This is a genomic window from Streptomyces sp. NPDC002206, assembly GCF_053593595.1.
Map to the genome: position 1 here is coordinate 1 of NZ_JBSFCW010000032.1, position 57,671 is coordinate 57,671.

46 protein-coding genes and 1 tRNA gene (1 of these 47 running past the window's edge) are annotated in these 57,671 nt (G+C 69.6%); 29 read left to right on the top strand and 18 right to left on the bottom strand.

The annotated features are described in order from the left end of the window. Nucleotides 1-249: 249 nt before the first annotated feature. A tRNA-Thr gene (locus tag ACWCP8_RS33810) sits at nt 250-322 on the top strand. Between the two features lie 130 nt (nt 323-452). Here ACWCP8_RS33810 and ACWCP8_RS33815 read toward each other — a convergent pair. Beyond that, complete coding sequence (locus ACWCP8_RS33815; RefSeq protein ID WP_451120058.1) at nt 453-3,080, bottom strand: SpoIIE family protein phosphatase; 2,628 nt, start codon at nt 3,078-3,080, stop codon at nt 453-455. 403 nt (nt 3,081-3,483) lie between these two features. Here ACWCP8_RS33815 and ACWCP8_RS33820 point away from each other — a divergent pair, with 403 nt between their 5' ends. The 9 genes from ACWCP8_RS33820 to ACWCP8_RS33860 all read left to right on the top strand — a co-directional run bounded on the left by ACWCP8_RS33820 (nt 3,484) and on the right by ACWCP8_RS33860 (nt 17,787). Further along, complete coding sequence (locus tag ACWCP8_RS33820; protein WP_451120060.1) at nt 3,484-8,916, top strand: HAMP domain-containing protein; 5,433 nt, start codon at nt 3,484-3,486, stop codon at nt 8,914-8,916. A gap of 244 nt (nt 8,917-9,160) precedes the next feature. Next, nucleotides 9,161-9,838 carry a response regulator gene (locus tag ACWCP8_RS33825; RefSeq protein ID WP_352267438.1) on the top strand — a complete coding sequence of 226 codons (678 nt, stop codon included), beginning with the start codon at nt 9,161-9,163 and terminating at the stop codon, nt 9,836-9,838. 168 nt (nt 9,839-10,006) lie between these two features. Further along, on the top strand, nt 10,007-12,793 hold the full coding sequence (locus tag ACWCP8_RS33830; protein WP_352267439.1) for a DNA translocase FtsK: 2,787 nt from the start codon (nt 10,007-10,009) through the stop codon (nt 12,791-12,793). 219 nt (nt 12,794-13,012) lie between these two features. After that, the gene (locus ACWCP8_RS33835) at nt 13,013-13,813 is read left to right on the top strand and encodes a helix-turn-helix domain-containing protein (protein ID WP_352267440.1); all 801 of its coding nucleotides are present in this window, start codon (nt 13,013-13,015) and stop codon (nt 13,811-13,813) included. A gap of 121 nt (nt 13,814-13,934) precedes the next feature. Beyond that, the gene (rimO, locus tag ACWCP8_RS33840) at nt 13,935-15,413 is read left to right on the top strand and encodes a 30S ribosomal protein S12 methylthiotransferase RimO (RefSeq protein ID WP_352267441.1); all 1,479 of its coding nucleotides are present in this window, start codon (nt 13,935-13,937) and stop codon (nt 15,411-15,413) included. Next, entirely contained in the window at nt 15,410-16,129 is a 720-nt protein-coding gene (gene pgsA / locus ACWCP8_RS33845; protein ID WP_352267443.1) for a CDP-diacylglycerol--glycerol-3-phosphate 3-phosphatidyltransferase, read from the top strand. Before rimO ends, pgsA begins: the two co-directional genes overlap by 4 nt. Beyond that, a complete protein-coding gene (locus ACWCP8_RS33850) occupies nt 16,126-16,635 on the top strand; it encodes a CinA family protein (RefSeq protein ID WP_356665701.1) in 510 nt (169 codons plus the stop codon). Before pgsA ends, ACWCP8_RS33850 begins: the two co-directional genes overlap by 4 nt. A 109-nt stretch (nt 16,636-16,744) precedes the next feature. After that, complete coding sequence (locus tag ACWCP8_RS33855) at nt 16,745-17,128, top strand: helix-turn-helix domain-containing protein (RefSeq protein ID WP_030927058.1); 384 nt, start codon at nt 16,745-16,747, stop codon at nt 17,126-17,128. A 305-nt stretch (nt 17,129-17,433) separates the two neighbouring features. Beyond that, nucleotides 17,434-17,787, top strand: a complete 354-nt coding sequence (locus tag ACWCP8_RS33860; protein WP_352267445.1) for a hypothetical protein — start codon at nt 17,434-17,436, stop codon at nt 17,785-17,787. Here the strand turns inward: ACWCP8_RS33860 and ACWCP8_RS33865 are convergent. The 3 genes from ACWCP8_RS33865 to ACWCP8_RS33875 all read right to left on the bottom strand — a co-directional run bounded on the left by ACWCP8_RS33865 (nt 17,735) and on the right by ACWCP8_RS33875 (nt 24,163). After that, entirely contained in the window at nt 17,735-18,499 is a 765-nt protein-coding gene (locus ACWCP8_RS33865; RefSeq protein WP_451120065.1) for an SDR family NAD(P)-dependent oxidoreductase, read from the bottom strand. The two genes, ACWCP8_RS33860 and ACWCP8_RS33865, sit on opposite strands and share 53 nt — an antisense overlap. 36 nt (nt 18,500-18,535) lie before the next feature. After that, nucleotides 18,536-19,336, bottom strand: a complete 801-nt coding sequence (locus tag ACWCP8_RS33870) for a DNA-formamidopyrimidine glycosylase family protein (protein ID WP_451120067.1) — start codon at nt 19,334-19,336, stop codon at nt 18,536-18,538. A gap of 135 nt (nt 19,337-19,471) precedes the next feature. Beyond that, the gene (locus ACWCP8_RS33875; protein WP_451120069.1) at nt 19,472-24,163 is read right to left on the bottom strand and encodes a DEAD/DEAH box helicase; all 4,692 of its coding nucleotides are present in this window, start codon (nt 24,161-24,163) and stop codon (nt 19,472-19,474) included. 69 nt (nt 24,164-24,232) lie between these two features. Here ACWCP8_RS33875 and ACWCP8_RS33880 point away from each other — a divergent pair, with 69 nt between their 5' ends. From ACWCP8_RS33880 to ACWCP8_RS33890, 3 genes are read left to right on the top strand one after another with little or no spacing between them, the layout of a single operon-like run. Beyond that, the gene (locus ACWCP8_RS33880) at nt 24,233-25,132 is read left to right on the top strand and encodes an AraC family transcriptional regulator (protein ID WP_352267451.1); all 900 of its coding nucleotides are present in this window, start codon (nt 24,233-24,235) and stop codon (nt 25,130-25,132) included. A 10-nt stretch (nt 25,133-25,142) separates the two neighbouring features. Next, the gene (locus ACWCP8_RS33885) at nt 25,143-25,925 is read left to right on the top strand and encodes an AzlC family ABC transporter permease (protein WP_352267452.1); all 783 of its coding nucleotides are present in this window, start codon (nt 25,143-25,145) and stop codon (nt 25,923-25,925) included. Beyond that, nucleotides 25,922-26,227 (top strand): AzlD domain-containing protein, encoded by a 306-nt coding sequence (locus ACWCP8_RS33890; RefSeq protein ID WP_267001061.1) that lies wholly within the window; start codon nt 25,922-25,924, stop codon nt 26,225-26,227. The genes ACWCP8_RS33885 and ACWCP8_RS33890 overlap by 4 nt, the downstream gene beginning before the upstream one ends. A 112-nt stretch (nt 26,228-26,339) precedes the next feature. On the opposite strand, the gene ACWCP8_RS33895 is transcribed toward ACWCP8_RS33890, so the two are convergent. Together ACWCP8_RS33895 and ACWCP8_RS33900 are read right to left on the bottom strand one after the other, a co-directional pair. Next, a complete protein-coding gene (locus ACWCP8_RS33895) occupies nt 26,340-26,828 on the bottom strand; it encodes a hypothetical protein (RefSeq protein ID WP_451120072.1) in 489 nt (162 codons plus the stop codon). 372 nt (nt 26,829-27,200) lie between these two features. Then, nucleotides 27,201-28,115, bottom strand: a complete 915-nt coding sequence (locus tag ACWCP8_RS33900; protein ID WP_451120074.1) for a hypothetical protein — start codon at nt 28,113-28,115, stop codon at nt 27,201-27,203. A 79-nt stretch (nt 28,116-28,194) separates the two neighbouring features. On the opposite strand from ACWCP8_RS33900, the gene ACWCP8_RS33905 reads away from it, so the two are divergent. After that, nucleotides 28,195-28,389, top strand: coding sequence for a DUF3046 domain-containing protein (locus ACWCP8_RS33905; RefSeq protein WP_352267455.1), 195 nt, complete (start codon nt 28,195-28,197; stop codon nt 28,387-28,389). A 183-nt stretch (nt 28,390-28,572) separates the two neighbouring features. Further along, nucleotides 28,573-29,745 carry an AI-2E family transporter gene (locus ACWCP8_RS33910; protein WP_451120113.1) on the top strand — a complete coding sequence of 391 codons (1,173 nt, stop codon included), beginning with the start codon at nt 28,573-28,575 and terminating at the stop codon, nt 29,743-29,745. A gap of 99 nt (nt 29,746-29,844) precedes the next feature. Here ACWCP8_RS33910 and ACWCP8_RS33915 read toward each other — a convergent pair whose 3' ends face one another. Further along, a complete protein-coding gene (locus tag ACWCP8_RS33915) occupies nt 29,845-30,753 on the bottom strand; it encodes an SDR family oxidoreductase (protein WP_451120076.1) in 909 nt (302 codons plus the stop codon). A 267-nt stretch (nt 30,754-31,020) separates the two neighbouring features. Between ACWCP8_RS33915 and recA the strand changes: the two genes are divergently transcribed. Together recA and recX are read left to right on the top strand one after the other, a co-directional pair. Further along, nucleotides 31,021-32,154, top strand: coding sequence for a recombinase RecA (gene recA / locus ACWCP8_RS33920; protein ID WP_352267456.1), 1,134 nt, complete (start codon nt 31,021-31,023; stop codon nt 32,152-32,154). A gap of 3 nt (nt 32,155-32,157) precedes the next feature. Further along, nucleotides 32,158-32,835 carry a recombination regulator RecX gene (gene recX / locus ACWCP8_RS33925; RefSeq protein WP_451120078.1) on the top strand — a complete coding sequence of 226 codons (678 nt, stop codon included), beginning with the start codon at nt 32,158-32,160 and terminating at the stop codon, nt 32,833-32,835. Between the two features lie 96 nt (nt 32,836-32,931). Here the strand turns inward: recX and ACWCP8_RS33930 are convergent, their stop codons facing one another. Beyond that, nucleotides 32,932-33,570 (bottom strand): DUF6197 family protein, encoded by a 639-nt coding sequence (locus ACWCP8_RS33930; protein WP_356002143.1) that lies wholly within the window; start codon nt 33,568-33,570, stop codon nt 32,932-32,934. Between the two features lie 205 nt (nt 33,571-33,775). On the opposite strand from ACWCP8_RS33930, the gene ACWCP8_RS33935 reads away from it, so the two are divergent. After that, entirely contained in the window at nt 33,776-34,432 is a 657-nt protein-coding gene (locus ACWCP8_RS33935) for an ArsR/SmtB family transcription factor (protein WP_451120081.1), read from the top strand. Next, nucleotides 34,429-36,972, top strand: a complete 2,544-nt coding sequence (locus ACWCP8_RS33940; RefSeq protein WP_451120083.1) for an FtsX-like permease family protein — start codon at nt 34,429-34,431, stop codon at nt 36,970-36,972. Before ACWCP8_RS33935 ends, ACWCP8_RS33940 begins: the two co-directional genes overlap by 4 nt. Before the next feature lie 82 nt (nt 36,973-37,054). Here the strand turns inward: ACWCP8_RS33940 and ACWCP8_RS33945 are convergent, their stop codons facing one another. The 8 genes from ACWCP8_RS33945 to ACWCP8_RS33980 form a co-directional block, all read right to left on the bottom strand. After that, on the bottom strand, nt 37,055-37,462 hold the full coding sequence (locus ACWCP8_RS33945; RefSeq protein ID WP_451120085.1) for a rhodanese-like domain-containing protein: 408 nt from the start codon (nt 37,460-37,462) through the stop codon (nt 37,055-37,057). Then, the gene (locus ACWCP8_RS33950) at nt 37,459-37,992 is read right to left on the bottom strand and encodes a cupin domain-containing protein (protein ID WP_352267593.1); all 534 of its coding nucleotides are present in this window, start codon (nt 37,990-37,992) and stop codon (nt 37,459-37,461) included. The genes ACWCP8_RS33945 and ACWCP8_RS33950 overlap by 4 nt, the downstream gene beginning before the upstream one ends. Nucleotides 37,993-38,089: 97 nt before the next feature. Then, complete coding sequence (locus ACWCP8_RS33955; protein ID WP_311605579.1) at nt 38,090-38,176, bottom strand: putative leader peptide; 87 nt, start codon at nt 38,174-38,176, stop codon at nt 38,090-38,092. Between the two features lie 33 nt (nt 38,177-38,209). Next, a complete protein-coding gene (locus ACWCP8_RS33960; RefSeq protein ID WP_451120087.1) occupies nt 38,210-39,826 on the bottom strand; it encodes an FAD-dependent monooxygenase in 1,617 nt (538 codons plus the stop codon). Nucleotides 39,827-40,007: 181 nt separating this feature from the next. Beyond that, nucleotides 40,008-40,919 (bottom strand): amino acid ABC transporter permease, encoded by a 912-nt coding sequence (locus tag ACWCP8_RS33965; protein ID WP_451120088.1) that lies wholly within the window; start codon nt 40,917-40,919, stop codon nt 40,008-40,010. Then, nucleotides 40,916-41,581: an amino acid ABC transporter permease gene (locus tag ACWCP8_RS33970; RefSeq protein WP_382833170.1), complete on the bottom strand. Its 666-nt coding sequence runs from the start codon at nt 41,579-41,581 to the stop codon at nt 40,916-40,918. Before ACWCP8_RS33970 ends, ACWCP8_RS33965 begins: the two co-directional genes overlap by 4 nt. A 75-nt stretch (nt 41,582-41,656) precedes the next feature. Continuing rightward, nucleotides 41,657-42,499 carry a glutamate ABC transporter substrate-binding protein gene (locus ACWCP8_RS33975; RefSeq protein WP_451120090.1) on the bottom strand — a complete coding sequence of 281 codons (843 nt, stop codon included), beginning with the start codon at nt 42,497-42,499 and terminating at the stop codon, nt 41,657-41,659. Between the two features lie 51 nt (nt 42,500-42,550). Further along, nucleotides 42,551-43,336 carry an amino acid ABC transporter ATP-binding protein gene (locus tag ACWCP8_RS33980; RefSeq protein WP_352267469.1) on the bottom strand — a complete coding sequence of 262 codons (786 nt, stop codon included), beginning with the start codon at nt 43,334-43,336 and terminating at the stop codon, nt 42,551-42,553. Nucleotides 43,337-43,686: 350 nt separating this feature from the next. Here ACWCP8_RS33980 and ACWCP8_RS33985 point away from each other — a divergent pair, with 350 nt between their 5' ends. Next, entirely contained in the window at nt 43,687-44,379 is a 693-nt protein-coding gene (locus tag ACWCP8_RS33985) for a response regulator transcription factor (protein ID WP_352267470.1), read from the top strand. A 15-nt stretch (nt 44,380-44,394) separates the two neighbouring features. Continuing rightward, a complete protein-coding gene (locus ACWCP8_RS33990) occupies nt 44,395-45,789 on the top strand; it encodes a sensor histidine kinase (protein WP_352267471.1) in 1,395 nt (464 codons plus the stop codon). Between the two features lie 132 nt (nt 45,790-45,921). Here ACWCP8_RS33990 and ACWCP8_RS33995 read toward each other — a convergent pair whose 3' ends face one another. Further along, entirely contained in the window at nt 45,922-46,920 is a 999-nt protein-coding gene (locus ACWCP8_RS33995) for a TAXI family TRAP transporter solute-binding subunit (protein WP_451120093.1), read from the bottom strand. Between the two features lie 98 nt (nt 46,921-47,018). On the opposite strand from ACWCP8_RS33995, the gene miaB reads away from it, so the two are divergent. Both miaB and ACWCP8_RS34005 read left to right on the top strand, forming a co-directional pair. Continuing rightward, nucleotides 47,019-48,521: a tRNA (N6-isopentenyl adenosine(37)-C2)-methylthiotransferase MiaB gene (gene miaB, locus ACWCP8_RS34000; RefSeq protein WP_352267473.1), complete on the top strand. Its 1,503-nt coding sequence runs from the start codon at nt 47,019-47,021 to the stop codon at nt 48,519-48,521. Between the two features lie 121 nt (nt 48,522-48,642). Next, the gene (locus tag ACWCP8_RS34005; RefSeq protein WP_451120095.1) at nt 48,643-49,362 is read left to right on the top strand and encodes a class III extradiol dioxygenase subunit B-like domain-containing protein; all 720 of its coding nucleotides are present in this window, start codon (nt 48,643-48,645) and stop codon (nt 49,360-49,362) included. Between the two features lie 98 nt (nt 49,363-49,460). Here the strand turns inward: ACWCP8_RS34005 and ACWCP8_RS34010 are convergent, their stop codons facing one another. Then, entirely contained in the window at nt 49,461-49,688 is a 228-nt protein-coding gene (locus ACWCP8_RS34010; RefSeq protein WP_356326673.1) for an antitoxin, read from the bottom strand. Nucleotides 49,689-50,010: 322 nt separating this feature from the next. Between ACWCP8_RS34010 and miaA the strand changes: the two genes are divergently transcribed. The 6 genes from miaA to hflX all read left to right on the top strand — a co-directional run. Beyond that, nucleotides 50,011-50,949 (top strand): tRNA (adenosine(37)-N6)-dimethylallyltransferase MiaA, encoded by a 939-nt coding sequence (gene miaA / locus ACWCP8_RS34015; protein WP_352267475.1) that lies wholly within the window; start codon nt 50,011-50,013, stop codon nt 50,947-50,949. 107 nt (nt 50,950-51,056) lie between these two features. Then, a complete protein-coding gene (locus ACWCP8_RS34020; protein WP_093777337.1) occupies nt 51,057-51,494 on the top strand; it encodes a hypothetical protein in 438 nt (145 codons plus the stop codon). Nucleotides 51,495-51,619: 125 nt separating this feature from the next. Then, complete coding sequence (gene dapF, locus ACWCP8_RS34025) at nt 51,620-52,492, top strand: diaminopimelate epimerase (RefSeq protein WP_352267477.1); 873 nt, start codon at nt 51,620-51,622, stop codon at nt 52,490-52,492. Between the two features lie 142 nt (nt 52,493-52,634). Further along, nucleotides 52,635-54,800: a RelA/SpoT family protein gene (locus tag ACWCP8_RS34030; protein ID WP_451120098.1), complete on the top strand. Its 2,166-nt coding sequence runs from the start codon at nt 52,635-52,637 to the stop codon at nt 54,798-54,800. A 102-nt stretch (nt 54,801-54,902) separates the two neighbouring features. After that, nucleotides 54,903-56,354 (top strand): M1 family metallopeptidase, encoded by a 1,452-nt coding sequence (locus ACWCP8_RS34035; protein ID WP_451120100.1) that lies wholly within the window; start codon nt 54,903-54,905, stop codon nt 56,352-56,354. A 144-nt stretch (nt 56,355-56,498) separates the two neighbouring features. After that, on the top strand, nt 56,499-57,671 hold the 5' portion of the coding sequence (hflX, locus tag ACWCP8_RS34040; RefSeq protein WP_326626690.1) for a GTPase HflX. 348 nt of this gene lie beyond the right edge of the window; only the first 1,173 of its 1,521 coding nucleotides appear in the window; it begins with the start codon at nt 56,499-56,501; its stop codon lies off the right edge, out of view.

Below are 57,671 nucleotides of genomic sequence, written 5' to 3' on the forward strand. Positions count from 1 at the left end.
GTACTGCAGGGGGGACCCTGTGGGAGAGTAGGACGCCGCCGAACAATTATTCCGGGAAAGCCCCGCACCTCTGGTGCGGGGCTTTTCTGCGTTTATCGGATGCCGGCTCACCGGGGCGCACGATCGCTGTATCGGACCGCGGGGCAGGCGAAGCCAGGTGCCGGTGAGAAGGTTTGGACTTAGGCTGCGCGTGGTTATGAATATCCCCGAGTTCGGGGTATGCTCTACCTCGTTGTCACCGCGCAGCAGGCCCCAATAGCTCAGTCGGTAGAGCGTCTCCATGGTAAGGAGAAGGTCTACGGTTCGATTCCGTATTGGGGCTCAGATAATGCGAAAGGCCCCCGCCATAGGCGGGGGCCTTTCGCATTATCTGAGCCTTCAGGTTCACTCTCCTGGAGGTGGTCCGGATTGCCGGTGCCGGGGGCGGCGACCAGCTCATCGATGAGTCGCCGTCAGGCCGTGGGCGGTTCCGGCACTCGCATCGCCAGGATGGCCATGTCGTCGGAGGCCGGTTCGGCGGCGAAGCGTTCGACGGCCCGCAGGACACGGGACGCCACCGCTCCGGCCGTGAGGCCCGTACACGTGGTGAGGACGTCGGCCAGGCCGTCGTCCCCCAGCATGCGGGTACCTTCACGGCGTTCTGTCACGCCGTCGGTCACGCAGAGCAGCACATCGCCGGGGCTGAGGGTGACCGTCTGCTCGTACAGTTCGAGGTCCTCGATGACGCCCAGCAGCGGCTGTGGTTCGGCTGCTGCCTCGACCGTGCCGTCCTGGCGCAGGCGCAGTGGCAGGGGATGCCCGGCGCACACCACCTTGAGGAGGGCGCTGCCGTCCTTCTGGGGCCACAGCTCTCCGTAGAGGAGGGTGAGGAAGCGGCTGCGGGAGCCCTCGTCGAGGATTGCGGCGTTGAGACGTTCGAGGACGGCCGGGCCGCCGAAGCCCTCTCGGGCGAGCAGGCGCAGGGCGTGGCGGGCGAGGCCCGTGACGGCCGCGGCCTCCGGGCCCGTACCGCAGACGTCACCGATGGCGAAGCCGTATGCGCCGTCGCGGATCGGGAAGACGTCGTAGAAGTCGCCGCCGACCTCGTTGCCCTCGCCGGCCGCTCGGTAGATGACCTCGATCTCGACATTGGGGACATCGGGGAGGCCCGGCGGAAGCAGGCTGCGCTGCAGGGACTGACTGATCGCCATGCGCTCCGAGTAGAGACGGGCGTTGTCGAGGGCGAGGGCGGCACGGCGGGACAGGTCCTCGGCCAGTTCGAGGATCTCCTGGCGGAAGTGGTCGTCGGACGGTTTGCCGAGCGTGAGCATGCCGATGACGCGGTTCCGGGCGACGAGCGGCAGGACCACCGTCTCGCCGCCCACCGCGGCTGCGGTGGCCAGCGTCGAGCGGATGCCGGCGCCGAGAGCGGTGGACTCGCTGAGGCTGAGGCTGCGCATGGAGGTGCGCAGGGCCGCCTCGTGGGCGGCCTCGGAGGGTGCGGCCCAGACCCGGGCGCCAGGTGTCGGCACGGGGTCCGGCGGTGAGATCTTGGAGAGCAGCGCCTTGAGGCCGTCGATGAGCTCCTCGTCCTCGTGCAGCACATAGGAGAGGTACGGCTCCGAGGACTGGTCGGCGATCGTGTAGACGGCGCACCAGGTGGCCAGGGTGGGGACCGTCATCTGGGCCATCAGCGCCAGTGTCTGGTCCCGGTCGAGTGTGCCGGCCAGGAGGTCGGAGGCCTCGACGAGGAAGGACAGCGAACCGCGGCGGAGCCGTTCGAGTTCGCCGAGGCGGGCCGATTCGACGGCAAGTGCGATGCGGTCCGCGGCGAACTGGAGGCGCAGGGCTTCCTCGTTGGTGTACCGGCCCGGTGCTTCGGCGGCGACACCGAGTGAGCCGGTGAGTCGGCCTTCGACCTTGAGCGGGACGGTGACGACGGAGCGCATGCCGGTGTCGCCGAGCAGGGGTACGGCCCCGGGTACGGCGGTGAGGTCCTCGTGGACGGCGGGCATCCGGGCGGAGCCGTACCGTCCGGTGCCGGCTTCGACGGGGACTCGGGCGAAGCGCTGACGGGCGGACGGGAGGCCGGTCGTGGCCCGTACCTCCAGCTCCGTCTCGTCGTCCGTGGCCAGCAGCAGGAATGCCGAATCCGCGTCGAGCATGTCGCGGGCCCGCTCGACGGTGCGCTGGAGCAGTCCGTCGAGGTCGTCGGGGGCGGGGGAGCCGATGAAGACCTCGAACGGGTCCGTGGCGCGGCTCTCGGCGCCGAGGTCGGAGACGGGGGTGCGGACCGGGGACTGCAGCACGGCGCGCTCGTAGTCGCGGACGAGCAGACAGACTGTCGACGGTTCGCCGTGGGTGTCGCGGACTCTGAGGTGTGAGGCATAGACCGGGATGGTGCGGCCGTCGGCGCCCCGGATCCCGTAACTGCCCTCCCAGCGGGAGAGCTGGAGAGCGTCGGCGATGCCCGTGTTGGTGCCGGGGGTGTGCGGCCACGCCATGAAGTCGGTGAGTTGCTTACCGGTGACCTGATCCGCGCTGTAGCCGAAGAGGAACGCGCAGTCGTCGTTCCAGGCGGCGATGGAACCGGAGCTGTCGATCTGGACGACGGCGACCCGGATGCGCTCGTCGGCCACCGGGAGGAGATCGATGGGGAGCAGGGGGCCGGCGGAGCGGATGCCTACCGGGCGTTCGGGGAGATCGAGCTGGAACCAGACGTGTTTGTGCGTCGGGGTGTACTCGACGCCCCACCGGGAAGCGAGCGCCGCGCAGAGCAGCAGACCGCGGCCGCTCTCCCGGTCCGGGCTGCCGAAGTCCAGGCCGGTGCTCTGGAGCGGGATCTCCCGTTCCGGATAGTGGTCGGAGACCTCGACCCGGACGCCGTCCTCGGTGCGCAGACACAGCACATCGGCGGCGGTGCCTGCGTGCACCACCGCGTTGGTCACGAGCTCGCTGGTGAGGACGACCGCGTCGTCCACGATGTCGGTGTACCCCCAGCCCTGAAGGGTGTCACGCACGAAGGCGCGGGCGGTCGCGACGGAGCGCCCGACCGGGTCGAAGGTGGCAGCCGCGCGCGCGGTGATCACAGCACTCCCCATATGGTGTCTCGTCGCTTCCCCGAGTCCTGTGCCCGTTTCTCGCCGCTTCGATTCGCTTAGCCAGGCTAGACGCTCGGTCTCGGTTCCGGGTACACGAGGGCCGAGTTCGGACAAGGGCGACCAGGATGTGGTCGATGAGTGGACAAGTGTGGGCTTCCCAACGGAGGGATGAGGGACAACCGTTGGAGGTTCCACCTCGATATGTTTCGGCCTGGTACGTTTCAACGATTTGACGTCCGCATGGTCACCCGTCAACGGTGGGCAGTGGCGGTGAGCCGATGTGGAACTGGGCAAGCTCCCAGGCAAAGGCCCGAGCGATACGGTCAACCCCTGCGGGAGGGACACGGTGGAGTCTGGCGTGGCGGCGCGGGGATCAAGCACGCGCACAAAAGGCGGACAGTCCGTGAAGAAACAGCGCAATGGAACGATCGACGTCGATGCTGCGGCGCTCAACAGACTGCTCGCGGGCCTGGTGGCGATGCGCGACGGGAACTTCCGCCGGCGGCTGACCGTCTCGGGCGACGGCGTGATGACGGAGCTCGCGGCGGTCTTCAACGAGGTCGCCGACCGTAATCTTCACCTCACCGGCGAACTGGCACGTGTACGTCGCGTGGTCGGGCGCGAGGGGAAGCTGACCGAGCGGCTGGAGACGGGGGCCTGCGAGGGCTCCTGGGCCGCCGCCATCGATGCCTCGAACGAGCTGGTCGACGACCTGGCGCGGCCGGTGTCGGAGGTCGGGCGGGTGCTCTCGGCGGTTGCCGACGGTGATCTCGAACAGCGGATGGAGCTCCGGTCGCACACGGCCGACGAGACCGTGCGACCGCTGCGTGGCGAGTTCCTCAAGGTGGCCCGTACGGTCAACAACCTGGTCGACCAGCTGTCGGCGTTCACCGAGCAGGTGACGCGGGTGGCGGTCGAGGTGGGTACCGAGGGCAAGCTGGGCGGGCAGGCCCAGGTGCGCGGAATGTCCGGTTCCTGGAAGGACCTCACGGACTCCGTCAACACCATGGCGTACCGGCTCACCGCGCAGGTGCGGGACATCGCGTTGGTGACGACGGCGGTCGCCAAGGGTGATCTGTCGCGGAAGGTCACCGTCCATGTGGCCGGCGAGATGCTCCAGTTGAAGAACACCGTCAACACGATGGTCGACCAGCTGTCGTCGTTCTCCTCCGAGGTGACCCGGGTCGCCCGTGAGGTGGGCACGGAGGGCGAGCTGGGCGGTCAGGCGACGGTGCCCGGTGTGGCCGGGGTGTGGAAGGACCTCACCGACTCCGTCAACACGATGGCCGGAAACCTCACCTCGCAGGTGCGCGGAATCGCCGAGGTGACGACGGCGGTCGCCAATGGTGACCTGTCGCAGAAGGTCACGGTCAGTGCCCGCGGCGAGGTGGCGCAGCTCGCCGAGACGATCAACCAGATGACTGAGACGCTGCGGACCTTCGCGGACGAAGTGACGCGGGTGGCGAGCGAGGTCGGGGGCGAGGGTCTGCTCGGCGGTCAGGCGCAGGTGCCGGGTGCGGCGGGTACGTGGAAGGACCTCACCGATTCGGTGAACACGGTCTTCCGGAACCTGACGACGCAGGTGCGGGACATCGCGCAGGTGACCACCGCGGTGGCCAGCGGCGACATGACGCAGAAGGTCACGGTCGATGTGGCCGGCGAGATGCTGGAGCTGAAGAACACCGTCAACACGATGGTGGACCAGCTGCAGTCCTTCGGTTCCGAGGTGACCCGGGTCGCCCGGGAGGTCGGTGTCGAGGGCCGGCTGGGCGGACAGGCCGAGGTGCCGGGTGCGGCGGGTACGTGGAAGGACCTCACCGATTCGGTGAACACGGCGTTCCGGAACCTGACGGGTCAGGTGCGGGACATCGCGCAGGTGACGACGGCGGTGGCGAACGGCGATCTGTCGCAGAAGGTCACCGTGGATGTGGCCGGCGAGATGCTGGAGCTGAAGAACACCGTCAACACGATGGTGGCGCAGCTGTCGTCCTTCGCCGACCAGGTGACACGGATGGCGCGGGACGTGGGCACGGAGGGCCGGCTCGGCGGCCAGGCGCGGGTCGACGGTGTCTCCGGTACGTGGAAGGAACTCACCGACTCCGTCAACTTCATGGCGGGGAACCTGACCTCGCAGGTGCGTCAGATCGCCCAGGTGACGACTGCGGTCGCGCGGGGCGATCTCTCGCAGAAGATCGACGTGGACGCCCGCGGCGAGATCCTCGAGCTGAAGAACACCATCAACACGATGGTCGACCAGCTCTCCGCCTTCGCCGAGCAGGTGACCCGGGTGGCCCGTGAGGTGGGCACGGACGGGCGGCTCGGCGGCCAGGCGCAGGTGCCCGGCGTGGCCGGTGTGTGGCGCGATCTGACCGATTCGGTGAACGGCATGGCGGGGAACCTCACCGCTCAGGTGCGTAACATCGCGCAGGTCGCGACCGCGGTGGCGCGCGGTGACCTGTCGCAGAAGATCGATGTGGACGCCCGCGGCGAGATCCTGGAGCTGAAGAACACCCTCAACACGATGGTGGACCAGCTGTCGAACTTTGCGGAGCAGGTCACGCGGGTCGCCCGTGAGGTGGGCACGGCAGGCATTCTGGGTGGTCAGGCCGAGGTGCAGGGCGTGTCCGGTACCTGGAAGGACCTCACCCAGTCCGTCAACGGCATGGCGAACAACCTGACCCTGCAGGTCCGCAATATCGCCGAGGTCACCACCGCGGTCGCCAAGGGCGATCTCTCAAAGAAGATCACCGTCGACGCCAAGGGCGAGATCCTCGAACTGGTGACGACCGTCAACACGATGGTCGACCAGCTCCTCAACTTCGCCGACGAGGTGACGCGAGTCGCGCGCGAGGTGGGCACCGAGGGCATCCTGGGCGGCCAGGCCCGGGTGCGAGGTGCGACGGGAATCTGGAAGGACCTCAGCGACAACGTCAACCTGATGGCCAACAACCTGACCAGCCAGGTGCGGAACATCTCCCGGGTCTCGTCCGCGGTTGCCAACGGCGACCTCACCAAGAAGGTCACCGTCGAGGCCCGCGGCGAGGTCGCCGAGCTCGCCGACACCGTCAACACGATGGTGACGACGCTGTCGTCGTTCGCCGACGAGGTGACGCGAGTCGCCCGTGAGGTGGGCACGGAGGGTGAGCTGGGCGGTCAGGCGCGGGTCCCGGGCGTCTCCGGTACGTGGAAGGACCTGACCGAGTCGGTGAACTCGATGGCGTCCAACCTCACCGGTCAGGTGCGCCAGATCGCCACGGTCACCACAGCCATCGCCAAGGGCGATCTCACCAAGAAGATCGACATCGATGCCCGCGGCGAGATCCTGGAGCTGAAGAACACCATCAACACGATGGTCGACCAGCTGTCGTCCTTCGCCGAGCAGGTGACCCGGGTGGCCCGTGAGGTGGGCACCGAGGGGCAGCTGGGCGGTCAGGCCCGGGTCCGGGACGTGGACGGCACCTGGCGCGACCTCACCGAGTCCGTGAACGAGATGGCCGGGAACCTGACCCGTCAGGTGCGAGCCATCGCGGCCGTCGCCACCGCGGTGACCCGCGGCGATCTCAACCTCAAGATCGACGTGGACGCGGCCGGCGAGATCCAGGCCCTGCAGGACAACATCAACACGATGATCGCCAACCTGCGCGACACCACGGCCACCAACAAGGAGCAGGACTGGCTCAAGGGCAACCTTGCCCGGATCTCCGGTCTGATGCAGGGGCGTCGCGATCTCGACGACGTCGCTTCGCTGATCATGAGCGAGCTGACCCCGGTCGTCTCGGCGCAGCACGGGGCGTTCTTCCTGGCCGTGCCGACCGGCGACATCGAGGCGGTGGGGGCGGACGCCGACAAGGAAGGCGCCTATGTGCTCCGGATGCGGGGCAGCTACGGCTACTCCGCGGGATCGATGCCGACGTCGTTCCGGCCGGGCGAGACGCTCATCGGCACGGCGGCGGAGGAGAAGCGGACGATCCAGGTGGACAACGTGCCGCCGGGTTATCTGAGGATCTCCTCGGGGCTCGGCGAGGCACCGCCCGCGCATGTGATCGTGCTGCCGGTGCTCTTCGAGGGGCAGGTCCTCGGTGTGATCGAGCTGGCCTCGTTCCAGCCGTTCACCCACATTCAGCGGGACTTCCTCAATCAGCTCGCCGAGATGATCGCGACGAGCGTCAACACGATCAGTGTCAACACCAAGACGGAGAAGCTCCTGGAGCAGTCGCAGGAGCTGACCGAGCAACTGCGGGACCGCTCGGAGGAGTTGGAGAACCGGCAGAAGGCGCTGCAGGCCTCCAACGCCGAACTGGAGGAGAAGGCCGAGCTGCTGGCCCAGCAGAACCGTGACATCGAGGTGAAGAACACCGAGATCGAGGAGGCCCGGCAGGTTCTGGAGGAGCGCGCCGAGCAGCTCGCGGTCTCGATGCGCTACAAGTCCGAATTCCTGGCGAACATGTCGCACGAGCTGCGTACGCCGCTCAACTCGCTGCTCATCCTGGCCAAGTTGCTCGCGGACAACGCCGAGGGCAATCTCTCGCCGAAGCAGGTGGAGTTCGCCGAGACGATCCACGGGGCCGGTTCCGATCTGCTCCAGCTGATCAACGACATTCTCGATCTGTCGAAGGTCGAGGCGGGCAAGATGGACGTCAGCCCGACCCGGATCGCGCTGGTCCAGCTGGTCGACTATGTGGAGGCGACGTTCCGGCCGCTCACCGCGGAGAAGGGGCTCGACTTCTCCGTACGGGTGTCGCCGGAGCTGCCTGCGACGCTGCACACGGACGAACAGCGGCTGCTGCAGGTGCTGCGCAACCTGCTGTCCAACGCGGTGAAGTTCACCGACAGCGGCGCCGTCGAGCTGGTGATCCGGCCTGCCGGCGCCGATGTGCCGAATGCCATCCGTGAGCAGCTCCTCGAAGCCGGTTCGCTGCGCGACGCCGACGCAGATCTGATCGCGTTCTCGGTCACCGACACCGGTATCGGGATCGCGTCCAGCAAGATGCTGGTGATCTTCGAGGCGTTCAAGCAGGCGGACGGTACGACGAGCCGCAAGTACGGCGGTACGGGGCTCGGGCTGTCGATCAGCCGGGAGATCGCCCGGCTGCTGGGCGGCGAGATCCATGCGGCGAGCGAGCCGGGTCGTGGCTCGACCTTCACGCTGTATCTGCCGCTGCACCCCAGTGAGCTGCCGCCGCAGGGCTACCCGCAGATCGGTCCCGGTCCCATCGAGACGCATGGCCAGGCGGTCGAGGAAGGGCTGATTCCGGAGGCGGGGGCGGGCACCGGTCTGTCGGCGCCGCTGCGCGATCGGATCGGTTCCGCAGGGCTGTTCCGGCATCGCCGCAAGGCGCTCGGCGGACGGGAGCAGAGGCCCGCGCTGTCGCCGAGGAGCACCGCGCCGACCGCGCCGCCCCAGGAGTCGTGGGCGGCGGCCGGTCAGGAGGAGTCCGAGGCCCGCAAGGTGTTCCGGTTCGACGGCGAGAAGGTGCTGATCGTCGACGACGACATCCGTAACGTCTTCGCGCTGACCAGCGTGCTGGAGCAGCACGGTCTCTCGGTGCTGTACGCGGAGAACGGGCGCGAGGGTATCGAAGTCCTGGAGCAACACGACGATGTGACGGTCGTGCTGATGGACATCATGATGCCGGAGATGGACGGCTATGCGACAACGACGGCGATCCGCCGGATGCCGCAGTTCGCCGGGCTGCCCATCATCGCGCTGACCGCGAAGGCGATGAAGGGCGACAGGGAGAAGGCGATCGATTCCGGTGCTTCCGATTATGTCACCAAGCCTGTTGATCCTGACCATCTGCTCTCGGTCATGGAGCAGTGGATGCGCGGAGAGTGATCGTCGTTTGAGCGGATCGCGATAAGTTGCTGATCGACTGTGCTCGTAGGGGTGTGAGGATGCCGTGGACGGGGAACCTTCTGGTCTCCCACCGCGTTTCTGGTATGTGCACAGTGACATCGCGGTGACAGGGTGTGGTGACGGGCGGGGTGCGGCTACCATGACCGGCACAAGGACGGACGGCGCAAGGGAGTCGTCCCCTGGGGCGGCGCCCGGTGCAATTCCGGGGCGAGGAGGACGGGCCATGGTGCAGAAGGCCAAGATCCTCCTGGTCGATGACCGGCCGGAGAATCTGCTGGCGCTGGAGGCCATCCTCTCTGCGCTCGATCAGACGCTGGTGCGGGCATCGTCAGGGGAGGAAGCGCTCAAAGCGCTGCTGACGGACGACTTTGCGGTCATTCTGCTGGACGTCCAGATGCCGGGCATGGACGGTTTCGAAACCGCCGCGCATATCAAGCGGCGGGAGCGGACCCGGGACATCCCGATCATCTTCCTCACCGCGATCAATCACGGTCCGCATCACACCTTCCGGGGGTACGCGGCGGGCGCGGTGGACTACATCTCGAAGCCGTTCGATCCCTGGGTGCTGCGCGCCAAGGTCTCGGTCTTCGTCGAGCTCTACACGAAGAACTGCCAACTGCGCGAGCAGGCCGCACTGCTCAGGCTCCAGCTCGAGGGCGGCGGCCGGCCGAGCGCGGACCAGGAAAAGGAGCCCGCCGGACTGCTGGCCGAACTCTCGGCGCGCCTCGCGGCCGTCGAGGAACAGGCGGAGGCCCTCTCCAAGCAGCTCGACGACGAGTCGGCGGACGCCGCGGCGGTGGCCACGGCCGCCCATCTCGAACGGAAGCTGACCGGACTGCGGCGTGCGCTCGACGCGCTGGAGCCGGGCACCGGGAGCGGCACGGCCGCGCTTCCTTCGTAACGCGTCCTCCGCGGAACTCCCCGGCCCGCAAGCCGCGTTCGAGGTCGGGACGCTGACGGTCCGTCCACGATGAGGGCGCGTCAGTTTCCGGCCTCTGCACCGCGACACGGTCGGGTGAACCCAGAGGCACACGTGTTCACGGCCGCCGACACCGGTAACCTCGGCACCATGGCCTCACGTACGTCCGGCAAGGGTTCCCAGGGCACGGCGGGCACCGCGAAGCGTCCCGGCCGTACCGCGGGTCCGGCGAAGAAAGCCGCGCCCGCGAAGAAGGCCGCCGCGAAGAAGACGGCGCCCGCGAAGAAGGCACCGGCCAAGAAGGCGTCGGCCAAGAAGGCGGCTGCGCCCAGACCCGCACCGTCACCCACCGGGGGTGTGTACTGGCTGGTGCGCGCCATCTGGCTCGGTGCGGCCCATGCAGTCGGCGCGATGCTCCGCGGCATAGGGCGCGGCGCCAAGGGACTCGATCCCGCACACCGCAAGGACGGCGTCGCCCTTCTGCTGCTCGGCCTCGCGCTGGTCGTCGCCGCGGGCACCTGGTCGAATCTGCGGGGGCCCGTCGGCGACCTCGTCGAGATGCTCGTCACCGGCGCCTTCGGCCGGCTCGATCTGCTCGTCCCGATACTGCTCGGCGCGATCGGCGTGCGGCTGATCCTCTACCCGGAGAAGCCCGAGGCCAACGGTCGTATCGTCATCGGACTCTCCGCCCTGGTCATCGGGGTGCTCGGGCAGGTGCACATCGCGTGCGGATCGCCGGGCCGCGGGGACGGCAGTGAGGCGATGCAGGACGCGGGCGGCCTGATCGGCTGGGCCGCCTCCAAGCCGTTGATCTACACCATGGGCGAGGTCCTCGCCGTACCGCTGCTCCTGCTCCTCACCGTCTTCGGACTGCTCGTCGTCACCGCGACCCCGGTGAACGCCATTCCCCAGCGGCTGCGACTGCTCGGCTCCAAGCTGGGGCTCGTCGACCCGGAGTACGACCCCGAGGCGGATGACGAGAGCGACGACGAGCGGTACGACGAGCAGTGGCGCGACGCGCTGCCCGCCCGCTCACGACGGTCCTCCGCACGCCGCTCCGAGGCGCCCGAGGAGTACGACCCCGCGCAGGCGGAGGCCGAGGCGCTCTCCAAGCGCCGCAGGCCGCGCAGGCCCTTCGTGCAGCCGGCGATGAACCGCACCATGGACGCGGTGGACGTCGCCGCGGCCGCGGCCGCGGCGCTCGACGGGGCGGTGTTCAACGGCATGCCGCCCTCGCCGATCGTCGCCGACCTCACCCAGGGCGTCACCGTCGAGCGGGACCGTGAGCGGTCCGGCACCCCGGTGCCCGGCGCCCGGGAGGCGGAGCCGGACCGGGGGGCGGGGAAGTCGGAGAAGGGTGCGGCGCTCTTCGACGGCGTACCCGATCTGACGAAGCCCGCTCCCGACCGCTCGCAGTCCCAGCCGCTCCCGGCCCGCGCCGAGCAGCTGCAGCTCTCCGGCGACATCACGTACGCGCTGCCCTCGCTCGACCTGCTGGAACGCGGCGGTCCGGGCAAGACCCGCAGCGCCGCCAACGACACGATCGTCGCCTCCCTGACGAACGTCTTCACCGAGTTCAAGGTCGATGCCGCGGTCACCGGCTTCACCCGCGGACCGACGGTGACGCGCTACGAGGTGGAGCTCGGCCCGGCTGTGAAGGTCGAGCGGATCACGGCGCTCGCCAAGAACATCGCGTACGCCGTCGCCAGCCCCGACGTCCGGATCATCTCCCCGATCCCGGGGAAGTCCGCCGTCGGCATCGAGATCCCCAACACCGACCGCGAGATGGTCAACCTCGGCGATGTGCTGCGGCTCGCGGACGCGGCCGAGGACGACCACCCGATGCTGGTCGCGCTCGGCAAGGACGTCGAGGGCGGCTACGTGATGGCCAACCTCGCGAAGATGCCGCACGTGCTGGTGGCCGGTGCGACCGGTTCCGGCAAGTCGTCCTGCATCAACTGCCTGATCACCTCGGTCATGGTGCGGGCGACCCCGGAGGACGTACGGATGGTGCTGGTCGACCCCAAGCGCGTCGAGCTGACCGCGTACGAGGGCATCCCGCACCTGATCACGCCGATCATCACCAACCCGAAGCGCGCCGCCGAGGCACTGCAGTGGGTCGTACGGGAGATGGATCTCCGGTACGACGACCTCGCCGCGTTCGGATACCGGCACATCGACGACTTCAACCAGGCCGTGCGCAATGGCAAGGTCAAGCTGCCGGAGGGCAGCGAGCGGGAGCTCTCCCCGTACCCGTATCTGCTGGTCATCGTCGACGAGCTGGCCGACCTGATGATGGTCGCTCCGCGCGACGTCGAGGACTCCATCGTCCGCATCACCCAGCTGGCGCGCGCTGCAGGCATCCATCTCGTGCTCGCCACCCAGCGGCCCTCGGTCGATGTCGTCACCGGTCTGATCAAGGCGAATGTGCCCTCCCGGCTCGCCTTCGCGACGTCTTCGCTCGCCGACAGCCGTGTCATCCTCGACCAGCCCGGCGCCGAGAAGCTGATCGGCAAGGGGGACGGACTGTTCCTGCCGATGGGGGCCAACAAGCCCACCCGCATGCAGGGCGCGTTCGTCACGGAGGGCGAGGTCGCGGCCATCGTCCAACACTGCAAGGATCAGATGGCGCCCGTCTTCCGCGAGGACGTGGTGGTCGGCGGCGCCAAGAGGAAGGAGATCGACGAGGACATCGGCGACGACCTGGATCTGCTCTGCCAGGCCGCCGAACTGGTCGTCTCCACCCAGTTCGGCTCCACCTCGATGCTCCAGCGCAAGCTGCGGGTCGGCTTCGCCAAGGCCGGCCGGCTCATGGACCTCATGGAGTCGCGGAACATCGTCGGACCGAGCGAGGGGTCCAAGGCACGCGACGTCATGGTGAAGCCGGATGAACTGGACGAGGTGTTGGCACAGATCCGCGGGGAAACTGCTTCGTAAGGGTCTGATGGGCAACCGTTTCGCCGGGTCGCACGTCAAGTTGAGGGAAGGGACAGCAGGATGTTCTTCCAGAGGGCGTCCGGCGAATGGGACGGCGTTCGCATCCGATGGTGTTCGAATCCGATGGCGTACAAAGTCCTTGCTCCCGGTTGCCTCACCCTTTCGTACCCCCCCTAGACTGAACACCCAGCAGGTGGCTCACGCTCGAAAGGCGCCCCCGTGTCCATCGGCAACTCCCCCGAAGACGACCGGCCTTCGATCGGTCGAGTGCTTCAGCAGGCTCGTATCGCCGCAGGTCTCACGGTCGAAGAGGTCAGCTCGTCCACCCGGGTGCGCATCCCCATCGTGCACGCGATCGAGGAGGACGACTTCTCCCGCTGCGGCGGCGACGTGTACGCCCGCGGCCATATCCGCACCTTGGCGCGTGCCGTCTCCATCGATCCGGAACCGCTGGTTTCGCAGTACGACGCCGAGCACGGCGGTCGTCCCGCGCCCACGCCGGCGGCGCCGATGTTCGAAGCCGAACGGATCCGTTCCGATCCCCGTCGGCCCAACTGGACCGCGGCCATGGTCGCGGCGATCGTCGCCGTGGTCGGCTTCGTCGGCTTCACCTTCTTCAAGGGTGGTGACGACGGCGGCACGTCCACGCAGGTCGCGGAAGGTTCGACGCCCAACACAACCAACCCCAAACCCAAGCCCACCAAGACCGCCGACCCCAAGCCCGTACCGTCCGACAGCGCCATCGCCGCGGCCCCGCGGGACAAGGTCACGGTCAAGCTCAGCGCCACTCAGGGCAAGAGCTGGATCTCTGCCAAGGACCACAACGGGCGGCAGCTGTTCGACGGGCTGCTGCTGCAGGGCCAGTCCAAGACCTTCCAGGACAAGGAGCGGATCGACCTCGTCCTCGGTGACGCCGGTTCGATCGAGCTCTTCGTCAACGGCAAGAAGGTCGAGGACAAGTTCCAGCCGGGCCAGGTCGAGCGGCTCTCGTACACGAAGGGCGACCCCGAGGTCGGCTGACGGCAATGTATACACCGCGAGCGCCCGGCAATCCTGCCGGGCGCTCGCGTCATTGTTACTCCCTGTAACAGCGGAACCCTGCTCGGCGGGGTGAGTGCCAGGACAAAGTAGTCTTGAGCCCATGCCCGAACGCCGTACCGTCGCCCTTGTCACTCTTGGCTGCGCCCGTAACGAGGTGGACTCGGAGGAGCTCGCAGGCCGCTTGGCAGCGGACGGCTGGGAGCTCGTCGAGGATGCCTCCGACGCGGATGTCGCCGTCGTCAACACCTGCGGATTCGTCGAGGCCGCCAAGAAGGACTCCGTCGACGCTCTTCTCGAAGCCAACGATCTGAAGGACCACGGCCGGACCCAGGCCGTGGTCGCGGTCGGCTGCATGGCCGAGCGCTACGGCAAGGATCTTGCCGAAGCCCTGCCGGAAGCCGACGGGGTCCTCGGATTCGACGACTACGCCGACATCTCCGACCGCCTCCAGACCATCCTCAACGGGGGCATCCACGCCTCGCACACCCCGCGTGACCGGCGCAAGCTGCTGCCGATCAGCCCGGCCGAGCGGCAGGACGCCGCGGTCGCGCTGCCCGGGCACGCGCAGGAAGCCGTCCCGGCCCCTGCGGACCTCCCGGACGGGGTTGCGCCGGTCTCCGGGCCACGCGCGCCGCTGCGCCGCCGGCTGGGCACCAGCCCGGTCGCCTCGGTGAAGCTCGCCTCCGGCTGCGACCGCCGCTGCTCCTTCTGCGCCATCCCGTCCTTCCGCGGCTCCTTCATTTCGCGGCGCCCCTCGGACGTTCTGCAGGAGACCCGCTGGCTGGCCGATCAGGGCGTCAAGGAGGTCATGCTGGTCTCCGAGAACAACACCTCGTACGGCAAGGACCTCGGCGACATCCGGCTGCTGGAGACGCTGCTGCCGGAGCTCGCGGACGTCGACGGGATCGAGCGGATCCGGGTCAGCTACCTGCAGCCCGCCGAGATGCGGCCCGGTCTGATCGACGTACTGACGTCGACGCCGAAGGTCGCCCCGTACTTTGATCTCTCCTTCCAGCACTCCGCCCCCGGGGTGCTGCGCGCGATGCGCCGCTTCGGGGACACCGACCGCTTCCTGGAGCTCCTGGAGACCATCCGCAGCAAGGCGCCACAGGCCGGTGCGCGGTCGAACTTCATCGTGGGCTTCCCCGGGGAGACCGAGGCCGACCTCGCCGAGCTGGAACGCTTCCTCACAGGTGCGCGCCTCGATGCCATCGGCGTCTTCGGGTACTCCGACGAGGAGGGCACCGAGGCGGTCGGCTACGAGAACAAGCTCGGCGCCGACGTCATCGCGGAGCGGCTCGCGCACATCTCGCAGCTGGCCGAGGAGCTGACGTCCCAGCGCGCCGAGGAACGGCTCGGAGAGTCCCTCCAGGTGCTGGTCGAGTCGGTCGACCCCACGGACGACGAGCCGCGCGCGGTGGGGCGTGCGGCGCATCAGGCCCCCGAAACGGACGGCCAGGTTCTCTTCACCGGGCGCGAGGGCCTCGTGCCGGGCCGTATGGTCGAGGCAAAGGTGGTGGGCACCGAGGGAGTGGACCTGGTGGCCGAGTGTTCCGAGCTTGCGGAGGCAGCCAGATGACCGGAGTCCCGGCATCCGCAGCAGGCGGATCCGGCACGAAGCCGGTCCGCGGCGGCAAGCTGGGCACTGCGGCCGTCAACCAGGCCAGCCTGTGGAACATCGCCAACATCCTGACCATGGTGCGGCTGCTGCTGGTGCCCGGCTTCGTCATGCTGCTGCTGCACAACGGCGGCTACGACCCGGCCTGGCGCTCGTTCGCCTGGGCGGCGTTCGCCATTGCCATGATCACTGACCTCTTCGACGGTCACCTGGCGCGCACGTACAACCTGGTCACCGACTTCGGGAAGATCGCCGACCCGATCGCCGACAAGGCGATCATGGGTGCGGCGCTGATCTGTCTGTCGTACCTCGGCGATCTGCCGTGGTGGGTCACGGGCGTGATCCTCTTCCGCGAGGTCGGCATCACCTTGATGCGGTTCTGGGTGATACGGCATGCGGTGATTCCGGCCAGTCGCGGCGGGAAGATGAAGACACTGGCGCAGGGGACGGCCGTCGGGATGTATGTCCTGGCGCTGACCGGCCCGCTTGCCACGCTGCGCTTCTGGGTGATGGCGGTGGCCGTCGTGCTGACGGTCGTCACCGGGCTCGACTATGTGCGTCAGGCGGTTGTGCTGCGGCGCAAGGGGCTGGCGGCTGAGCGGGCTGCTGCGGCCGACCTGGCTTCCGGGGCATCCGCGTCCGCCGGCGCTTCGGATTCCGCAGAGGCCGAGCGGTGACTTCCGCGGCCCGGGTGCTGCAGCTGCTCGTGGAACGCGGTGAGACTCTCGCCGTCGCCGAGTCGCTGACCGGCGGCCTGGTCGCGGCGGAGCTCACCTCCGTACCCGGTGCTTCGCACTCCTTCCGTGGGTCCGTGACGGCGTACGCCACGCCCCTGAAGCGGGACGTGTTGGCTGTGGACGGGGCCCTGCTGGCAGCGCACGGAGCGGTGGATCCCGAGGTCGCGCGGCAGATGGCGACAGGTGTGCGGCGCGTTCTCGGTGCAGACTGGGGCTTGTCGACCACCGGCGTCGCGGGACCCGAGCCACAGGACGGCAAACCCGTCGGAACGGTCTACGTAGCGGTCGTGGGGCCGGACGGCGCGGAGAAAGTGGCCGCGCTGCGGTTGAACGGTGACCGGGCGGACATCCGTAGAGAGAGTGTACGGAGCGTGCTCGAATTGCTCTCCGGCGAACTCGGCGAGAATGCGAGCGCACAGGATACGGAACACAACGGGGGGAATTGATGTTTGCAGCCCTGAGTGAACACGACATCGCTCCCCGCACGGCCGCAGCGCTAGGCGGTACGGTGGGGCGTGAAGGATGCGGCTACGCGGTCCGAGGAGGGAGCCACCGATGATTCTGCTCCGTCGCCTGCTTGGTGACGTGCTGCGTCGGCAGCGCCAGCGCCAAGGCCGTACTCTGCGCGAAGTCTCCTCGTCCGCCCGAGTCTCGCTCGGCTATCTCTCCGAGGTGGAGCGGGGGCAGAAGGAGGCATCCTCCGAGCTGCTCTCCGCCATTTGCGACGCGCTTGACGTACGGATGTCCGAGCTCATGCGTGAAGTGAGCGATGAGCTGTCGCTGGCTGAGCTGGCCGAGTCGGCAGCAGCCGGCGATCCGGTACCTGTACCGGTGCGCCCCATGCTCAATTCCGTCTCCGTGACGTCGGTGGCAGGTGTGCCGACGGGACGGGTGACAATCAAGGCACCCGCGGAAGCGGTGGATGTCGTCGCCGCCTGACCCGCGCACCCGGTGTGCACCGGAGCCCCGGTCGGCCCCTTCTGGGGTCGGTCGGGGCTTCTGCGTCTACGGAGGCTCGGACGGGGGATGTGCGCGATGAGTTGCTCGGGAAGTCTGCATATCAGCTGAATTTCCCGAATAACGGTTTCAACTCATATGTGCCATCGTGGGTGATGCGTCAACGGCTATGAGGTCATGAGGCCCTACGAATGGAGGCTCGTCCGCGCCGTGCGCGCCGGTACTGCACCGGTGCGCTCTCCCGCCGGGTGATCGGGCCCGACTAGGTTCGGTCGGAGGAGGCAGCCATGGTACGGCGATGGGTGCCCGCGCTCGTTCTCGGCGGGGTGTGGTGGTGGGCTGTGCTGCGGCTGCTGCTGGAGCCGGAACGCGCAGGGCTGGTCGAGGGAGCGGTGGCAGCGGGCGGTTGGGGGCTGAGCCTCCTGCCCGTTCATGTGGCCGCGAGCGCCAGGCCGACCGGAACGATCGGGGTCGACGGTGACACGGCCGGGTGGTTCGAGGTCGGGATGCGCCGTGCCGGCAGGGCGTGGCGCGCTGCCGGAGCGTGGGGCGCGACCGGGGCGCGGCTCACTGCCGAGGCGTGGCGTACTACCAGGGCATGGCGACGCCGCCGTTCGGGCGGAGGATCTGGCCGGTCATGAAGGCCGACGCGTCGGATGCCAGATGCAGGACCGTGTGGGCGACATCTTCCGCCTCACCCACCCGGCCGAGCGGAGAGATCCGGATCATCGCGGTCTCTGTCCGATGCTGCGATTCCGCGTCGTGTTTGGCGGTCATCGGGGTACGGATCCAGCCGGGCGCGACGGCATTGACGCGGATGGCACGAGGTCCGAGCTCGGCCGCCAGGGTCTTGGTCAGTTGGACGACCGCCGCCTTGGCCGCGCTGTAGCAGAGCAGGCCCGGGCTTGCGGCGTCGACCGCGCCCGAGGCCATGGTGATCAGTGAGCCGGGTGCGCCGCGCGCGATCATGCTGCGGGCCACCTCCTGGCAGGCGTACAGAACACCTTTGAAATTGACGGCGAGGACGCGGTCGAGGTCCTCGTCCGCCGTGTCCAGGACGCTGCTCGTGTGCATGATTCCGGCGACGGCGGCCAGGATGTCGATGCCGCCCGCTGCGGCCACCGCGTCCCGGAGCTGACTGCGGTCGGTGACATCGAGTCGATGGGTGTGGGCTGCACCACCCGCTTCGGTGATCATCTCCTGCGTTTCCAGGAGGCCTGTCCCGTCGCGGTCCGCGCAGTGGACGGTTGCTCCCGCCTCCGCGAGCAGGACGGCGCTCGCCCGGCCGATACCGCCGGCTGCGCCGGTGATGAACGCGGAGCGGCCGGCGAGGTCGTACGCGGTGAGAGCCATGCCCGGACCGTACGACCGTATCTGACGGTCCGTCAACTATGGTGTGGGGCCCGATTGGCAGCGTGGGCACCAATACGTGGGACGGGCGTCCTGCTCCGCCGTACGAATGGGGGCGCCGCACCTCAGACATGGGCGGTGGGTCCGGCCGTACACCCACAGCCGCTCAGTCGGGCCGTAGCCGCGCGCCCGGGAACCGGTGGTCGTGCGGACCGGTCGGTCCCGATTGGCTTCGAGGAGCTGCTTGGCCGTGGTGACCAGGCGCACGGCGGTGGTGGCGGGCAGGTCACCGACGGGGAGCCAGGGGGTGGCGCGGGCGAGGAAACAGAGTTCGGCCTTGTAGATGTTGCCGATGCCGGCCAGGTTGCGCTGGTCCAGGAGGGCTTCGCCGAGAGGACGGACGGGGGCGGCGAGCAGGTTGCGCAGCGCGGTGTCGGGGTCCCAGTCGGGGCCCAGCAGATCGGGGCCGAGATGACCGACCGCCTTCTCCTCGTCGACTGTGCGGAGGAGCTCCAGGACGGGCAGCCGGTAACCGACCGCTGTGTGGTCCGCGGTGGAGAGAATCGCGCGGATCTGATGGGTCGGGCCCCCGCGCCAGCGCTCGCCCGGGGCGTAGACGCGCCAGGAACCGTCCATCCGCAGATGGCTGTGGAGAGTGAGGCCGCCCTCGATCCGGGTGAGGAGGTGCTTGCCGTGCGAAAGGGTGCCGAGGACGGTCCGGCCGGTGAGATCGGCGGTCGCGAACCGGGGGACGCGCAGGTCGGAGCGGGTGAGAACCTGATCGGCCAGTGCAGTGTGCAGACGCTTGGCGGTCTGCAGGACGGTATCTCCTTCGGGCATGTCTCCATGATGCGCGGTGGGGGCGGGGTCCGACGGCGGGCGCATGGCTGTGGGTCGGGCGGGTGCGGGTGCGGGTGCGGTGGCCGGGGCCGGTGAGGCGGGCGCGCGTGGGGCCGGCCGGGCGACGCGTGGAGGTCAGGCCCGCAGACGGAGACCTCTCGGGGTGGCGTGGAAGCCGGCCGCCTCCAGTGTGCGGCCCAGCGGCGAGGTCAGGGACGAGGCACCGTTGGTGCGCTCCACCGTGACCGTGCCGAGCGCCCCCGCGCGGGCCGCGGTGGCCAGTGCCTCGGCCGCCGCCCGGAGCGAGAGGTCCTCGGGATCGGTCGGCCAGGCGAGCAGGGTCTTGCCGCCGCGCTCCATGTACAGCGTCAGTTCGCCGTCGACCAGCACCACCAGGGCGCCGGCCTTGCGCCCCGGTCTGTGTCCGGCGCCGTCCGGGGGATCTGGCCAGGACAGGGCAGCGCCGTACGCGTTGGCCGGGTCGGCGGCGGCGAGGACCAGGGCGCGGGGCGCCGCTCCCGGTTCCGTGCGGTCGCGTGCGGTGGACGCCGCGCGGAGCCGGTCGACCGCTCCGTCCATCGCGAACTGGGCTGCTCCCAGGCCCTCGACGACGTAGCCGCGGCGGGCCTGCCCGTTGTCCTCGAAGGCGGAGAGGATGCGGTACGTCGCGGAGAAGCCGCCCTCGACGCCTTCGGCCTGGACCGCGCCGCGGGTCACCACGCCGTGACGGTCCAGGAGCGTGCGCGCCAAGGCGTGCGCGCGGTGTGTGGGGTCGGGCTCGGCGGTGGGCAACAGGGACCAGCGGCCCGAGACAGTGGGCGGGCCGGTGCGTGACGCGGGGCGGACGGCGGCGGTGAACGAGCCGTAACGGCCTCGGGGGACGCTGCGCTTGGCGCGGTGGGCGGTCGATCCGGCCGTACGTCCGGAGCCGAGGAGCGAACGCAGCGGCGCCAGCGTGTCGTTGGTCAGTCGGCCGGACCAGGTCAGCTCCCAGATGGCGTCGGCCAGTTGAGGGTCGGTGCAGTCCGGGTGGGTGGTGGCGCGGACCTGATCGGCGATCTGCCGGAAGAACAGCCCGTACCCGCCGGTCAGGGTGGTCAGAACGGATTCGTGCAGTGCACTGAGTTCGAGTGGGTGCGGGGGCGGGAGGAGCAGGGGTGCGCTGTCGGCGAGGTAGAGGGACAGCCAGCCGTCCTTGCCGGGGAGGGCGCCCGCGCCGGCCCAGATCACCTCGCCGGTGGTGGTGAGTTCGTCGAGCAGCGCGGGGGCGTACCCCGTGACCCGGCCGGGCAGGATCAGCTTCTCCAGCGCCGATGCGGGGACGGGGGCACCCTGCAACTGTTCGATGGCGCGGGCCAGTCCGTCGATTCCGCGCAGGCTGTTGTTGCCGAGATGCTGCCACTGAGGAAGGAAGCCGGCGAGGGCGGCGGGCGGGACCGGCTCCAGCTCGTGCCGGAGCGCGGCGAGGGACCGGCGACGGAGCCGACGCAGGACCGTGGCGTCGCACCATTCCTGGCCGATGCCTGCGGGGTGGAACTCGCCCTGGACGATCCGGCCGGACGCGGCGAGCCGCTGCAGCGCACCGTTCGTGACCGCGGTGCCCAGGCCGAAGCGGGCGGCGGCGCCGGTGGAGGTGAACGGGCCGTGCGTACGGGCGTAGCGGGCGAGGAGATCGCCGAGCGGGTCCTTCACCGGTTCGGTGAACGCCTCGGGGATGCCGACCGGGAGGGCGGTGCCCAGCGCGTCACGCAGCCGGCCCGCGTCCTCGATCGCCGCCCAGTGGTCGGCTCCTCCTATCCGGACCAGGATGGCCCGGCGGGCCGAGGCCAGCTCCGGGGCCCACGGCTGCTCGGCACCGCGCTCGGCCAACTCGGCGTCGGTGAGCGGGCCGAGGACGCGGAGCAGGTCGGCGACCCCCTCGACGTCCTTGATCCGGCGGTCCTCGGTCAGCCACTGGAGCTCCTGCTCCAGCTCGCCCAGCACCTCGGCGTCGAGCAGCTCGCGCAGTTCCGCCTGGCCGAGGAGCTCGGCGAGGAGACGGGAGTCGAGGGAGAGCGCGGCCGCCCGGCGCTCGGCGAGCGGCGAGTCGCCCTCGTACAGGAACTGCGCCACATAGCCGAAGAGGAGCGAGCGGGCGAAGGGGGAGGGCTCCTGGGTGGTCACCTCGACCAGGCGGACGCGGCGCGCTTCGAGATCGCCCATCAGTTCCGCGAGTCCGGGAACGTCGAAGACGTCCTGCAAGCATTCACGGACCGCTTCGAGGACGATCGGGAAGGAGCCGAACTCCGAGGCCACCTGGAGGAGCTGGGCGGCGCGCTGACGCTGCTGCCAGAGCGGGGTGCGCTTGCCCGGGCTGCGGCGGGGCAGCAGCAGGGCGCGGGCCGCGCATTCGCGGAAGCGGGAGGCGAAGAGGGCGGATCCGCCGACCTGATCGGTGACGATCTGATTGATCTCGCCCTGGTCGAAGACGACATCGGCGGCGGCGACGGGCGGCTGATCGCTGTCGTACACCATTGCGGCCAACGGGGCCGGCTCCCGTGGCGAGTTTCGGGACGAGTTCTGCGACGGGTCAAGGGCGAGGTCCTGGGCCGGATCGAAGTCCAGGAGGTCCAGTCCCATCATGTCGGCGTCGGGCAGCCGCAGCACGATGCCGTCGTCGGCATGCATCACCTGGGCATCCATGCCGTACCGCTCGGCGAGGCGGGCTCCCAGTGCCAGCGCCCACGGAGCATGGACCTGCGCGCCGAACGGGGAGTGCACGACCACCCGCCAGTCGCCCAGCTCGTCGCGGAATCGCTCGACGAGGATGGTCCGGTCGTCCGGGACATGGCCGCAGGCGGCGCGCTGTTCGCCGATGTACGACAGGACGTTGTCGGCGGCCCAGGTGTCGAGACCGGCGGCGAGCAGCCGCGACCTGGCGTCCTCCGACGACATTCCGCCGATCTCGCGGAGGAACGCGCCCAGGGCGCGGCCCAGCTCCAGCGGGCGGCCCAGCTGGTCGCCCTTCCAGAACGGCAGCCGTCCCGGAACCCCGGGGGCCGGCGACACCAGGACCCGGTCGCGGGTGATGTCCTCGATCCGCCAGGATGTGGTGCCCAAAGTGAAGACATCGCCGACCCGGGACTCGTACACCATCTCCTCGTCCAGCTCGCCGACCCGGCCGCCGCCCTTCTTGGGGTCGGCCCCGGCGAGGAAGACCCCGAAGAGCCCGCGGTCGGGGATCGTGCCGCCGGAGGTGACCGCGAGCCGCTGGGCGCCGGGGCGGCCCGTGACCGTACCGGCGACGCGGTCCCAGACCACGCGCGGGCGCAGCTCGGCGAAGGCATCGGACGGATAGCGGCCGGCCAGCATGTCCAGCACGGCCGTGAACGCCGACTCCGGCAGCGAGGCGAAGGGGGCGGCGCGGCGGGTCACGGCCAGCAGATCGTCCACCTGCCATGTGTCCAGGGCGACCATGGCGACGAGCTGCTGGGCCAGCACATCCAGCGGATTGGACGGGATCCGCAGTGCCTCGATCGAGCCGGTGCGCATCCGCTCGGTGACCACCGCAGCCTGGACCAGGTCGCCGCGGTACTTCGGGAAGACCACCCCGGTGGAGACCGCACCGACCTGGTGCCCGGCACGGCCGACCCGCTGCAGCCCGGAGGCGACCGACGGCGGCGACTCCACCTGGACCACCAGATCGACCGCACCCATGTCGATGCCCAGCTCCAGACTGGAGGTGGCGACCACGGCAGGCAGCCGGCCTGCCTTCAGATCCTCCTCGACCTGGGCGCGCTGCTCCTTGGAGACCGAACCGTGGTGTGCACGGGCGAGCAGCGCCGGGGCGCCCTTCGCCGCACCGGACTCGGCCATGATCTCGGCGGGGGAGTGGGCCTCCGGCAGCGTCTCACCGGTGGCCCGCTCGTATGCGATCTCGTTGAGCCGGTTGCACAGTCTCTCCGCGAGACGGCGGGAGTTGGCGAAGACGATGGTGGAGCGGTGCGCCTGGATGAGGTCGGTGATCCGCTCCTCGACATGCGGCCAGATCGACGGCTTCTCCGCCTGGCCCGCCTGATCCGGGTCGGTGGCGGGCGAACCGCCGAGCTCGCCCAGATCCTCCACCGGTACGACCACCGACAGATCGAACCGCTTGGTGGACGGCGGCTGGACGATCTCCACCTTCCGCTGCGGCGAGAGGAACCGCGCCACTTCGTCGACCGGACGGACCGTCGCCGACAGCCCGATCCGCCGTGCCGGACGCGGCAGCAACTCGTCGAGGCGCTCCAGCGACAAGGCTAGATGGGCGCCGCGCTTCGTACCGGCCACTGCATGCACCTCGTCGAGAATCACCGTCTCGATCCCCGACAGGGCCTCCCGAGCAGAGGAGGTCAGCATCAGGAACAGCGACTCGGGAGTGGTGATCAGGATGTCCGGCGGCCGGGTCGCCATCGAGCGGCGCTCGGCGGGCGGGGTGTCACCCGAGCGGATGCCCACCCGCACGTCGGGCTCGGGCAGCCCGAGCCGCACCGATTCCTGACGGATCCCGGTCAGCGGTGAGCGCAGATTGCGCTCCACGTCGACCGCGAGGGCCTTCAGGGGCGATACGTACAGCACGCGGCAGCGCTTCTTCGCCTCGGCGGGCGGCGGGACTGCGGCCAGTCGGTCCAGCGCGGCGAGGAACGCGGCGAGCGTCTTGCCCGATCCGGTGGGCGCGACGACCAGCACGTCCGAACCCTCGCCGATCGCGCGCCAGGCACCCTCCTGCGCGGACGTCGGCGCGCTGAAGGCACCCGAGAACCAGCCGCGGGTGGCGGGGGAGAACGAGTCGAGCGCAGAGCCGGCCATGTCCCCCATCGTGCACCCGACCACTGACAACGGACGGTGGCAGTCGCCGGTACCTGCGAGAATTCGGGAATGGCGGCAGGATCGGGCTCGCGCTCGGGTTCGGGCTTCGGCTCGGCCTCGGCTTCGGGAGAGTGGGCGAGGTACTGGCAGTACGCGGAACTGCCCGACCTCGATCTGTTGCGTGCCCGGTACGTGCGCCACACCTTCCCGCGCCACAGCCACGAGGGCTACGTCTTCGGCACCATCACGCGGGGGATCGAGGACGTCGGGCTGCCCGGCGGCACCGTACATGCAGGCCCGGGCGCCGTCGTCATGATCAATCCGGAGGTGCCGCACACCGCGCGGGCCGGTGTTCCCGAGGGCTGGGTGTACGCCACGCTGTACCCCTCCGCACAGGTGATCAACGACATTGCCGCCGATACGACGCGCCTGCGCGGCACTGTCGGTTTCGCCGAGACCAGCGTCGTCGACCCGGAATCGGCCCGGCTGATCGGCGAGGTGCACCGGGCGGCCGAGGAGGGCAATGCGCTCGCCGCCGACAGCGTCCTGCGGATCCTGGTCGCGCGGCTGCTCAGCAGCCATGGCAGCGTGCTGCCCACACGCTCTCCCCGGTCGGCGGGCGCCCGGGACGCGGCGCGGGCGCGCACGGTGCTGGAGAGCAGGATGGCCGAGCCGCCGACTCTGGAGGCGCTGGCCGTCGAACTCGGCACCAGCCCGTTCGCCCTGCTGAGGGCGTTCAAGAAGCAGTACGGGATGCCGCCGCACACCTGGCTCACCGATGCCCGGGTGAGGCGGGCGCGGCGGATGCTGGATGCGGGTGTGGCGCCCTCGGTGGCCGCGATCGAGGTCGGCTTCACCGATCAGCCGCACCTGAACCGCCATTTCACCCGGATAGTGGGGGTGCCGCCCGGCGCCTACCAGCGCGAACGCGCAAGAACGTACAAGACCGGTCCTGATCTGTCCCCGTAGCGTTCCGTCTGTGCCAGAACAGACAACATCCCCAGAGAAAACCGGTGAGCCGGCCGAGACAGCCGCCGGTGAGGTGAAGTCCGATGCGGCCGTCGTGCGCGACGCCCTCGGCGTCGGTATCGCCGTGGGGCTGTCCGGCTTCGCCTTCGGAGTCACCTCGGCAGGCTCGGGCCTCAGCCTGCTCCAGACCTGCGTGCTCAGCCTCCTCGTCTTCACCGGCGCCTCGCAGTTCGCGCTGGTAGGCGCGCTCGCGGCGGGCGGCAATCCGTACACAGCGGCTGCCGGGGCGTTCTTCCTCGGCGTACGCAACGCGTTCTACGGTCTGCGGCTGTCGCAGCTGCTCGCGCTCCCGCGCGCGCTGCGACCGCTCGCCGCGCAGTGGGTGATCGACGAGACGACCGCTGTGACGCTTTCCCAGCCCACCCGGCGGGCCGCGCGGATCGGCTTCACCGTCACCGGAATCACCCTGTACGTGCTGTGGAACCTGACCACACTGCTGGGAGCCCTGGGCGCGGAGGCGCTCGGCGACACCGACAGTTGGGGACTGGACGCCGCGAGCCCCGCCGTCTTTCTCGCCCTGCTCGCACCCATGCTGACGAGCACGACGGAGCGCATCACCGCCGCGCTCGCCGTCCTGCTCGCCCTCGGTCTGCTGCCCGTGCTGCCCGCGGGTGTACCGGTGCTGCTCTCCGCGTTGGCCGCGCCTGCCGTTCTCTTCCTGATGGGGCGCAGGAACGGTTCGCCCAGTGACACCCCCGCCGTCGCGGCGACCCCGACGGAGGACGGTCGATGAACGTCTGGACAGCGATCGCACTCACTGCCGTCGGCTGCTATCTCGCGAAGCTGCTGGGACTGCTGGTGCCCGCGGACGCACTGGAACGTCCGCTCGTCCAGCGCCTTTCCGCACTCCTGCCGGTGGCGCTCCTGGCGGCCCTCACGGCGCAGCAGACGTTCGGAGACGGACAGCAGCTGGTGCTGGACGCCAGGGGCGCGGGACTGGCCGCCGCGGCGCTCGCCCTGGTCCTGCGTGCTCCCTTCCTGGTGGTCGTGGGCGCTGCCGTGGTCGTCACGGCAGGGGTGCGTGCGCTCGGATAGAGGTCCGTGCGGAGCAGGACAGGGCCGCCCGTAACAGTGGACAGAGGTGTGTTGGGTATGGGGCTCGCCCCCCTGGGACTGAGCCCCTTACCCAACGGCCACCATCGACGGCTCAGTGCACAGGAATGGCCACCGCCGGTGTTTCCGGTACGCCGAGCCGCACCGCGTCCTTCTCCGGCCGCAGGAAGCAGACGGCGAGCACACCGGCCGCCGCTACCAGCGCCGTCATCAGCAGGTACGCCGAGTGGTAGCCCGTCGGCACGGATGACGCCGCATCCACCATCCGGCCGGTGACCAGCAGCGACAGGATGCCGGCGAGTGCATGGACGAAGGCCAGGGCGCCCAGGGCCACCCCGCGCTGCCCGGGCGGTGCGATCCGCGCGACGGCTGTCTGCGACATCGTGAGGATCACATTCGTCACCGCCGTCGGGCCGACCGGCAGCGCGATCTTCACGGCCACCGCGTCCACTCCGGCGAACGTCGCGATCGACAGGGCGGCCACACACATCACGACACCTCCGCCGAGCCCCACGGGCAGCTTCGGCGCAGTCTCCCTCCGGGACGCCCGCCGCCCGAGCAGTCCGTGTCCCAGCAGCACCACGGCGGTTGCCGACGGCCGTTGCCGTCACCACCGCCCCTGACTGCTTCAGGCTCCGCCCCTACACCTCGTGCAGGTAGTCCGGCGCCCAGATCGGGCCGGTCCGGGAACGCGGGGTCCGGGCAGATCCGGTACCGGCAGTCCGGTGACCGTACGGCGCCGGATGCGGCGCATCCAGACCGTGCTCGACCAGAGATTCGGTACGGAGCCGCTCTTCCTGTTCGACGCGGGGGCAGGCCGTGCCGTCGTACCGCAGGAGTGCGAACCACCCGGCGATCTGGCCCGGCGGCTGACCCGTGCCCGCGCCGGGCGGCGTGGTCGCGGCCGTCCGTGGGCCCGCTCACGGACGGTTGGCGGTCGATGTCCGCCCGGCGCTCAGCCGATGCTGCGGCCGTGGGCCCGCAGCGTCAGCAGCGCCTTGAGCGTCACCAGCGGCCGGCCCTCCAGAGCTGTGCCCGGTGCCCACTGCCGCCAGTTCAACGGCCAGCCGCCGTCCGCCTGCTGCTCCGACGCCAGATGGTCGAGGGAGCGTTCCAGCTCCTCGTCGGTGAACCAGCGACGGGCGAGCGAATCGGGTGTACGGGCGTAGTCGTACGGGAAGTGCTGCTCACCCGGCGCATATCCGGCCGCCACCGGGTACTGCGCGCGCTGCTCCGGATCCAGCACGGCCAGCCGCTGTTCTCGCACCAGCCGTCCGAGGCGGTCCGCCGCGGCCTCCGCCCGCGCCCGGTCCGGTGCACCGTCCAGGAAGGCGACCGCCGCCTCGATCTCGTACGGATGCGAGTGCTCCAGCGCGTCGACCGCCGCCCAGCAGAAGTCGGTGGCCCGGAAGAGCCAGGCGTGCCAGACCGCATTACGGTGCAGCAGCCCGACGACAGGACCGGTGGCGAGCAGCTCCGCCGGCGGGTCGTCGAGGAGCTGGATGAACGGCGCGACCGGATAGCCTCGCTGCGAGGGCAGGAGGGCGGGCAGTGCACCCTCCTTGGTCGACACATCGGTCAGGAAGCGGCAGATCCGTTCCACCCGCAGGCCGCTGCAGCGCCCGATGGAGTCGAGAACGTTCACCGCATGGGCCGTGTGCAGCGGCTGGCTGACCGGGCCCCGCAGATCGGGTTCGAGTGCGTGACCGTATCCGCCGTCCTCGTTGAGATAGGCGGTGAGCGCGGTCTCCACGGCATCGGCGCTCCCTGCCAGGAAGTGGTGGGCGAACCGCCGCTGTTCGAGGACACGGGCCGTGAGCCAGATGAACTGCTCGGCGCGGTTGAGGGGGCTTGCTCCTGTTCCAGCCATGGACCGACGGTAGGCCGGTAAGCGCTCTCGAGATGTCGTAGCGGCACGGCTGCACTCTCAGGAGCGGGATACTGAAGTCATGCGGTTGACGATTTTCTGGGAACGGATGGAAGACCATTTCGGCACGGGGTACGCCGACTCCTTTGCGCACGACCATGTGATGGCCGAGCTCGGCGGGCGGACGGTGCACCAGGCGCTGGCCGCGGGCTGGGAGGCGAAGGACGTCTGGCGCGGCGTCTGCAAGGCGGTCGGCATCCCCGCCGACAAGCGCTGACGAACTGCTCGTCCCCGCGGGACCGCACCCGCTCTCCGGGGCGGGCGGCCGACTGTCACAGCCGTGGGCGAGACTGGGTCCGTGGCACTGACAGACGAGACCGCCCAGCCCCAGCCCGCCCCCACTCCGCCCGTCCCGCCGGCCGCGCCACCGACCCAGCCGTCCGGTGCCGGGTCGGCCCGAATGCCTGCATGGCTGCCGCGCGCCATGGTCCTCGCCCTGGCGCTCTATGCCTGCTTCCGGCTCGGCAGCTGGGCGTTCGACCAGCTCATCGGGCTGTTGATCAATGTACTGATCGCCTTCTTCCTGGCGCTCGCCATAGAACCCGCGGTGGGCCGGATGTCGGCGCGCGGCATGCGTCGCGGCCTGGCGACCTTCCTGGTCTTCCTGGTGGTCCTGATCGCCGGGGCCGGGTTCGTCGTACTGCTCGGATCGATGCTTGCGGGCCAGATCGTCGAGATGGTCGAGGAGTTCCCCAAGTACTTGGACTCGGTGATCAACTGGGTCAACCAGAACTTCCACACCGACCTCTCGCGGGTCGAGGTGCAGGACAGTCTGCTGCACTCCGACTGGTTGCAGAAGTACGTCCAGAACAGTGCGACCGGTGTGCTCGATGTCTCCACCACTGTGCTCGGCGGGCTGTTCCGACTGCTGACGATCTCCCTGTTCTCGTTCTACTTCGCGGCCGACGGCCCCCGGCTGCGCCGCGGTCTGTGCTCCGTACTGCCGCCAGCCCGGCAGGCCGAGGTCCTGCGGGCCTGGGAGATCGCCGTCGACAAGACCGGTGGCTATCTCTACTCACGCGGGCTGATGGCACTCATCTCCGGAATCGCGCACTACATCCTGCTGGTGTTCCTCGGTGTGCCGTACGCGCCGGCCCTCGCGGTCTGGGTCGGTCTTGTCTCGCAGTTCATCCCCACGATCGGTACGTATCTGGCGGGCGCCCTGCCGATGCTGATCGCGTTCACCATCGACCCCTGGTACGCCCTGTGGGTGCTCGGATTCGTGGTGATCTACCAGCAGTTCGAGAACTATGTGCTGCAGCCCAAGCTCACCTCCAAGACCGTCGACATCCATCCGGCGGTCGCTTTCGGTTCGGTCATCGCCGGTACGGCGCTGATGGGCGCCGTGGGCGCGCTGATCGCGATCCCGGCCGTTGCGACGCTGCAGGCGTTCCTGGGTGCCTACGTGAAGCGCTACGACGTGACGGACGACCCACGGGTGCACGGCCGTCACCAGCGGCGGCGCGGTGAGTCGGTGTTCTCGCGGCTGCGCGGCGCGACCCGGGCTCCCGGGAACAACGACGAAGAGGATGCGGAGCGACCGGAAGCACCGGGTCCGCAGCCGCGGGTCTGAGAGACGGCGGGACACGGGAGTTCCTGCGCGGTGCGGGAGCGCCGGCGGGGTGCGCGCGGCCGGGTGCGGTGCGGGAGGTCTCGCAGGGTGCGGCCGTGCTCAGCGATAGCCCGTCACGTCGGCCGGCCGGCCCGCGTCCTGGACTTCGGGGACGTACCTCCAGGCATCGGGTCGGCTGCCGTCCAGATCGGTGAAGCCGTAGACCCGCGCCAGCTGCCCGCTGGACAGCGACTGCCCGTTCCAGCGCGCCACCCCGGGGTCCTGCGCGAGCGCGGCCACGGCGCGGCCGACGAAGGCCGGACTCTCGGAGATCGCGAAGTGGGGTGCGTGGGCGATCGCGTCGCGCCAGTTCGCTTCGGTGACGCCATGGGCGTCCAGCATCGCCTCGGACCGCAGCCAGCCGGGTGTGAGTGACACCGCGGTCGCGCCGTGGGGCTTCAGCTCGTGCGCGAGGGCGAACGCCATCCGGTTCACCGATGCCTTGGCCAGGTCGTAGAAGAAGGAGACCCGGTAGTGGGCGGCGTCGTACTCATCGGTGCCGTCGGTCACCTCGACGACCAGGCCCCCTGGCTGCTCGATGAGGAGCGGAAGGACGTAGTGGCTGGTGATGGCGTGTGTGTCGACGGCCAGACGCAGGGTGTGCAGACCCGTCTCCAGGGAGGATTCCCAGACGGACTTGTCCCACTCGATCTCGGCTCCCCAGATGTCGTTCACGAGGACATGCAGGTGGCCCTGGTCGCGCCGGATGCGTGTCACGAGCGCGCTGACTTCCGAGGGTACGAGGTGGTCCACCCGGACCGGGATCCCATGGCCGCCCGCCTCGTCCACGAGAGCTGCGGTCTCCTCGATGGTCTCCGGGCGGTTCATCTCCGACCGCTGGGTCGTGGTCGTCCGCCCGGTGACATAGACGGTTGCTCCCGCCGCTCCCAGTTGAACTGCGATCCCGCGGCCCGCGCCTCGTGTGGCACCGGCGACCAGGGCCACTTTCCCTGCCAGTGATGTCCCCATATGGTCGGAATCTAGCATGATCTTGACCACTTGATCTTGACTCTCCAAATGCAGAGTGCTAGGGCGCTACTCTGGGGGCGGATCGGTCCGGCGTGGTGTGCTTGACACCAAAATCGAACATCCATTCTCATGGGATTCCGGCCGGGTTTTCCCGGGCCCGACCGTGGAGTTGTCCACAGGCCGGGAGGACGTCGAGGCCCATTGTCAGTGGCAGGGGTTAGCGTCTTTGACGTGAAGCGATCGACTCAAGCAAATCGGGTGGAACCCATGGCAGGAACCGACCGCGAGAAGGCGTTGGACGCCGCACTCGCACAGATTGAACGGCAATTCGGCAAGGGTGCGGTGATGCGCCTCGGTGAGCGACCGAACGAGCCCATCGAGGTGATCCCCACCGGGTCGACCGCACTCGACGTCGCCCTCGGCGTCGGCGGACTGCCGCGCGGCCGTGTGGTGGAGGTGTACGGGCCGGAGTCCTCCGGTAAGACGACGCTGACGCTGCACGCGGTGGCGAATGCACAGCGGCTCGGCGGCTCGGTGGCCTTCATCGACGCGGAGCACGCCCTCGACCCCGAGTACGCGAAGAAGCTCGGTGTCGACATCGACAACCTCATCCTGTCCCAGCCGGACAATGGTGAGCAGGCGCTCGAGATCGTGGACATGCTGGTCCGCTCGGGCGCTCTCGACCTGATCGTCATCGACTCCGTCGCGGCACTCGTGCCCCGTGCGGAGATCGAGGGTGAGATGGGTGACTCGCACGTGGGTCTGCAGGCCCGACTGATGAGCCAGGCACTCCGCAAGATCACCAGCGCGCTCAACCAGTCCAAGACCACCGCAATCTTCATCAACCAGCTCCGCGAGAAGATCGGTGTGATGTTCGGCTCCCCGGAGACCACGACCGGTGGCCGGGCGCTGAAGTTCTACGCATCGGTGCGCCTCGACATCCGTCGTATCGAGACGCTGAAGGACGGCACCGACGCCGTCGGCAACCGCACCCGCGTCAAGGTCGTCAAGAACAAGGTCGCGCCGCCCTTCAAGCAGGCCGAGTTCGACATCCTCTACGGTCAGGGCATCAGCCGTGAGGGCGGTCTGATCGACATGGGCGTGGAGCACGGCTTCGTACGCAAGGCGGGTGCCTGGTACACGTACGAAGGCGACCAGCTCGGCCAGGGCAAGGAGAACGCCCGCAACTTCCTCAAGGACAACCCCGATCTCGCCAACGAGATCGAGAAGAAGATCCTCGAGAAGCTGGGCATCGGTGTCAGGCCGGAGGCGGCTCTGCCCGCCGAGCCCGGGGCGGACGCGGCGGGCGGTACGGCGGCTGCGGCCGACAGTGCGGCGAAGTCGGTGCCCGCTCCGGCCGGCAAGGCAAAGCCGGCCAAGACTGCGGCGGCCAAGAGCTAGACCGTGACACGTCGTACGGAGTGGCCGGGCAGCGACGCCGAGCCTGCCCCCGACCCCGGCGCCGGTCCCGATTACGGCACCAGCTCGGGCGGAGGGTTCGGCGAGGGTGCGGGCCGTCGGGCCCGCTCCCGCTCCAGGAGCAGCGGCTCCCCTTCCTCGTCGAGGGCCGAGAAGGGGGAGCCGCGAGACCCGGTCGAGCAGGCGCGCAGCGTCTGTCTGCGTTTGCTCACCGGGACCCCGCGCACCCGCAAGCAACTCGCGGACGCACTGCGCAAGCGGGAGATCCCGGATGAGGCAGCCGAAGAGGTGCTGTCGCGCTTCGAGGATGTCGGGCTGATCGACGACGCGGCGTTCGCGGATGCCTGGGTGGAATCCCGGCACCACGGCCGGGGCCTGGCCCGCCGTGCTCTTGTGCGGGAACTGCGCACCAAGGGGGTGGACTCGGCGGTGATCGACGAGGCGATCGGGCAGCTCGACTCCGAGCAGGAGGAAGAGACCGCCCGGGAGCTCGTCGCGCGCAAGCTGCGCTCCACCCGCGGCCTGGACCGCGACAGGCGTATGCGTCGCCTGGCGGGCATGCTCGCGCGCAAGGGGTACGGGGAGGGGATGGCCCTGCGCGTGGTGCGTCAGGCACTCGAAGGAGAGGGCGAGGACACGGAAGGTCTCGACGAGCCGTTCTGACGCTGGGCGCATCGGGGGGTGCGCGCAGAGGGTCGGCGGGGAAGCGAAACCGGGTGCGGGAGGCGGGGCCGTTGCGCGGTGGGTGGCGCGTAGGAGTCAGTGTCCGGCGCACGAGGCGCGGCGGATGGTGGCGTCCAGCAGGGCCAGGGCATCCGATGCGGTGCGGCCGGGGTGGCGGTTCCAGGGGCCGATGAGGTCGGTCCAGCCCTGCGAGCGGAGTTCGGCGATGAGCCAGGCGCCGGCCCGGTCCACGGTGTCGAGGGAGCCATAGCCCAGGCGGTGCGCGGTGAGGAGGGCGCCGCAGACGCAGCGGGCGCCGCGGGCGTTCCGCAGCCGGTACGGGGTGTTCTGCCAGCCCCACTCGGTCAGGATCTGCCGTGCGTAGGCGAGGTGGGTGGAAGGCCGCAGTTCGGGCTGCCCGATGCGACGCCAGGCGTGGAGCCGGTCCGGGAGAATCGCGCCGATTCGTCCGGGGAGTGGGCGCTCGCCCGGCAGCGCCGGGGGCAGGGCGCGCATCGAGTCGGCGATCAGCTGGTCGACCGGCACGGACAGCAGATCGCGCCAGTCGGCCGGGTGACGGTCCGGCGGGTGCGGCGCGCTGTCAGGTGAGACGGGGCGCACGGGTTCGGGGGTGGTGATGTCCCAGCCCGTGACGATCTGCTGCCAGGCCTCCGTGTCGTGGAGGCGTGCGGCCTGACGGTCGAGCTGGTCGGGGGTGAGGGTGGTGGTCGGCATCGGTGCGACGGCTCCGTCATCTCAGTCCTTGGTATTGGAGCAAATGTCCGCCTTGTGCTGAATTTGCTCCACTGGGGCGAGGCGTTCGGGTGTGTCGAGGTGGATTCGGGGGACATGGGAGCCGCCGAGAGGGGGCTGGCCCCCGCACGAAGACGCAGGCATGCTCCAGTGCACAGGCATCTGTGCACAGAGCAGTGTGTGACGCATGGCAGAGAAGCCCGGCGGTACCGAAATCACGGAGCTGGCCGCTCTCAAGGCGCTCGCTCAGCCGCGACGCCAGCAGATCCTTCAGCACCTCACCCTGCACGGCCCGGCGACATCCGCGATCCTTGCCCGCGCCCTGGAGCTGAACACCGGGGCCACCAGCTACCACCTGCGTGAACTCGCCAGGTACGGCTTTGTGGAGGACGCCGCGGCCGAGGAACTGGGCGGCCGGCGGGCGAGGTGGTGGCGGGCCGTTCCCGGCGACCGGCGCTTCCCGCCCCGTTCCCGCCAGAGCCCCGAGGTGCGGCTCGTCATGGACGAGCTGAACCGCCATGCATACGCCGCCGACCTCGCCCTCTTCGAGCGGCTCCAGCGCGACAGTCGCGAGCCGGTCGGCGAACTGGGCGAGTGGGCCGATGCGTTCCCGTACTCGCGGGGTTCCATCCGGCTCACGCTCCCCGAACTCCACGCGTTCTTCGAGGAGTTCATCGCCCTCATGAACCGCTACAAGCGGCCCGACGCCGACATCCCGCCGGGCGCCCGCACGGTTCACACCCGGCTGCTTGCCTTCCCGGCCCCTCTCCCGTCCCCGGCGAACGACGACGCGGCCGGCAACAAGGACGCGGACGACAACAGAAGAGAGACGGACGCATCATGATGCTGCGCTATGCCCTGCGGACAATCCGGGACCGCAAGGGCGGGTTCCTGGGCGCCCTGCTGGCGCTGATGTGCGCCGCCGCCCTCATCACCGCCTGCGGCACCCTCCTGGAGACCGGACTGTGCGGAAGGATCGCCACCGAGCGCTATACCGCGGCTCCGCTCGTCGTCTCCGCCGACCAGAACGTCCACCGGACCACCGTCAAGCACAAGGGCAACGGAGAGACGAAGGCCAAGCACAAGGCGAAGCCCGTCGCCGAACGCGCCTGGCTCCCCGCGGCCACCGCCGACCGGATCCGGCCCCTGGAAGGCGTACGCAAGGTGATCCCCGAGCTCACCTTCCTGGCCGAGCCCGTCGCCGAGCCCGTTGACCGGCCTTCGTACGGACACTCCTGGGCGTCTGCCTCCCTCACCCCGTTCACGCTCACCACAGGCCGAGCACCCGCCACCGCAGGCGACATCGTGATCGACCGAGCATTCGCCGAGCGCGCCGGCCTGAAGCCAGGGGGCCGGCTCACTGTGCAGTCCACCGGTGCTCCCCGTACGTACCGCATCAGTGGCATCGCGGCCCCGGCCGACCGCGGTGAGCTCGAGCAGCAGACCTCCCTGTTCTTCTTCGCCGCCGAGGCCGAGCGGCTCGCCGCCCGCCCCGGCCAGGTCACCGCCCTCGGTGTGCTGCCCACGCCCGGCACGGACCTCACCGAGCTGAAGCGGCAGGTTGAGCGAGCGCTCAAGGGCACCACCGCACAGGTGGCCACGGGTGACGACCGCGGTCCGGTCGAGTTCCTGGACGCCGCGGGCGCCCGTATCAAGCTCGTTTCGATGGGTGGCTCGATGGGCGGCACCTCACTCCTCGTCGCGATCCTCGTGGTCGTAGGCACCTTTGCCCTCTCCATCCAGCAGCGCCACCGCGAACTGGCACTGCTGCGCGCCATCGCCGCCACATCGCGCCAGATACGCCGTCTCCTCGGCCGTGAGGCGCTGATCGTCGGATCCGTGGCCGGTGTGCTGGGCTCGCTGGCCGGACTGCCGCTCGCCACGTGGCTGCACAGCCGATTCATCGACATGGGGGCGATCCCCGCGAACCTGGAACGCACCGCGGGCATCTTCCCGGCCTTCGCCGCCGTCGCCGTCACCCTTCTCGGAGCCTGGGCAGCCGCCAGGATCTCCGGCCGCCGGATCGCCCGTATCCGCCCGGCCGAAGCCATGGCCGAGTCCGCGGTCGAGCGCGACCGGCCGGCCCGGGGCCGGATCGCCGCAGGTCTGGTGCTGCTCGCGGGCGGCGGAGTCCTCGTCGCCGTACTCAGCGGCCTCCGTACCGAGGCGGCCTCGACCCCCGTCACCTTCCTGGCCGTCGTGGTGCTGGCCACGGCAGTGTCGCTGCTCGGCCCGCTCCTCATCAGGATGGCGTCGGTGCTGCTCGCGGGACCGCTCCGGCTGGCCGGTTTCGGCGGTACTCTCGCCACCGCGAATATCCGCGGAAACTCAACCCGGATGGCCGCCGTAGTCACCCCGCTCACCCTGCTCATCGGGATGACCTGCACGGTTCTCTTCGTTCAGCCGACCCTCGGCGGCGCCGCCCGCACCCAGGCCCGAGAAGGTACCCGTGCCACCTGGGTCCTGGCCGCGCAGAGCCCCGGGATCCCGTCCGTCGCCGCCGAGACCGTCCGTACGACCCAGGGCGTCACGGCCGCCACCGAGGTCGTACGGACCACCGTCCGGGTCGGACTCGACAAGTACCAGGCCCAGGGCGTCACGCAGACCGGCCTGAGCCGCACCTGGGATCCCGAAGTGACCGGCGGTTCGCTCGCGGACTTCGCGGCGGATCCCCGCACCGCCGCGGTCAGTGAACTCGCCGCAGAGCGGCTGGGACTGCACCCCGGCAGCACACTGAAACTGCACCTCGGCGACGGGACGCCCGCCACCCTCACCGTCGCCGCCGTCTACGCCCGCGGCCTGGGCTTCGGCGACCTGACCCTGCCCCACGACCTGGTCGCCCGTCATATGGACAACCCCCTCGCTGCCACGGTCCTGGTCGCCGGGGACAGCGACCGCGGCCGACTCGCTGCCGCGCTGAAGGAGTTCCCCGGCATCGCCGTGCTCGCCCCTGCCACTGCCGACCGGCTCCAGGCGGACCGGCAGCAGGAGAACGCCGAGGTCAACTATCTCGCCATGGGCCTGATACTGGCCTTCACCGCGATCGCGGTCGTCAACACCCTCGCCATGTCGGTGTCCGAACGGATCAAGGAGTTCGCCATGCTCCGCCTGGCCGGTGCCACCCGGCGCCAGGTCCTGCGGATGCTCCGTATCGAGGCCCTGTCGGTCCTGCTGATCGCCGCCGTCCTCGGCACCGGCATCGCACTCGCCGTACTCACCGCCTTCAGCATCGGCATGACCGGCGGCGCGGCGCCCACCGTCATGCCGGTGGTGTACGCGACGGTGGTGGGCGCAGCCGCGCTGCTGGTGCTGGTTGCCTCCGCGCTGCCCGGCCGGGTCGCACTGAAGGCCCGCCCGGTGGAGGTGGCTGCTTCCCGGCAGTGACACGCCGGAGGTGCAGTTGCGGCCGGTGCCCCGAGCGGGCACCGGCCGCAACTGTCACCCGTCAGGTGTCACCCGCCTCGGGTCAGGCTCGGACCGGCAGTCCCGCCGCCCGCCACGCCTGGAACCCGCCGATCAGATCGGTCGCCCGGCGCAGCCCCAACTGCTGCAGGGATGCGACCGCGAGACTCGACGCGTAGCCCTCGTTGCACACCACCACCACCTGCAGGTCATGGCTGACCGCCTCCGGTGCGCGATGGCTGCCCTGCGGGTCCAGCCGCCACTCCAGCTCATTGCGCTCGACGACCAGCGCCCCCGGAATCAGTCCGTCCCGGTCGCGGAGCGCCGCATAGCGGATATCCACCAGCAGGGCCCCGTCCGCGGCGGCGGCCGCCGCCTCGTGCGGACCGATCCGGTCGAACCCGGCCCGGACCCGCTCCAGCAACTCGTCGATTCCCACCCGCTCCGTCCCCCTGTTCCGGTCGCCGCTCACTGCCAGTCCTCCGGGTGCTCGACGTGCTCAAGACGGAGTACCGCGCCCGTGCGGCTGTAGCGCCGGATCCGCGGCAGCGGCGGATAGTACGCATGGACCGAGACGGCGTGCTCGGTGTCGGACTCGTTCAGCACCTCGTGCACATGATGTCGGCCGAACGCCCTGCCCTGACCGGTCGACAGCTGCCGGGAGCGATCGACGCCTTCGGCCAGTTCAAGCGTCTTCCAGCCGTCGGTGGGCAGCCGCACCGCGAGCGACTGCTCCTTCAGGGTGCCGGCCGCCGTGCTGAAGGCGCCGAGCGAGTCGGCATGGTCGTGCCAGCCGGTGCCGGTGCCCGGCGGCCAGCCGATCAGCCAGGCCTCACTGCCTCCGGGCCCGTCGAGCCGGATCCAGGTACGGCCTTCGGGATCGAGGGGGAGTGCGGCGATGAGAGTGGTGTCCGCCGCAGTGCGGCGGACGAATTCGAGCAGTTCGGCGGCTGTCGGGCCGGGTCCGGCACCGGAGTGCGGACCGGAGACAGGCGTGCGCAGGGAGGGCGAAGGAGAGGCAGACACAGGGACCGTCCTGAGGGTTCGCGTGTGATGCCCGGCGTGCGACAGAGCGCGTGCCGCGGCAGGAAGAGGCGATTCAGCAGGACGGACGACACACGCAGCCCGCATAGCGGACGAGGTCCATATGGACCCTCCGCCACAGGCGCACATCAGTGTCGGTCACGTTTCGGAGTACACCATGTGCCGCCTGCGGGGGTCAATTGATGTCTGCGGTCTGGTCGGCGTGTACGGACGCACGTGGCTCACCGCCGCGCACCGCGTCCGCCGCCGCGAAAAGCTCCCTCGGCCGGACCCCGCAGAACGACGCCACCAGGTGTCCGTCCGGGCGGACCAGCAGCACAGTGTGGGCCGATGCCCCCGGGTAAGCCTCGGTCACCAGGAGCTCGCCCCTTACCGGCAAGGCGTCGACCGCCTCGACCAGCCGGGGCATCACGCCTGCCATCAGCCAGTGCCGCCGGTCCCACACCCGGGTCCCCGGAGCGACCAGCACCACCAGCAGATGCCCCTGCCCCAGCCGCTCGCGCAGCCGTACGGTCGTGCCGTCGGGCGCCGTCACCCGCACATCGGCAACCGGCGCACCGGGGGGCGTGCCGACCGTTGTGTGCGCCTCGGCGCGTGGAGGCGAAAGAGGGGAGTGCGTGTACGAGGGGGGCGCACCGAGCGGGCCGCAGCCCAGATGACCGTCGGCGAGCAGCGAATCGTGCCCGCGTGCGCTCCCCGGAACCAACGTCCGCAGACCTCCGCCACCACGCAGTATCGGCAACGACTGGTCCGCGGCGCGCAGCCGCGAGGCGACCGCGGCCCGGCGCTCCGCCTGGTAGCTGTCGAGCAGCACGTCCGAGGCGCCGTGATGCCAGGCCTGTGCCAGCTTCCAGGCCAGGTTCTCGGCGTCCCGCAGTCCCTCGTCGAGCCCCTGCGTACCCAGGGCGCCCAGCAGATGTGCGGCGTCCCCGGCGAGGAAGGCCCGCCGGACGCGCCAGCGCCGGGCCAGCCGGTGATGCAGCGTGTAGACGCCCGTGTCCAGCAGTTCGTACGGCGGGGTCTCGCCGCCGCACCAGCCGGCGAGAGTGTCCCGCACCCGGGTGATCAGGGCATCGGGCGTGACGAGCTCGCCGCGCGGCGGAAGCAGCCAGTCCAGCCGCCACGCGCCGTCCGGCAGTGGCCGCGCGGTCACCTCGGCGCCGCCGCTGCGCCACGGCGGCAGCCGGTGCAGCACGGCTTGGCCGGGCCAGGGCAGCTCGGTGCGCAGCGCGGCGACGGCATGCCGCTCCACCGCCGTACGCCCCGAGAACCTGATGTCCAGGAGCTTGCGCACGGTGGACCTGGCGCCGTCGCAGCCGACCAGATAACTTCCGCGCCACCACGTCGAGTCGGGCTCCCTGGTGTGCACCGTGACACCGGCCGGGTCCTGCTCGAGTGTGTCGATCCGGCTGAACGGTGCCATCTGCACCAGTTTCTGCCGGGCGATCGCGCCCCGCAGCCCGCGCGTCAGGGCGTGCTGCGGCAGATGGACCGGGGACGGCAGCCGATCACCGTACGGGGCGTCCTCGCCGAGCGGCAGTTCGCTCACCAGCTGCTTGCGCCGCATGGACCTCCAGCCGGACCACCGGACGCCCTCGTCCCGGAGCGTCGTGCACCCGAGCCGTACCACCAGCGCCGCGGTGTCCTCACGCAGCACCACCGTCCGGGCGGGACGCGTCTCATCCTTCCCCGCATCCTCGTCGAGAAGTACGCAAGGGACGCCCTGCGCGGCGAGGGCGAGCGACAGCACCAGGCCGACGGGCCCGGCACCGACGACGATCACCGGGTCCACGGCGCGACTCCCCGGGCCCGTGCGGTCGTAAGGGTGGTGGCGGATGTGGAAGCGAGCGTTCGGTCGGCGATCACAGAACGTATGCAACCCACTGCCGGTGCTTGCGTCAAGTGACACCGGAACGCGGCGAGGGGCGCCGGTGGATGCACCGGCGCCCCTGCGAGGAGATGTCGACGAACCGTCAGACGGCGCGTCCGTCATCGACGATGAGCGTCGGCGGACCGATGGTCTCCAGACCTCCGGCGGGTCCGGTACCGACCACGGCACCCGTGCTCTTCTTCCTGCGCCGCAGCCGGCCCTCCAGCCAGCTGGCGAACGAGGTCAGCGCGAAGTTCACCACGACGTAGAGAAGGGCGATGATCGTGAAGCACGCAATGGTGTTCGCGCCGTAGTTCGCGCTCATCGGGCGGATCGAGGCCAGCAGCTCGGGGAAGGTCATCATGGCGCCACCGAGTGCGGTGTCCTTCACGATGACGACCAGCTGGCTGACGATCGCCGGCAGCATGGCCGTCACCGCCTGCGGCAGCAGCACGAACACCATGGTCTGACCCTTGCGCATGCCGATCGCCTTGGCCGCGTCCGTCTGGCCCTGCGGAAGGGAGAGGATGCCGGCCCGCACGATCTCGGCGAGCACCGAGGCGTTGTAGAGGACCAGGCCCGTGACCACGGCGTACAGCGGCCGCGAGTCGCTGCTGATGTTCGTGTACTCGGAGTACACCGCATTCGCGGTGATCATCAGGATCAGCACCGGGATGGCGCGGAAGAACTCCACCACCGCACCGGCCGGCAGCCGTACCCATCGATGGTCGGAGAGTCGCCCGATGCCGAACAGCGCACCGAGCGGCAGCGCGATGATCAGGGAGAAGAACGCGGCCTTGAGCGTGTTCTGGAGGCCCGGCCAGATGTACGTCCCCCAGGGCTGGGAGCTGGTGAAGAAGGGCTTCCACTTGATCCAGTCGAGCTGGTGCTTCGCGGCGAGGCCGTCGTACACCCACCACACCACTGCCGCGGCGCACAGCACGAACAGCACCGTGTAAAGGGTATTGCGCTGCTTGGCGCGCGGTCCCTGGGCGTCGTAGAGGACGGAAGTCATCGCTTCACCGCCACCTTCTTGCTCACCCAGCCGAGGATCAGGCCGGTCGGGAGGGTCAGAACGATGAAGCCGAGCGCGAAGACCGCGGCGATCAGGATCAGTTGGGCCTCGGCCTCGATCATGCCCTTCATCAGGTACGAGGCTTCGGCGACTCCGATCGCGGAGGCGACCGTGGTGTTCTTCGTCAGCGCGATCAGCACATTGGACAGCGGGTTGACGACCGTGCGGAACGCCTGCGGGAGGACGATCAGCCGCAGCACCTGGGTGAAGCTCAGACCAAGGGCACGTGCCGCCTCGGCCTGGCCGACCGGGACGGTGTTGATGCCGGAGCGCAGTGCCTCGCACACGAAGGCGGAGGTGTAGGCGATCAGGGCGAGCACCGCGAGCCGGAAGCTGATGTCCTTGGAATCGCTGGCGTTGAGGGTGATGCTCAGGGTCTGGTAGAGGCCCAGCGACGAGCACACGATGATCACGGTCAGCGGAATGTTCCGGACCACGTTCACATAGGCGGTGGCGAAGCCGCGCATCAGGGGGACCGGGCTGACCTTCATGCCGGTCAGCAGCGTTCCCCATATGAGGGAGCCGAGAGCGGAGTAGACGGTGAGCTGCACCGTCACCCAGAAGGCCCCCAACAGGTCGTAACCTTCAAGAAAGTCGAACACGATCTCCCGCGCTTCCGCGTGTAGGAGGGCATGGCGCGCCGCCGTTCACGGACGGCGCGCCCGGTCAGCCCTGCTTCACTTGACGATGTTGCCGATCTTCGGGGCGGGCTCGTTCTTGTAACTCGCCGGACCGAAGTTGGCCTTCACGGCCTTGTCCCAGGAACCGTCCGAGACCATCTTGGTGAGCGCGTCGTCGATCTTCTTCTTGAGGTCGGCGTCGCCCTTCTTCAGACCGATGCCGTAGTTCTCGTTGCTCATCTTGAAGCCGGCCAGCTTGAACTTGCCCTGGAAGTTCTGCTGCGAGGCGAAACCAGCCAGGATGCTGTCGTCGGTGGTCAGTGCGTCGACAACCTTGTTCTCCAGACCGGTCAGGCACTCCGAGTAACCGCCGAACTCCTGGAGGTCGGCCTTCGGCGCCAGCTTGTCCTTGACGTTCTGCGCCGAGGTGGAGCCGGTGACCGAGCACAGCTTCTTGCTGTTCAGGTCGGCCGGGGACTTGATCGAGTCGTCGTCGGCGCGGACGAGGATGTCCTGGTGCGCCAGCAGGTACGGGCCCGCGAAGTCGACCTTCTGCAGACGCTCGTCGTTGATCGAGTAGGAGGCGGCGATGAACTTGACGTCACCGCGCTCGATCGCCGTCTCACGGTCGGCGCTCTTGGTCTCCTTGAAGGTGATGTCCTTGGCGTCGTAGCCCAGTTCCTTGGCGATGTACGTGGCGACGTCGACATCGAAACCGGTGAACTTGCCGTCGGGCGTCTTCAGACCGATGCCGGGCTGGTCGATCTTGATGCCGATCGTGATCTTCTTGCCGCCGCCCGCCGAGTCGCCGCCCTTGTCATTGGAGGAGCCACAGGCGGTGGCGGTGAGAGCGAGCGCGAGCACGGCGGCCGATGCGGCGGTGACCTTACGAAGCTGCATGGTGAACTTCCCTAGAGTTGACGCGATGTGAGTGAACGGCTGATCCGGAAATCAGTGGTGCAGGATCTTCGAGAGGAAGTCCTTGGCACGGTCACTGCGCGGATTGCTGAAGAACTGGTCGGGCGTTGCCTCTTCGACGATCTTCCCGTCCGCCATGAAGACGACACGATTGGCCGCCGAGCGCGCGAAGCCCATCTCATGGGTGACGACGACCATGGTCATGCCGTCCCGGGCGAGCTGCTGCATGACCTCCAGCACCTCGTTGATCATTTCCGGGTCGAGGGCGGAGGTGGGCTCGTCGAAGAGCATGACCTTGGGGTCCATCGCCAATGCCCGCGCGATGGCCACTCGTTGCTGCTGGCCACCGGAGAGCTGGGAGGGGTATTTGTCGGCCTGCGTCGCCACGCCCACCCGGTCGAGCAGCGAACGCGCCTTGTCCTCGGCAGCCTTCTTGTCCGCCTTGCGGACCTTGAGCTGGCCCAGCATCACGTTCTCGAGCACCGTCTTGTGCGCGAAGAGATTGAACGACTGGAAGACCATGCCGACATCGGCACGCAGCCTGGCCAGCTCCTTGCCCTCCAGGGGCAGCGGCTTGCCGTCGATAGAGATCGCGCCCGAGTCGATCGTCTCCAAGCGGTTGATCGTGCGGCACAGCGTGGACTTCCCGGACCCGGAAGGCCCGATGACGACCACGACCTCGCCCCGGGCGATGGTCAGGTCGATGTCCTGGAGCACATGCAGCGCGCCGAAGTGCTTGTTGACGTTGCTCAGTACGACAAGGTCGTTCGCCGCAGGCACGGCATCCTCGGCGGCCTTGGTCACTGAAACTCCGCTCATCGGCTTCTTGCTCCGTCCTCCTCGGTTGGGAAGGACCCTAATGACGCAGTGCGACCACCGTCATTACATCTGAGCGGAAATTGAGCATAACGATCCGGCGGCAACCGGACACACCGCGTGAACGGGACGGTGGGAGATGTGGCTGGGGCGTACCGGGTGCATAACGGAAACCTCGATGTAATGGGCGGGCTCTTGACTGACGTACCGGTCATCGGCGTGGATGCCCTGATAGGCCTTGACGTGAAACACCCCGGTACGGGGAAGTACCGGGAAGTATGGACAAGCGCACGGAGGCGCTTGAAGACAGCGCCGCGGGAGAGAGACCGCATCGCGGAGAGGAAAGGGGGGCCATGAGACTCCTGCTCGTCGAGGACGACAACCATGTGGCGGCCGCCCTGTCCGCGGTGCTCGCCCGGCACGGCTTTCAGGTCGTGCATGCGCGCAGTGGCGAGGAGGCCCTGAAGGCCCTCCTGCCTGCGGACACGGAACCCTTCGGGGTCGTGCTCCTCGACCTCGGACTGCCCGACCAGGATGGCTACGAGGTGTGCGGGAAGATCCGCAAACGCACCTCCACGCCGGTGATCATGGTCACCGCTCGGGCCGATGTCCGGTCGCGGATCCACGGCCTCAACCTCGGAGCGGACGACTACGTCGTCAAGCCGTACGACACCGGCGAGCTGCTCGCTCGCATCCACGCGGTCAGCAGGCGCAAGTCGGCCGGCAAGGACACGGTGCCCACGCCCGTCGCCGCCCTGCGGATCGGCCATGTCCACATCGAGCTCCCGACCCGCCGGGTCAGCGTCGACGGCACCGAAGTCCAGCTCACCCGCAAGGAGTTCGATCTGCTCGCGCTGCTCGCCCAGCGCCCGGGCGTGGTGTTCCGCCGGGAGCAGATCATCAGCGAGGTGTGGCGCACCAGCTGGGAGGGAACGGGCCGCACGCTCGAAGTGCATGTCGCGTCCCTGCGTTCCAAACTGCGGCTGCCCGCACTGATCGAGACCGTGCGCGGGGTCGGCTACCGGCTCGTCGCCCCGTCCGCGTAAGGGCGTACATCCCAGGTGCGTACCCGTCTCCTTCCCCTGCTCATCATCCTCATGGCGGGCGTGCTGCTCGCCCTCGGTTTCCCGCTGGCCGTCAGCGTGGCCGCCGCCCAGCAGCAGCGTGTCGTGATCGATCGCATCGACGACACGGCACGCTTCGCCGCACTGGCCCAGTTCGTCGCGGAACAGACCAGCGGCACCGATGAACGGCGTCGCACGCTCCAGGACGAACTCGAGACGTACGACTCGGTGTACGGGATCCGGGCCGGCGTCTTCTACCGCGACCGCAGCGCCATGGCGGTGGCTCCGGCAACCTGGCGGCTCCCGGTCGAGGGGGAGGGTCGCGAGGCGTTCAGCGAGGCGCTCCTCGGGCGCCGCAGCCACGATCCGCCACAGGTCTGGCCCTGGCAGCGCGGCCGGGTCGTCGTCGCCTCGCCCGTCGTGCGGGACGGCGATGTGGTCGCCGTCGTGGTTCTCGACTCGCCCACCAGCGAAATGCGCTCCCGGACGATACGTGGCTGGCTGCTGATCGCGGTCGGCGAAGTGTTCGCGATGCTGGTGGCCGTCGGTGCCGCGATCCGGCTCACCGGCTGGGTTTTGCTGCCCGTGCAGACCCTGGACGCGGCGGCGCACGACATCGCCAGCGGCCGGATGAGATCCCGGGTGGTGGCCTCCGGAGGACCGCCGGAACTCAGACGCCTGGCCCGGTCGTTCAACGAGATGGCGGACAACGTCGAAGAAGTGCTGGAGCAGCAGCGCGCCTTCGTCGCCGACGCCTCGCACCAGCTGCGCAACCCCCTCGCCGCGCTACTGCTGCGCATCGAGCTCCTCGCGCTCGAACTTCCTGAGGGGAACGAGGAGATCGCCGCCGTCCGTACGGAGGGCAAGCGGCTCGGTCAGGTTCTGGACGACCTGTTGGACCTGGCGCTGGCCGAGCACGCGGAGGCCGATCTCCAGCTCACGGACATCGGCGCGCTCACCGCCGAACGGGTCGCCTCGTGGCGTCCGTTCGCGGAGGAGAACGGTGTACGACTGACAGCGGACGGGGCATCCGCCGTGACCGCCTGGGCGGACCCCATCGCGCTGTCGAGCGCCCTCGACGCCGTCATCGACAACGCGTGCAAGTTCACCCCCGCCGGTGAGGAGGTCCGTGTGACGGTCGCCTCCGGCCGGGAGGACGTCACGGTGGTCGTCGCCGACCGCGGGCCGGGCCTGACCGACCAGGAACTGGAGCGGATCGGTGACCGTTTCTGGCGCAGCACCCGGCATCAGAATGTGCGGGGATCCGGCCTCGGGCTCTCCATCTCGCGCGCTCTGCTCGCTGCGGGCGGCGGCTCCCTCACGTACGCACCGCACGAGCCCCACGGACTGCGGGTGACGGTGACGGTCCCGCGCAACGGCCCGCACGGCTGACGGCGCGCGCGGTGCTGGCGCGGGGGCCCGCCATCGTGCGGCCGAGCGGAGAGCGTGGGGGGTGCGGGGGCGTCACCTCCGTACTGAGGGGCTCGACCGGGCGAGGGTGTGCGGGACGCCACCTCCCGTATGTCAGGGTTTGACCGAGCGGTAGTAGCGCCTCGCCCCGTCGTGCAGCTGCAGCGGATTCGTGTAGATCGCCGTCCGCAGGTCGACCAACTGCGCCGCGTGCACCTCACGCCCGATGCGGTCCCGGCTGTCGATCACGGTCCGGGTGAACGCCTCGGTCATCGCGGCATCCGTACGGTCTGTGGTGACCACCACATTGGCGACCGCCACCGTCGGCACGGCCTGCCCCTGCTGCGCATTGCGATAGGCGTCGGCAGGCATCACGGCCGAGCGGTAGAAGCGGGTCGACCCGCCTGCCGCCTGAAGCTGCTTGATCAGAGGGTCCTCCAACGGCACCAGCCTGATCGCGAACCGGTCCGACAACTCCTGCACCGCAGTGGTCGGCAGCCCGCCGGACCAGAAGAACGCGTCGAGCAGGCCGTTCTCCAGCCGCTTCGGCATCGTGTCGATGCCGGCCGGAACGGGAGTGATGTCATGCGCCGGATCAAGACCCGCAGCTGTCATCAGACGGTCGGCGACCAGCCGCACGCCCGAACCCGGCTGCCCCACCCCGACCTGCTTGCCCTTGAGATCCGAGACCTGCTGCACGTCGGAGTCCCGGGGGACGACGAGCTGGATGTAGTCGTCGTACAGCCGCACGCAGCCGCGCAGTCGTTTGGCACCCGGCTTGTCGTCCCGCAGATACGTGGCCAGGGCGTCGGCCGTGGCGATGGTGAAGTCGGCCTTCCCCGTGGCCACCCGCTCGATGTTCTGCTGGGAGCCCTCCGAGGTCTGCAGCCGTATCGACACCTCTGGCATGTCCTTGGCGAGTGCCCCTTTGAGCCGCTCGCCGTAGCGCTGGTAGACCCCGCTGCGCACCCCGGTGCTGAAGGTCAGCGACCCGCTCGGGGTGGGCTCGCCGGGCGGCAGCACCCACCACAGCAGCAGCCCGAGAACGACGACAGTCGCGGCGCCCCCCTGGAGGGCTCGCCGCCGGCCGGTACGGGACAGTGCATCGAGCATGGCGCGATCCTGCCAGGTCACTGAGCGCGATGGCCAGAGCCGGGCCTGTGGAAGGGGGCGGCGAGAGGGTCGTGCGACCTCGTACCCTGGTGGACGAGATGAGCGAGGTAGAGGGTTTGAAAACGTACGAGGTGCGCACCTACGGGTGCCAGATGAACGTCCACGACTCCGAGCGGCTGTCGGGGCTGCTGGAGGGCGCTGGTTACGTACGTGCGCCCGAGGGCGCCGACGGTGACGCCGATGTCGTTGTCTTCAACACCTGCGCGGTGCGGGAGAACGCCGACAACAAGCTCTACGGCAATCTCGGCCGGCTCGCCCCGATGAAGACGAAGCGGCCCGGGATGCAGATCGCGGTCGGCGGCTGTCTCGCGCAGAAGGACCGCGACACGATCGTCAAGCGGGCCCCGTGGGTCGATGTCGTCTTCGGCACGCACAACATCGGCAAGCTGCCGGTGCTCCTGGAGCGCGCCCGTATCCAGGAGGAGGCGCAGATCGAGATCGCCGAGTCCCTGGAGGCGTTCCCCTCCACCCTCCCCACCCGCCGCGAGTCCGCTTACGCGGCGTGGGTCTCCATCTCCGTCGGCTGCAACAACACCTGCACCTTCTGCATCGTCCCGGCGCTGCGCGGCAAGGAGAAGGACCGCCGGACCGGCGACATCCTGGCCGAGATCGAGGCGCTGGTCGCCGAGGGTGTCTCCGAGATCACCCTGCTCGGACAGAACGTGAATGCGTACGGCTCCGACATCGGGGACCGCGAGGCCTTCTCCAAGCTGCTGCGGGCCTGCGGGAAGATCGAGGGACTGGAGCGGGTCCGCTTCACCTCGCCGCACCCCCGCGACTTCACGGACGACGTGATCGCGGCGATGGCCGAGACACCGAATGTGATGCCGCAGCTGCACATGCCGATGCAGTCGGGCTCGGACACGATCCTGAAGGCGATGCGCCGCTCGTACCGGCAGGAGCGGTTCCTCGGCATCATCGAGAAGGTGCGCGCCGCGATGCCGGACGCCGCCATCTCCACCGACATCATCGTGGGCTTCCCCGGCGAGACCGAGGAGGACTTCGAGCAGACCATGCACGCGGTCCGCCAAGCGCGCTTCGCGAACGCCTTCACCTTCCAGTACTCCAAGCGACCCGGAACCCCGGCCGCCGAGATGGAGGGGCAGATCCCGAAGGAGGTCGTCCAGGAGCGGTACATGCGCCTGTCCGCCCTCCAGGAGGAGATCTCCTGGGGCGAGAACAAGAAGCAGGTCGGCCGGACCCTGGAGGTCATGGTCGCGGAGGGCGAGGGCCGCAAGGACGGCGCCACCCACCGGCTCTCCGGCCGCGCTCCCGACAACCGTCTGGTCCACTTCACCAAGCCGGACGAGGACGTGCGGCCGGGCGATGTGGTGACGGTCGAGATCACCTACGCCGCCCCGCACCACCTGCTCGCCGAGGGTGCGCCGCTGAGCGTACGGCGCACCCGTTCCGGCGACGCGTGGGAGAAGCGCAACGCCACCGAGGCCGCCAAGCCGGCCGGGGTGATGCTGGGACTGCCCGGCATCGGCGCCCCGGCGCCGCTGCCGGCCGCGTCGGCTCCCGGCTGCGGGTGCGACTGACCAGCAGCAGAAGGCGGTACCCGCGGGCTGCAGGAGCTCGCGGGCGACGGGTACCCGCAGGCGGCAGGAATCCTCAGGCCGTATGACCAGGGGAAACAGTCGACGCAGTACGCTGCGCAGCATGCTTGTCGCCGCAGCTGTCTGCCCCTGTCCGCCCCTGCTGGTACCCGAGGTCGCCGCCGGTGCCGCGTCCGAGCTCGACGCCGCGAGGACCGCCTGCATCGACGCCCTGGGCGTGCTCGCCGCGGCCCGCCCCGACCTGCTGATCGTGATCGGGCCCGCGGATGTCGACGGGCGCGGTCCGTATCCCGAGGGGACCCAGGGCTCCTTCAAGGGGTTCGGCGTCGATCTCGATGTACGGCTGGGGCTCGGGGGAGACTCCGGCGCTTCGGCGGAGCGTCCGCTTCCACCGTCCCTCGCCGTCGCCGCGTGGCTGCTTGCCCGTGCCGACTGGGCCGACGCCCCGGTCGAGGGTCTCGGGGTGGGGGAGACGCTCGAAGCCGAGCGCTGCGCGACCGCCGGGCGGGAGCTGGCGGCCAGGGCAGGCCGGGTGGCTCTGCTGGTCATGGGTGACGGCAGCGCCTGCCGCACGCTCAAGGCGCCCGGCTACCTGGACGAGCGCGCCGTTTCGTTCGACACGGAGGCGTCCCGGGCTCTCGGCGCCGCGGACATCGCCACGCTGAGCGCGCTGGACGAGTCGCTGGCGTACGAACTGAAGGTGGCGGGCCGGGCGCCCTGGCAGGTGCTGGCGGGCGCTGCGGAGGGGGCCGGCCTGAGCGGTCGGCTGCTCTACGAGGATGCCCCGTACGGTGTGGGATACATGGTCGCCACCTGGTTCTGAGACCGCGTCACCCGGAGCCGGTGTCGCATGCCCGACGCCCGTGAAGCGATGCAGCTCCACGGACGTCAGGTGCGTGACATGACGTAAGGGTGTCGAGGTCAGGGAGTCGGCGGCATACCGCCCTCGCTCTTGTGGGACAGCCGTTCGACCGCATCCTTGGCCTTTCGTGTGCCGGACTCGATCTTTTCGGTGTACTTGCCCTTGGTCTTTTGATCGACCGTCCGAGCAGCCTTGTCGAGTCCTTGGTCGATCTTGTCCCCATGGTGCTGCGCGAAATCGCCGACCTTGTCCCTTGCCGGGCTGAGCTTGGCCTTCAGACTGTCCATGAGACCCATCGGACACCTTCTCTGCTGGGGGACCGAGTGCGGGCGCCCTCTCCGACTCGTCAGTCGTTGTGACGGCGGCTGTCGCTTCTTCGACCGTCCTGGAGGACGATCGGCGAAACTGTGGAATAACGCCCATATCTGCTCAATATTTTACCCGTGCGGGCGAAATCCCGCGCCGACCGGGAGCCTCATCGCGCCGCTCGCGGCTCGTGTGCGCGCCGGGGAGCGAACGCCTCCGGCTTCGCGCCGTCACGTAGCCGGCTCAGGGAGCCGGCACGTAGCTGGTTCAGGAAGGGGTCCGGAGGTTTGCGAGACTGGGGCGGTGAGAAGTCCATCTCCCGCACCGCGGGTCATTGCCGTCGTCGGTCCCACCGCAGCCGGAAAGTCCGATCTGGGGGTATTTCTCGCCCAGCAGCTCGGTGGCGAAGTGGTCAACGCCGACTCCATGCAGCTCTACCGGGGGATGGATATCGGCACGGCCAAGCTGACGCTCGCCGAGCGCGGATCCGTACCCCACCGGCTGCTGGACATCTGGGACGTCACCGAGACCGCCAGCGTCGCCGAATACCAGCGACTGGCCCGCCTCGAGATCGACCGGCTGCTCGCCGAGGGCCGCACCCCAGTCCTGGTCGGCGGCTCCGGGTTGTACGTGAAGGGCGCCATCGACGCCCTGGAGTTCCCCGGTACGGACCCCGGCGTACGCGCCGAGCTGGAGCAGGAACTGGCGGAGCACGGCTCCGGTGCGCTGCACGACCGGCTCGCCGCCGCGGACCCCGAGGCGGGCCGGGCCATCCTGCCGAGCAACGGGCGGCGCATCGTCCGCGCCCTCGAAGTCATCGAGATCACCGGCAAGCCCTTCACCGCCAATCTTCCGGGTGGCGAAGCGGTCTACGACGCCGTTCAGATCGGGGTCGACGTGGCCCGCCCCGAACTCGACGAACGCATCACACTCCGGGTCGACCGGATGTGGGAGGCCGGGCTCGTGGACGAGGTACGCGCCCTGGAGGCGCAGGGGCTGCGCGAAGGGCGAACCGCCTCCCGCGCGCTCGGCTATCAGCAGGTGCTTGCCGCGCTGGCGCAGGAGTGCACCGAGGACGAGGCGCGCGCCGAGACGGTACGCGCCACCAAACGCTTCGCGCGCCGTCAGGACTCCTGGTTCCGCCGCGACCCGCGTGTCCGGTGGCTGAATGGTGCCGCCGACCACCGCCGGGAACTCCCGCACGCGGCGCTGGCGTTGGTCGAACGAGCGGTTACAGCCTGATCACGTGATGGCATCGGGAAGCCCTGCCCGTCATTTCGGTGACCGGGAGCGTGCCATCATCGAGCATCGATCGACCAGTGGAGTCCGAGTTGGGAGGGCGCGTGGCGATGGAGGCCGGCCCTCGCGACACAGAACAAGACGCACCGGACACGCAGCACGAGGCGGGACGTCTGAGCCCTGACGGGCCCGACGAGCTCGAGGTGACCCCCGAGGTGGAGGTCGAGCTGCGGCCCGCGCGCCGTCTGCGGATCTGGCAGCTCGCCCCGATCGTCATGCTCGCGGCGGTCGGCTCGCTGATGTTCGCCTTCCCGCTCGCCTTCGAGTTCGGCGACGGCGGTGCGGTCGTCGCCATGCTGGGACTGCTGATCAGCTGCTGCGCCGCCGGCTGGGGCATGATGGCTGCCCGCCGGGTCGGGCACACCTGGCCGGGCCTGCCCGCCAGGGGTATGGGTGAGCGCCCCGACTGGCGCGTGATCGCGCTGTACGTGGCCGTGTGCGGGGTGCTGGTGGCGCTGGCCGTGTGGCGCGTGGCCCGACTGCGCTGACGCGGCTCCCGGGGCGGCCGGCTCATCTGCCGGCCCGTCTTGCCCCTGCCGTCCTGCCTCCGTCCTGCCCTTGGCTGCGTGGCCCGCCTGCGCCCGCTCTCGGTGCGGCCTCGTACAGTTGCCCTGTGAGCACCTCGCAGATCGCCTTCCTCAAGGGCCACGGCACCGAGAACGACTTCGTGATCGTTCCCGACCCGGACAACGCCGTCGACCTGCCTGCATCCGTCGTCGCCCGGCTCTGCGACCGCCGGGCCGGTATCGGAGGTGACGGGCTGCTGCACGTCGTGCGGTCTGCCGCGCATCCCGAGGCGCGAGCCATGGCGGGCGAGGCCGAGTGGTTCATGGACTACCGCAATGCCGACGGCTCCATCGCCGAGATGTGCGGCAACGGTGTACGGGTCTTCGCCCACTATCTGCAGCGCGCCGGGCTCGTCGAGGAGGGCGATCTCGCGGTCGCGACCCGGGGCGGCGTGAAGCAGGTGCACATCGCCAAGGGCGGCGACATCACGGTCTCCATGGGGCGCGCCCTGCTCCCCGGCGCGGGCGTCACCGTCACGGTGGACGGCCGCAGCTGGGACGCCCGGAACGTCAATATGGGCAACCCCCACGCGGTCGCCTTCGTCGACGACCTGGCGCACGCCGGTGAGCTGCGCTCCGTGCCGCCGTTCACCCCCGCAGCCGTCTACCCCGACGGCGTCAACATCGAGTTCGTCGTGGACCGCGGACCGCGTCACGTCGCGATGAGGGTGCACGAGCGCGGTTCCGGCGAGACCCGCTCCTGCGGCACCGGCGCCTGCGCGGTGGCCGTCGCCGCTGCCCGCAGGGACGGCGCCGACCCCACGCAGACGGGCACTCCGGTCACGTACACGGTCGATCTGCCCGGCGGCACCCTGGTGATCACCGAGCAGCCGGACGGCGAGATCGAGATGACCGGAGCCGCTGTCATCGTCGCCGAAGGCATGATCGATCCGGCCTGGCTCGAAACGGTGACCGGCTAAAGCTTCGCTCGAATGGGTGATCCGTTTCACGCTGAGCGAGAGCCGGACTCCGCCACGTGGTGGGGTCGGTAGCATCAAGCACCGGCCCGGAGGCGCGTCCGCACCTCCCCACCGCCGGTCGACGTTTGCCGGAGGTGCCCCCATGAGCGCAGAGGCCACCGACCCAGGTGCTCCCATCCGCAGACGAGGCCGTCCCCGGATCGATCTTCGCAGGCTCGGCCGGGTCGCCCTGCTCGGACCCGTCTCCCGCGACCGGCTGCCCGATGCGATCGGCCATGTCGCCGAGGCCCACCGGGCCCATCATCCGGACGCCGACCTGACCGTTCTGCACAAGGCCTACGTCCTGGCAGAGTCCTCCCACCGGGGGCAGATGCGCAAGAGCGGTGAGCCATACATCACGCACCCGCTCGCGGTCACGCTGATCCTCGCCGAACTCGGCGCCGAGACGACGACGCTCACCGCGTCCCTCCTCCATGACACCGTCGAGGACACCGAGGTAACCCTTGATCAGGTGCGGGAGCAGTTCGGCGAAGAGGTCTGCTACCTCGTCGACGGCGTCACCAAACTCGAAAAGGTCGACTACGGTGCGGCGGCCGAACCCGAGACGTTCCGCAAGATGCTCGTCGCCACCGGGGACGACGTCCGCGTGATGTCGATCAAGCTCGCCGACCGGTTGCACAATATGCGCACCCTCGGGGTGATGCGCCCCGAGAAACAGGCGAGGATCGCCAAGGTCACCCGAGATGTGCTGATCCCGCTCGCCGAACGGCTCGGGGTACAGGCCCTCAAGACCGAGCTGGAGGACCTTGTCTTCGCGATCCTCCACCCCGAGGAGTACGAACACACCCGGGCACTGATCGCCGCAGCGTCACCGGGGTCGGCCGCCTCGGGTGCAGCGGGCGCCACCGCCACCGACGACCCTCTCTCCACCATCGCCGAGAACGTCAGAGCCGTGCTGCGGGACGCCGGCATTCCCGCCGAAGTCCTCATCAGGCCGCGCCATTACGTCTCCGTGCACCGCGTCCGGATCAAACGCGGCGAACTGCGCGGCACCGACTTCGGCCGCCTGCTGGTGCTGGTCGGCGAGGACGCCGACTGCTACGGCGTCCTCGGCGAGCTCCACACCTGTTTCACCCCGGTGATCTCGGAGTTCAAGGACTTCATCGCGGCCCCCAAGTTCAACCTGTACCAGTCGCTGCACACCGCAGTCGTCGGCCCGGGCGGCGCGGTCGCCGAAGTCCTCATCCGTACGCATCGGATGCACAAGGTCGCCGAAGCGGGCGTGATCGCGCTCGGCAACCCCTACACCGCGGACAGCACCTCCGCGCCGCAGACGGCCGAACCCGCGGACGGCGAGCGCGCCGACCCGACCCGGCCTGGCTGGCTCTCCCGGCTCCTCGCATGGCAGCAGTCCGCCCCCGACCCGGACACCTTCTGGACCACACTCCGCGCCGACCTCGCAGAGGACCGCGAGATCACGGTCTTCCGTACCGACGGCGGCACCCTCGGCCTCCCCGCCGGGGCCAGTTGCGTCGACGCCGCCTACGCGCAGTACGGCGACAAGGCGCACAGCTGCATCGGAGCCCGGGTCAACGGCCGGCTCGCCAGGCTCTCCACCGTGCTCAGCGACGGCGACACCGTGCAGCTGCTGCTGGCCGAGGACGCGACGTCCGGCCCCTCACCCGACTGGCTCGACCACGCCCGTACGCCCGCCGCACGCATCGCGATCACCGGCTGGCTCGGCGCCCACCCGCAGGACCCCCAGGGTTCCTACGGCAGCCCGCCCGCGGGCCGCAGGCCCGAACCGCAGCCCATGTCTTCGGAACCTTCCGGAAACGACCGGTCCGCCGACCGTGCGGCGACCGTCGTCGTGGGCCGGCCGGAAGCCACCGTACGTCTCGCGGGCTGCTGCACACCCGTACCGCCCGACGCCGTCACCGGATTCACCGTGCGCGGCGGCGCCGTCACCGTGCACCGGCAGGAGTGTCCCGCGGTGGCCCGGATGCAGGCCGCCGGCCGGACGCCCGTCGCGGTCGGCTGGGGCGATGCGGCGGCCTGCCGGGTCACCCTCGTCGCCGAGTCCTTCGGACGCCCGCGGCTGCTCGCCGATCTCACCGAGGCCATCGCGGCAGCGGACGCCGCGATCATCGCCGCCACCGTCGAACCACCCAGCGAGCAGCGCGTCCGGCACACCTACACCCTTCAGCTCCCGGACGCCGCCGGACTGCCCGCGCTGATGCGCGCGATGCGTGACGTGCCGGGGGTGTACGACGTGAGCCGTGCCCAGCACCCGGCCGCCGCCGTCTGAACCACCGCCTCGCAGCGCCCGGCCGCCGCACCGGCCCCTCATTCGAGTGGCGCGGCGCGCGCCGTACCCGGCCCCGGCGTCCGTCGCTGGTAGCCGTAGTCCATGCCGTTCATCCCCCGCCGCCTGCGGGCCGCCCTGCTTGCCACTGCCTCGGCCACCCTCGTTGCCGCCGCCCTGCCCGCACCCGTGCCGCTCGGCATCGGAGACTCGCTCTTCCCGCACCTCGGCAACCCGGGCTACGACGTCCTCTCGTACGACATCGGGTTCACCTATCACGGCAACAACAAGCCACTGGACGCCGTCACCACGATCGACGCGCGGACCACCGAACCGCTCGACCGGATCAACCTCGACTTCGCCCGCGGCTCTGTCCGTTCGGTCGACATCAACGGCCTGCGGGCCGACTTCGCCACCGCGGACGAGGACCTGGTCGTCGAGGCCCCCGGCAGGCTTCCGGCCGGAGTGCCGCTGCACATCACCGTCCGGCACACCAGCGACCCGAGCGGCGACCAGAACAGCGGCGGCTGGCTGCGCACCTCCGACGGCCTCGCCATGGCCAACCAGGCCGACGCCGCGCACCGGGTGTTCCCCAGCAACGACCACCCGGCCGACAAGGCGTACTTCACCTTCCGGGTCACCGCACCCGAGGAACTGACGGTGGTCGCCAACGGTCTGCCCGCAGGCAAGGTCCGGCACGGCTCCTCGACCACCTGGACGTACCGGACCGCACACCCCATGGCCACCGAGCTGGCCCAGGTCTCCATCGGGCGCTCCACCGTCCTTGAGCGGACCGGACCCCACGGGCTGCCGGTTCGCGACGTGGTGCCGGCCGCCGATGCCAAGGGCCTCGAACGCTGGCTGAAGAAGACGCCGGGGCAGCTGGAGTGGATGGAGCGGCAGGTCGGCCGCTACCCCTTCGAGACGTACGGACTGCTGATCGCCGACACGAAGACCGGCTTCGAGCTGGAGACCCAGACGCTCACGCTCTTCGAACGGTCCGTGTTCACCGCCGGCCTCTACCCCGAGTGGTACGTCGACTCGATCATGGTGCACGAGCTGGCGCACCAGTGGTTCGGCGACAGCGTCTCCCCCCAGGCCTGGTCCGATATCTGGCTCAATGAAGGACACGCCAGCTGGTACGAGGCCCGCTACGCCGAGGAACACGCCAAGCGGCCGCTGGAACGCCGGATGCGCGACGCGTACACCCGGTCCGACAGCTGGCGCGCCGCCGGAGGCCCGCCCGCCCGCCCCGTCGCCCCGTCGCCCGGCGAGAAGATCAGCATCTTCCGGCCGACCGTGTACGACGGCAGCGCACTGGTCCTCTACGCGCTGCGCCAGGAGATCGGCGAGCCCGCCTTCGACCAGCTGGAACGCCGTTGGGTCAGGACTCATCGCGATTCCACCGCGACCACGAGGGACTTCGTCCGGCTGGCATCGCAGATCGCCGGGCGTGACCTGACCGCGTTCTTCGACAGCTGGCTGTACGGGGCGAAGACCCCGCCGATGCCGGGGCACCCGGACTGGCACAGCACACAGCCCACCGAACGGGGGTAAACCCGAGTGACGGGCCCAGCGGGGCCATGCCACTATCGACGGGTCGCCGCGGCGGCCGGACCGGAGATTCTCCCCGGAGGGAATCATCCAGGAAGGTCACACGTTGTGACTGACGTAACGGACTTCTATCGACGTAAGGATCCAATGACCTCCTCTTCTTCCCTTCCCCAGGACGCGCAGAATGCGCAGAGTGCCACGGAGAACGTCACCGAGAGCCTCACCGAGAGCCTTCGGGCCGACGCCCTGATGGAAGAGGACGTCGCCTGGAGCCACGAGATCGACGGAGAGCGGGACGGCGAGCAGCTCGACCGTTCCGAGCGTGCCGCGCTGCGGCGTGTGGCGGGCCTCTCCACCGAGCTCGAGGACGTCACCGAGGTCGAGTACCGACAGCTGCGCCTGGAGCGCGTGGTGCTGGTCGGCGTCTGGACCTCGGGGACCGTGCAGGACGCGGAGAATTCGCTCGCGGAGCTTGCCGCGCTTGCGGAGACGGCGGGCGCCCAGGTGCTCGATGCCGTCTTCCAGCGCCGCGACAAGCCCGACCCGGCTACGTACATCGGCTCCGGCAAGGCGCTGGAGCTGCGTGACATCGTCCTCGAATCAGGGGCCGACACCGTCGTCTGCGACGGTGAGCTCAGCCCCGGCCAGCTGATCCATCTCGAGGACGTCGTCAAGGTCAAGGTGGTCGACCGGACCGCCCTGATCCTCGACATCTTCGCCCAGCACGCCAAGTCCCGAGAGGGCAAGGCGCAGGTCTCGCTCGCACAGATGCAGTACATGCTGCCGCGACTGCGCGGTTGGGGTCAGTCGCTCTCCCGGCAGATGGGCGGTGGCGGGTCCAGCGGCGGTGGCGGCATGGCCACCCGTGGTCCCGGTGAGACCAAGATCGAGACGGACCGGCGTCGGATCCGCGAGAAGATGGCGAAGATGCGCCGGGAGATCGCGGAGATGAAGACCGGCCGCGAGATCAAGCGGCAGGAGCGCAAGCGCAACAAGGTGCCCTCGGTCGCGATCGCCGGCTACACCAACGCGGGCAAGTCCTCGCTGCTCAACCGGCTGACCGGTGCGGGCGTCCTTGTGGAGAATGCACTGTTCGCCACGCTGGACCCGACCGTCCGCCGGGCCGAGACGCCGACCGGCCGGACCTACACCCTGGCCGACACGGTCGGGTTCGTACGGCATCTGCCGCACCACCTCGTCGAGGCGTTCCGCTCCACCATGGAGGAGGTCGGCGAATCCGACCTGATCCTGCATGTGGTGGACGGCTCCCACCCGGTGCCGGAGGAGCAGCTCGCCGCGGTGCGCGAAGTGATCCGCGAT

Bases quoted from the DNA above. Each gene is read 5' to 3' on its own strand.
- ACWCP8_RS33995 (WP_451120093.1), bottom strand. From the start codon at position 46,920: ATGCTCGATGCACTGTCCCGTACCGGCCGGCGGCGAGCCCTCCAGGGG.
- ACWCP8_RS33855 (WP_030927058.1), top strand. From the start codon at position 16,745: ATGATTCTGCTCCGTCGCCTGCTTGGTGACGTGCTGCGTCGGCAGCGC.
- ACWCP8_RS33830 (WP_352267439.1), top strand. From the start codon at position 10,007: ATGGCCTCACGTACGTCCGGCAAGGGTTCCCAGGGCACGGCGGGCACC.
- pgsA (WP_352267443.1), top strand. From the start codon at position 15,410: ATGACCGGAGTCCCGGCATCCGCAGCAGGCGGATCCGGCACGAAGCCG.
- ACWCP8_RS33905 (WP_352267455.1), top strand. From the start codon at position 28,195: ATGCGGTTGACGATTTTCTGGGAACGGATGGAAGACCATTTCGGCACG.
- ACWCP8_RS33825 (WP_352267438.1), top strand. From the start codon at position 9,161: ATGGTGCAGAAGGCCAAGATCCTCCTGGTCGATGACCGGCCGGAGAAT.
- ACWCP8_RS33910 (WP_451120113.1), top strand. From the start codon at position 28,573: ATGCCTGCATGGCTGCCGCGCGCCATGGTCCTCGCCCTGGCGCTCTAT.
- ACWCP8_RS33860 (WP_352267445.1), top strand. From the start codon at position 17,434: ATGGTACGGCGATGGGTGCCCGCGCTCGTTCTCGGCGGGGTGTGGTGG.
- ACWCP8_RS33865 (WP_451120065.1), bottom strand. From the start codon at position 18,499: ATGGCTCTCACCGCGTACGACCTCGCCGGCCGCTCCGCGTTCATCACC.
- ACWCP8_RS33880 (WP_352267451.1), top strand. From the start codon at position 24,233: ATGGCGGCAGGATCGGGCTCGCGCTCGGGTTCGGGCTTCGGCTCGGCC.
- ACWCP8_RS34030 (WP_451120098.1), top strand. From the start codon at position 52,635: ATGAGCGCAGAGGCCACCGACCCAGGTGCTCCCATCCGCAGACGAGGC.
- ACWCP8_RS33815 (WP_451120058.1), bottom strand. From the start codon at position 3,080: ATGGGGAGTGCTGTGATCACCGCGCGCGCGGCTGCCACCTTCGACCCG.
- ACWCP8_RS33980 (WP_352267469.1), bottom strand. From the start codon at position 43,336: ATGAGCGGAGTTTCAGTGACCAAGGCCGCCGAGGATGCCGTGCCTGCG.
- ACWCP8_RS33935 (WP_451120081.1), top strand. From the start codon at position 33,776: ATGGCAGAGAAGCCCGGCGGTACCGAAATCACGGAGCTGGCCGCTCTC.
- ACWCP8_RS34035 (WP_451120100.1), top strand. From the start codon at position 54,903: ATGCCGTTCATCCCCCGCCGCCTGCGGGCCGCCCTGCTTGCCACTGCC.
- ACWCP8_RS33965 (WP_451120088.1), bottom strand. From the start codon at position 40,919: ATGACTTCCGTCCTCTACGACGCCCAGGGACCGCGCGCCAAGCAGCGC.
- rimO (WP_352267441.1), top strand. From the start codon at position 13,935: ATGCCCGAACGCCGTACCGTCGCCCTTGTCACTCTTGGCTGCGCCCGT.
- ACWCP8_RS33890 (WP_267001061.1), top strand. From the start codon at position 25,922: ATGAACGTCTGGACAGCGATCGCACTCACTGCCGTCGGCTGCTATCTC.
- ACWCP8_RS33940 (WP_451120083.1), top strand. From the start codon at position 34,429: ATGATGCTGCGCTATGCCCTGCGGACAATCCGGGACCGCAAGGGCGGG.
- ACWCP8_RS34010 (WP_356326673.1), bottom strand. From the start codon at position 49,688: ATGGACAGTCTGAAGGCCAAGCTCAGCCCGGCAAGGGACAAGGTCGGC.
- ACWCP8_RS33900 (WP_451120074.1), bottom strand. From the start codon at position 28,115: ATGGCTGGAACAGGAGCAAGCCCCCTCAACCGCGCCGAGCAGTTCATC.
- ACWCP8_RS34005 (WP_451120095.1), top strand. From the start codon at position 48,643: ATGCTTGTCGCCGCAGCTGTCTGCCCCTGTCCGCCCCTGCTGGTACCC.
- miaB (WP_352267473.1), top strand. From the start codon at position 47,019: ATGAGCGAGGTAGAGGGTTTGAAAACGTACGAGGTGCGCACCTACGGG.
- ACWCP8_RS33915 (WP_451120076.1), bottom strand. From the start codon at position 30,753: ATGGGGACATCACTGGCAGGGAAAGTGGCCCTGGTCGCCGGTGCCACA.
- ACWCP8_RS33875 (WP_451120069.1), bottom strand. From the start codon at position 24,163: ATGGCCGGCTCTGCGCTCGACTCGTTCTCCCCCGCCACCCGCGGCTGG.
- recA (WP_352267456.1), top strand. From the start codon at position 31,021: ATGGCAGGAACCGACCGCGAGAAGGCGTTGGACGCCGCACTCGCACAG.
- ACWCP8_RS33975 (WP_451120090.1), bottom strand. From the start codon at position 42,499: ATGCAGCTTCGTAAGGTCACCGCCGCATCGGCCGCCGTGCTCGCGCTC.
- ACWCP8_RS33985 (WP_352267470.1), top strand. From the start codon at position 43,687: ATGAGACTCCTGCTCGTCGAGGACGACAACCATGTGGCGGCCGCCCTG.
- ACWCP8_RS33870 (WP_451120067.1), bottom strand. From the start codon at position 19,336: ATGCCCGAAGGAGATACCGTCCTGCAGACCGCCAAGCGTCTGCACACT.
- ACWCP8_RS33930 (WP_356002143.1), bottom strand. From the start codon at position 33,570: ATGCCGACCACCACCCTCACCCCCGACCAGCTCGACCGTCAGGCCGCA.
- ACWCP8_RS34020 (WP_093777337.1), top strand. From the start codon at position 51,057: ATGGAGGCCGGCCCTCGCGACACAGAACAAGACGCACCGGACACGCAG.